Annotated in this window: 43 protein-coding genes and 2 pseudogenes; 27 read left to right on the forward strand and 18 right to left on the reverse strand. The window is 67.6% G+C overall.

Going from position 1 to position 57,671, the window contains the following annotated elements:
* Together KYC_RS29775 and KYC_RS26925 are read left to right on the forward strand one after the other, a co-directional pair.
* Positions 1-519, forward strand: a pseudogene (locus tag KYC_RS29775) (hypothetical protein); the annotation flags it as partial.
* A complete protein-coding gene (locus tag KYC_RS26925; RefSeq protein ID WP_008168503.1) occupies positions 516-4,142 on the forward strand; it encodes an autotransporter outer membrane beta-barrel domain-containing protein in 3,627 nt (1,208 codons plus the stop codon). The pseudogene KYC_RS29775 and the gene KYC_RS26925, both read left to right, overlap by 4 nt.
* A 27-nt stretch (positions 4,143-4,169) precedes the next feature.
* Here KYC_RS26925 and KYC_RS26930 read toward each other — a convergent pair whose 3' ends face one another.
* Positions 4,170-4,850, reverse strand: coding sequence for a LytR/AlgR family response regulator transcription factor (locus KYC_RS26930; RefSeq protein WP_008168504.1), 681 nt, complete (start codon positions 4,848-4,850; stop codon positions 4,170-4,172).
* A 122-nt stretch (positions 4,851-4,972) separates the two neighbouring features.
* On the opposite strand from KYC_RS26930, the gene KYC_RS26935 reads away from it, so the two are divergent.
* Positions 4,973-6,049, forward strand: a complete 1,077-nt coding sequence (locus KYC_RS26935; RefSeq protein WP_100148386.1) for a sensor histidine kinase — start codon at positions 4,973-4,975, stop codon at positions 6,047-6,049.
* A 16-nt stretch (positions 6,050-6,065) separates the two neighbouring features.
* On the opposite strand, the pseudogene KYC_RS26940 reads toward KYC_RS26935, so the two are convergent.
* Positions 6,066-6,764: pseudogene (locus tag KYC_RS26940) on the reverse strand (response regulator transcription factor).
* Between the two features lie 77 nt (positions 6,765-6,841).
* Here KYC_RS26940 and KYC_RS26945 point away from each other — a divergent pair.
* The 3 genes from KYC_RS26945 to KYC_RS26955 all read left to right on the forward strand — a co-directional run bounded on the left by KYC_RS26945 (position 6,842) and on the right by KYC_RS26955 (position 13,466).
* Positions 6,842-8,914: a sensor histidine kinase gene (locus tag KYC_RS26945; RefSeq protein WP_008168506.1), complete on the forward strand. Its 2,073-nt coding sequence runs from the start codon at positions 6,842-6,844 to the stop codon at positions 8,912-8,914.
* Positions 8,915-9,158: 244 nt separating this feature from the next.
* Positions 9,159-11,801 (forward strand): autotransporter family protein, encoded by a 2,643-nt coding sequence (locus KYC_RS28500; protein WP_008168507.1) that lies wholly within the window; start codon positions 9,159-9,161, stop codon positions 11,799-11,801.
* A gap of 141 nt (positions 11,802-11,942) precedes the next feature.
* Positions 11,943-13,466, forward strand: a complete 1,524-nt coding sequence (locus KYC_RS26955) for an argininosuccinate lyase (protein ID WP_008168510.1) — start codon at positions 11,943-11,945, stop codon at positions 13,464-13,466.
* Between the two features lie 82 nt (positions 13,467-13,548).
* Here the strand turns inward: KYC_RS26955 and KYC_RS26960 are convergent, their stop codons facing one another.
* From KYC_RS26960 to KYC_RS26975, 4 genes are read right to left on the reverse strand one after another with little or no spacing between them, the layout of a single operon-like run.
* Positions 13,549-14,514: a Bug family tripartite tricarboxylate transporter substrate binding protein gene (locus KYC_RS26960; RefSeq protein ID WP_008168512.1), complete on the reverse strand. Its 966-nt coding sequence runs from the start codon at positions 14,512-14,514 to the stop codon at positions 13,549-13,551.
* Between the two features lie 43 nt (positions 14,515-14,557).
* Positions 14,558-15,793 carry a CaiB/BaiF CoA transferase family protein gene (locus tag KYC_RS26965; protein ID WP_050814957.1) on the reverse strand — a complete coding sequence of 412 codons (1,236 nt, stop codon included), beginning with the start codon at positions 15,791-15,793 and terminating at the stop codon, positions 14,558-14,560.
* A 30-nt stretch (positions 15,794-15,823) separates the two neighbouring features.
* The gene (locus tag KYC_RS26970) at positions 15,824-16,969 is read right to left on the reverse strand and encodes an FAS1-like dehydratase domain-containing protein (protein ID WP_008168517.1); all 1,146 of its coding nucleotides are present in this window, start codon (positions 16,967-16,969) and stop codon (positions 15,824-15,826) included.
* A 28-nt stretch (positions 16,970-16,997) separates the two neighbouring features.
* Positions 16,998-18,572: an acetate--CoA ligase gene (locus KYC_RS26975; RefSeq protein ID WP_008168518.1), complete on the reverse strand. Its 1,575-nt coding sequence runs from the start codon at positions 18,570-18,572 to the stop codon at positions 16,998-17,000.
* Positions 18,573-18,738: 166 nt separating this feature from the next.
* On the opposite strand from KYC_RS26975, the gene KYC_RS26980 reads away from it, so the two are divergent.
* Together KYC_RS26980 and KYC_RS26985 are read left to right on the forward strand one after the other, a co-directional pair.
* Positions 18,739-19,539 carry an IclR family transcriptional regulator gene (locus KYC_RS26980; RefSeq protein ID WP_008168520.1) on the forward strand — a complete coding sequence of 267 codons (801 nt, stop codon included), beginning with the start codon at positions 18,739-18,741 and terminating at the stop codon, positions 19,537-19,539.
* Between the two features lie 4 nt (positions 19,540-19,543).
* Positions 19,544-19,981: a PaaI family thioesterase gene (locus tag KYC_RS26985; protein WP_008168523.1), complete on the forward strand. Its 438-nt coding sequence runs from the start codon at positions 19,544-19,546 to the stop codon at positions 19,979-19,981.
* Between the two features lie 28 nt (positions 19,982-20,009).
* Here KYC_RS26985 and KYC_RS30015 read toward each other — a convergent pair whose 3' ends face one another.
* From KYC_RS30015 to KYC_RS27020, 8 genes are all read right to left on the reverse strand, one after another.
* Positions 20,010-20,132 (reverse strand): putative transporter small subunit, encoded by a 123-nt coding sequence (locus KYC_RS30015; protein WP_008168524.1) that lies wholly within the window; start codon positions 20,130-20,132, stop codon positions 20,010-20,012.
* Between the two features lie 27 nt (positions 20,133-20,159).
* Positions 20,160-21,851: a sodium:solute symporter family protein gene (locus KYC_RS26990; RefSeq protein WP_008168526.1), complete on the reverse strand. Its 1,692-nt coding sequence runs from the start codon at positions 21,849-21,851 to the stop codon at positions 20,160-20,162.
* 622 nt (positions 21,852-22,473) lie between these two features.
* Positions 22,474-23,658 (reverse strand): 2-methylaconitate cis-trans isomerase PrpF, encoded by a 1,185-nt coding sequence (prpF, locus tag KYC_RS26995; RefSeq protein ID WP_008168527.1) that lies wholly within the window; start codon positions 23,656-23,658, stop codon positions 22,474-22,476.
* Between the two features lie 70 nt (positions 23,659-23,728).
* Positions 23,729-26,347 (reverse strand): Fe/S-dependent 2-methylisocitrate dehydratase AcnD, encoded by a 2,619-nt coding sequence (acnD, locus tag KYC_RS27000; protein ID WP_008168528.1) that lies wholly within the window; start codon positions 26,345-26,347, stop codon positions 23,729-23,731.
* Entirely contained in the window at positions 26,347-27,057 is a 711-nt protein-coding gene (locus KYC_RS27005; RefSeq protein ID WP_008168529.1) for a GntR family transcriptional regulator, read from the reverse strand. The genes acnD and KYC_RS27005 overlap by 1 nt, the downstream gene beginning before the upstream one ends.
* A 218-nt stretch (positions 27,058-27,275) precedes the next feature.
* Positions 27,276-28,247 (reverse strand): Bug family tripartite tricarboxylate transporter substrate binding protein, encoded by a 972-nt coding sequence (locus KYC_RS27010; protein WP_008168530.1) that lies wholly within the window; start codon positions 28,245-28,247, stop codon positions 27,276-27,278.
* Positions 28,248-28,296: 49 nt separating this feature from the next.
* A complete protein-coding gene (locus tag KYC_RS27015; RefSeq protein WP_008168531.1) occupies positions 28,297-29,085 on the reverse strand; it encodes an alpha/beta fold hydrolase in 789 nt (262 codons plus the stop codon).
* Positions 29,082-29,675 (reverse strand): amino acid synthesis family protein, encoded by a 594-nt coding sequence (locus KYC_RS27020; RefSeq protein ID WP_008168532.1) that lies wholly within the window; start codon positions 29,673-29,675, stop codon positions 29,082-29,084. The genes KYC_RS27015 and KYC_RS27020 overlap by 4 nt, the downstream gene beginning before the upstream one ends.
* Before the next feature lie 124 nt (positions 29,676-29,799).
* Here KYC_RS27020 and KYC_RS27025 point away from each other — a divergent pair, with 124 nt between their 5' ends.
* Positions 29,800-30,708, forward strand: coding sequence for a LysR family transcriptional regulator (locus tag KYC_RS27025; RefSeq protein WP_043519382.1), 909 nt, complete (start codon positions 29,800-29,802; stop codon positions 30,706-30,708).
* Between the two features lie 33 nt (positions 30,709-30,741).
* On the opposite strand, the gene KYC_RS27030 is transcribed toward KYC_RS27025, so the two are convergent.
* Positions 30,742-31,647 carry a LysR substrate-binding domain-containing protein gene (locus KYC_RS27030; protein WP_008168535.1) on the reverse strand — a complete coding sequence of 302 codons (906 nt, stop codon included), beginning with the start codon at positions 31,645-31,647 and terminating at the stop codon, positions 30,742-30,744.
* A 113-nt stretch (positions 31,648-31,760) separates the two neighbouring features.
* Between KYC_RS27030 and KYC_RS27035 the strand changes: the two genes are divergently transcribed.
* From KYC_RS27035 to KYC_RS27115, 17 genes are all read left to right on the forward strand, one after another.
* Positions 31,761-35,300, forward strand: a complete 3,540-nt coding sequence (locus KYC_RS27035; RefSeq protein ID WP_043519383.1) for an indolepyruvate ferredoxin oxidoreductase family protein — start codon at positions 31,761-31,763, stop codon at positions 35,298-35,300.
* Positions 35,301-35,376: 76 nt separating this feature from the next.
* Entirely contained in the window at positions 35,377-36,279 is a 903-nt protein-coding gene (locus tag KYC_RS27040; protein WP_008168539.1) for a LysR substrate-binding domain-containing protein, read from the forward strand.
* Positions 36,280-36,424: 145 nt separating this feature from the next.
* Entirely contained in the window at positions 36,425-37,399 is a 975-nt protein-coding gene (locus tag KYC_RS27045; RefSeq protein ID WP_043519384.1) for a tripartite tricarboxylate transporter substrate binding protein, read from the forward strand.
* A gap of 18 nt (positions 37,400-37,417) precedes the next feature.
* On the forward strand, positions 37,418-39,415 hold the full coding sequence (locus KYC_RS27050) for an aconitase family protein (RefSeq protein WP_008168543.1): 1,998 nt from the start codon (positions 37,418-37,420) through the stop codon (positions 39,413-39,415).
* Positions 39,416-39,675: 260 nt separating this feature from the next.
* Positions 39,676-40,533, forward strand: coding sequence for an N-acyl homoserine lactonase family protein (locus KYC_RS27055; protein ID WP_008168546.1), 858 nt, complete (start codon positions 39,676-39,678; stop codon positions 40,531-40,533).
* 9 nt (positions 40,534-40,542) lie between these two features.
* The gene (locus KYC_RS27060; RefSeq protein WP_008168548.1) at positions 40,543-41,502 is read left to right on the forward strand and encodes an ABC transporter ATP-binding protein; all 960 of its coding nucleotides are present in this window, start codon (positions 40,543-40,545) and stop codon (positions 41,500-41,502) included.
* Positions 41,499-42,212 carry an ABC transporter permease gene (locus tag KYC_RS27065; RefSeq protein ID WP_008168550.1) on the forward strand — a complete coding sequence of 238 codons (714 nt, stop codon included), beginning with the start codon at positions 41,499-41,501 and terminating at the stop codon, positions 42,210-42,212. The genes KYC_RS27060 and KYC_RS27065 overlap by 4 nt, the downstream gene beginning before the upstream one ends.
* Positions 42,209-43,591, forward strand: a complete 1,383-nt coding sequence (locus KYC_RS27070; RefSeq protein WP_008168553.1) for a GldG family protein — start codon at positions 42,209-42,211, stop codon at positions 43,589-43,591. Before KYC_RS27065 ends, KYC_RS27070 begins: the two co-directional genes overlap by 4 nt.
* The gene (locus KYC_RS27075; RefSeq protein ID WP_100148387.1) at positions 43,588-44,178 is read left to right on the forward strand and encodes an electron transporter SenC; all 591 of its coding nucleotides are present in this window, start codon (positions 43,588-43,590) and stop codon (positions 44,176-44,178) included. Before KYC_RS27070 ends, KYC_RS27075 begins: the two co-directional genes overlap by 4 nt.
* Before the next feature lie 245 nt (positions 44,179-44,423).
* A complete protein-coding gene (locus tag KYC_RS27080) occupies positions 44,424-45,329 on the forward strand; it encodes a branched-chain amino acid ABC transporter permease (RefSeq protein ID WP_043519385.1) in 906 nt (301 codons plus the stop codon).
* Positions 45,329-46,309, forward strand: a complete 981-nt coding sequence (locus KYC_RS27085) for a branched-chain amino acid ABC transporter permease (RefSeq protein WP_008168559.1) — start codon at positions 45,329-45,331, stop codon at positions 46,307-46,309. Before KYC_RS27080 ends, KYC_RS27085 begins: the two co-directional genes overlap by 1 nt.
* Positions 46,310-46,311: 2 nt before the next feature.
* Positions 46,312-47,052, forward strand: a complete 741-nt coding sequence (locus tag KYC_RS27090) for an ABC transporter ATP-binding protein (RefSeq protein ID WP_008168561.1) — start codon at positions 46,312-46,314, stop codon at positions 47,050-47,052.
* A gap of 3 nt (positions 47,053-47,055) precedes the next feature.
* A complete protein-coding gene (locus KYC_RS27095) occupies positions 47,056-47,712 on the forward strand; it encodes an ABC transporter ATP-binding protein (protein ID WP_008168563.1) in 657 nt (218 codons plus the stop codon).
* An 18-nt stretch (positions 47,713-47,730) separates the two neighbouring features.
* A complete protein-coding gene (locus tag KYC_RS27100; RefSeq protein WP_008168565.1) occupies positions 47,731-49,167 on the forward strand; it encodes an aldehyde dehydrogenase family protein in 1,437 nt (478 codons plus the stop codon).
* A 27-nt stretch (positions 49,168-49,194) separates the two neighbouring features.
* Entirely contained in the window at positions 49,195-49,947 is a 753-nt protein-coding gene (locus KYC_RS27105) for a glucose 1-dehydrogenase (RefSeq protein ID WP_008168567.1), read from the forward strand.
* Positions 49,948-50,053: 106 nt separating this feature from the next.
* Positions 50,054-51,178 carry a zinc-dependent alcohol dehydrogenase family protein gene (locus KYC_RS27110; protein ID WP_008168569.1) on the forward strand — a complete coding sequence of 375 codons (1,125 nt, stop codon included), beginning with the start codon at positions 50,054-50,056 and terminating at the stop codon, positions 51,176-51,178.
* A 36-nt stretch (positions 51,179-51,214) separates the two neighbouring features.
* Positions 51,215-52,519, forward strand: a complete 1,305-nt coding sequence (locus KYC_RS27115) for an ABC transporter substrate-binding protein (RefSeq protein WP_008168571.1) — start codon at positions 51,215-51,217, stop codon at positions 52,517-52,519.
* 72 nt (positions 52,520-52,591) lie between these two features.
* Here the strand turns inward: KYC_RS27115 and KYC_RS27120 are convergent, their stop codons facing one another.
* A complete protein-coding gene (locus KYC_RS27120) occupies positions 52,592-54,943 on the reverse strand; it encodes a cytochrome P450/oxidoreductase (protein WP_008168573.1) in 2,352 nt (783 codons plus the stop codon).
* 62 nt (positions 54,944-55,005) lie between these two features.
* Positions 55,006-55,995 carry a Bug family tripartite tricarboxylate transporter substrate binding protein gene (locus KYC_RS27125; protein ID WP_008168575.1) on the reverse strand — a complete coding sequence of 330 codons (990 nt, stop codon included), beginning with the start codon at positions 55,993-55,995 and terminating at the stop codon, positions 55,006-55,008.
* Positions 55,996-56,161: 166 nt separating this feature from the next.
* On the opposite strand from KYC_RS27125, the gene KYC_RS27130 reads away from it, so the two are divergent.
* The gene (locus KYC_RS27130) at positions 56,162-57,004 is read left to right on the forward strand and encodes an IclR family transcriptional regulator (protein ID WP_008168577.1); all 843 of its coding nucleotides are present in this window, start codon (positions 56,162-56,164) and stop codon (positions 57,002-57,004) included.
* Between the two features lie 214 nt (positions 57,005-57,218).
* Here the strand turns inward: KYC_RS27130 and KYC_RS27135 are convergent, their stop codons facing one another.
* Positions 57,219-57,503: a DUF4148 domain-containing protein gene (locus tag KYC_RS27135; protein WP_008168580.1), complete on the reverse strand. Its 285-nt coding sequence runs from the start codon at positions 57,501-57,503 to the stop codon at positions 57,219-57,221.
* Positions 57,504-57,671 lie beyond the last annotated feature (168 nt).

Below are 57,671 nucleotides of genomic sequence, written 5' to 3' on the forward strand. Positions count from 1 at the left end.
GTGGCCAGCCTGGAAGGCTTTTCGCTACAGACCAGCGGCGACCATGCCTATGGCATCGTGTCGCAGTCCATCGGCGGCGGCGGAGGCACGGGCGGCGCGGCGTCGGCCTACGATGCGGGCCCGGGTTTCTCCATGGCTGTCGCGGTCGGAGGCACGGGGGGCGGCGGCGGTTCGGGCGGCGCGGCAGCCGCCAACGTGTCCAACGCCAGCGTGGCGACGGGCTCGAGCGACGCGCATGGCGTGGTCGTGCAATCCATCGGCGGTGGCGGCGGCGCCGGCGGCGCGTCCGTGGCCCAGGCCATGACTATCTCGGTTCCCGACGGGGAATCCTCTTTCGGCGTGGCGGTCAGCTTCGCCATGGGGGGCTCGGGCGGCAACGGCGGCGCGGGATCCACGGCCACGGCTACGCTCGGCAACGCCGCCATCAAGACGCAAGGCGCGAACGCGCAGGGCGTGATCGTGCAGTCGATCGGCGGGGCGGCGGCCTGGGCGGCAGCGGTTCGGCCACGTCAACGGTGATCGGCACCGGCGAAGCGATCGGCGGATCCCTTCAGTCCGCGCTGGGAGGCAGCGGCGGCGCCGGCAATACGGGCGGTGCCGCATCGCTCGTCATGCAGGGCAGCAGCATCGCCACATCGGGCGATTCCGCCAACGCCATCCTGGTGCAGAGCGTCGGCGGCGGCGGCGGGGCGGGCGGCGTCGGCTCGGCCACGGGCCGCAGCGTCAACACCGACGCCAACGTGTCGCTCTCCATCGCGCTGGGCGGCGCAGGCAGCTCGGGCGGCGACGGCGGCATCGCCAGCCTGGCCATCGACCCCACGAGCTCGGTCACTACGCAGGGCGACGGCGCCCGTGCCGCGCTGGTGCAGTCCATCGGCGGCGGAGGCGGCGCCTCGCAGGGCGGGCAGGTGGGCCTGCAGTTGCAGGCGTCCGAGGAAGACAGCAGCACGGACGTCGAGGGCTCGGTCCAGGTCGGCCGTGGCGGCGGCGGAGGCGGCAACGGCGGCGCGCTCAGCCTGAACAGCGGCGGCAGGATCACCACCTACGGCGCCGATGCCGACGGCCTGCTCGCGCAGAGCATCGGCGGCTCTGGCGGCCTGGGGGGATCGGTGGGGGGCGATAGCGGCGCAACGTCCGTGCTTGCGGCGGTGGACGATGGCGGCACGACGTACAAGTTCGACGTCTATGTGGGCGGCAGCGGCGGGGCCGGCGGGGCTGGCGGGGCCATTGGCAGCGCAGCCGCTCCGGCCGCCCTGGGCGGGGCCACGCAAACGTATGGCGACTACGCCGATGCCGTAGTGCTGCAATCCATCGGCGGCGGCGGGGGCGCGGGCGGCGCGTCGACGGTGTCCTCCAGCGTCTCGACGTCCAACGTCACGCTGGCTGTGGGAGGCCGAGGCGGCAATGGCGGGTCGGGCGGCGCCATTACGGCGTGGCTGGACGACAACGGCGGCAACGGATTCAACACCGCAGGCTACGGCGCGTCGGGCATCGTGCTGCAGTCGATTGGAGGCGGCGGGGGCATGGCGGGGTCCGGTTCGCCTCAGGCCCGCGGCCAGATGCTGCTGGGCGGCACGAACGGGAATGGCGGTTCGGTGACCATCGGCAGCGGCAGCTGGGCCAACATCCAGACGAAGGGCGACAGCGCCTATGGCCTGGTCGTGCAGTCGATCGGCGGCGGCGGCGGCATCGCCATGGCGGGCAGCACCGGGTCGGCTGCCCGGCCTGGCAGCCAGCAGTTCGACATGACCGCGGGCAACACCACGGGAAGCGGCGATGGCGGCATTATCAATGTGTCCACCGGCCTGGATCTGAATACCTATGGCGACCGGGCGATCGGCGTTGTTGTCCAGTCCATAGGCGGGGGCGGCGGCATCGCGACATCGGGCAGTGCGAATGGCGCAGGCGTGATCGCGCTGGGCAGCCAGCGGACCGAAAGCTTCGGGCCATCGGGCTGGACGGTCTCGCTGGACCTGTCTGGCAACATCACGACAGCCGGCGCCGGCGCGCATGGCATTGCGGCCCAGTCCATAGGCGGAGGCGGCGGCATTCTGGGCGACGTGTCTCAGGCCATCCAGTTCAATCCCCAGGGTTTCGCCAGGCAGTCGATCGCGGCCAACTCCGACGGCGGTGGCGGCGGCATGGTCAATATCGCCTTCAACGGCAGCCTGACGACCCGAGGCGACAATGCGCACGGCATCGTTGCGCAATCCATCGGCGGAGGGGGCGGGCTTGCCGGCGGCGCGCAAGGCGGATTCGCGGGGTCTATCGGGCCGGGGGGAACCAGCAGCATCGTACAGGTCAAGCAATGGGGCGAATTGCAGGCCACGGGCGCGGGGTCGGCGGGCATATTCGCGCAAAGCGACAGCGGCAGCTATTACCAAGGGCCGGTGGCAATCGAAATCAACGGGAAGGTTCAGGGAGGATCCGGTTCGGGCAGCGGTGTCTGGATCGCATCGGGCAAGGACAACCAGTTGATCGTGAACGCCGGGGGCTCGCTCGGCGCGTCGTCGGGCGTGGCTGTCCGATACAACGGACAGGGCTCCACGTCGGCGGGGAACGTGTTGACCATCGAGAACTTCGGCGCGTTGTCAGGCAGTGTCCTTTGCAGCACGGCCGACGATGGCAACGCCTGCACCCTGAACAACCATGTCGGCGCCGAGGCTGCGGATGCGGTTGCCTACAACGCCAACGTCCGCAACGACGGACTGATCGTGATCGGCAAGCCCGGCCAGTTCCAGACCCTGACGGTCAGCGGCAGCCTGACCCAATCCGCCAGCGGCGTGCTGCGCGCCAACGTGGATTTCGATGCGTTGCGTTCATCGCGCATGGTCGTGCAGGGCGACGCCTATCTGGCCGGCGGCATGGACGTGCTGCCCCAGGCGCTGCTTCCCAATCGCGAGCTTGTCGTGCTGACGGCGCAGGGCAGTTCACAAGGGACGCTCACGGCGGTGGACAGTCCGGTGTTCAACTACGAGACGCGCCAGGCGGGTCCCGATACACGCGTGCGCGTCGAGTCGGCGGATTTCAACGCCGCGTCCATGAGCCTGAAACAGAACCAGACCCAGGTCGCGAACAACCTGCAGCGCATTTGGGACGCGGGCGGAAACTCGGCGCTGGCGCCGCTGTTCGCGCAGCTTGATCTGGCCTCGCGCCAGGGCGCCGGGGCCTATCGCGACAGTGTGGGCAGCCTTTCGCCCGGCGTGACGCTGGCGCCGGCCGTGCAATCGGCGGCGAACCTGGGGCAGTTCACCAGCGCCATGATGTCCTGCCCGGCCTTCACCGGCACGGACGCGATGACCGGCGAGCAGAACTGCGTTTGGGGCCAGGTCAGCGGGCGCGCCACGAACCAGGACGCCAGCCGCGGCACGTCGGGCTTTAACTACGACACCGTCACGTATCAGTTCGGCGGCCAGCGCGAGGTCAGTCCGGGCTGGTTCGTGGGCGGCTCCTTTGCCTACGAGAACAGCCGGGTGCGGGCGCGCGATGGCGGCGTCAGCGGCAATGGCGACAGCGGCTATGCCGGCGTGGTGCTCAAGCGTGAAGCCGGGCCGTGGGTGTTTTCCGCGGCCCTGGGCGGCGGCTACGGCGGCTACAGCATGGACCGTTCCATCGACATCGCGGGCTACCAGGACAGCCTGTCCAGCCGGCCGGACGTGTACGGTTTCAATGCGCGCCTGCGCGCCGCCCGCACGTTCACGCACGGCAGCATGTACGTCAAGCCCTATGTGGACCTGGACTTCAGCTACAGCCGCATGCCTGGCTACCGCGAATCGGGAGAAAACCCCCTGGCGCTATCGGTGGACGGCAGCGACCAGTTCATCATGGGCCTGTCGCCCATGGTCGAGATCGGGGGGCGGTCCGAGCTGGGCGGCGGGGCGATGCTGCGCCCGTTCATGTATGCGGGCGCAACCTTCCTGTCGCAGGACGACTGGACCTCTAGCGCGCGACTGCGGGGCGCGCCGGGCGGCTCCGGATCGTTTGATACGTCGATTCCCATCGACGACGTCGTCGGCAAGATCGGCGCGGGCTTGCAGGTCATGAAGGCGGGGGGCATCGACTTCCGCCTGCAGTATGAAGGTCAGTTCTCGCAGCACGTGAGCAGCAACAGCGCCACGCTGAAGGTGTCCGTGCCGTTCTGAAACCGAAAGGGCGATGGCGGACCGGCGTTACGGCAATGCGCGCCGCAGGCGCAGCGACGCCACACGGCCCAGCAGGATGGGATCGACGCCGTTGTTGAAGCTAACTTCGGTCTGCGCGCCAGGCCGCTGCTCAAGATGGGAAATATGCTCAAGATTGATGATGACGGAACGGGACAGGGCGCAGAAAGGCGGAAAGGGCAGCTGCGCCGCCAGACGCTTGAGCGTGATGTGCATCAACTCGTTCGCGTAGGCGGCGCTGCACAGGCGCACATAGTCGCCCTGCGCCTGCACGATGGTCAGCTCCTGGACTTTGATGAGGCGCGTGCCCGTCCGGGTCCGCATGGACAGATAGCCGTTCGTGTTGGGCCGCAGCCGCGCGAGCGTCTGGGCGAGCCGGTCTGGGGACACTGGCTTGAGCAGGTAGTCCACGGCCTCGACATCAAACGCGCGCGCCGCATAACCGTCGTGCGCGGTGACGAACACGACGGACGCCGCGCTATCCTGGCCTTCAAGCAGATCGAATCCCGTGCCGCAAGCCAGTTCTATGTCGAGGAAAATCGCGTCGGGGTTGTGGTCTCGGATCAGCCTGCGCGCCTGGTCCACCGAAGACGCTTCGCCCTCGACCTGGACGGCGGGGGCGGCCTCGAGCAGGCGGCGCAGGTAGCGCCGCGCAGGCGCTTCGTCGTCGATGATCAGCACGCGCAGCATGGGTCTCTTGGAAGAAGGAGGGCGAGTGTATTCTTTCGGTCCAGTCCGCGGGTAAATATAAGGCCATATGCCGTGTCCGGGAAGCCGGACGCCGGGGCATGGCCGTTTCGGATGGCGTATCCATGATTTCGACTTCGATCGGGGGGGAACTGAGCCAAGGGGAATCCGCGCCGGGCTTTTGGCGCGCCCAGGTGGTCGGCTGGATCTTCCTGGCATTCGTGGGCTACTTCATCCGGCTGGCGGTCTTCGGCAACGCCGTCGCGGCGTTCTGGCTGACTTTGGCGCTGGAACCGCTGGCGTTCATCCTGACTAGCGTCGCGGCCATGGCGCACGGACGCCTGCCGTCCGGACAGCGCGAGCCGGTCATTGTCCTTGCCGGCTCGGTGTTGCTTTGCGTGGCCGCTTCCGCGCTGCTGGCCTCGATCGCCTACGCCATCAACCATCTGTTCCTGTCAGGCATTCGCGAGATACCCGGCAATCAGTATTGGCTGGGCTTCATCTACTACATGGGCATCCTGTCCATCTGGACGCTGATCTACTTTGGCGTGTCGGCGGAACTGGCGGCGCGCACGGAGCGCCTGCACAAAATGAAGGCCGAGACCCGGTCGCTGAGGCTGGAGCTGGAGCATCTGCAATTGCAGGTGGAGCCGCATTTTCTCTTTAATGCGCTCAACACCATCGTTGCGGAAATCGGGGACCGCCCTGCCGTCGCGGAGGAAATGACGCGCCGCCTGGCCGAGTACCTGCGGTATTCGCTGGACCGGCGCGGACGAGGGCTGTGCAGACTCGAAGAAGACATCGAGGCGGCTCAGGCGTACATACGCATCCAGGCGCTGCGCTTCGACAAAAAGCTGGATTGCCGCTGCCAGATAGACCCGGCCACATTGAAAATGCAGATCCCCCACATGACGTTGCAGGGGCTGGCCGAAAACGCGATCAAGCACGGCATGCGCGGCGAGCACGAGCGCTTCGTGATCCACATCCGCACGCGCTTGCAGGGCGAAGCGCTGGTCATCGAAGTGACCAATCCCGGCATACTGCAGGCGCCCTTCGACCTGGTTGAAAGCGGCGGCGGGCTAGGCAACCTCTGCCGTCGCCTGGCGTTGCGATACCCGGATCGGTACGAGTTTTCGCTGGATCAACGCGGCGACCTTACGGTCGCCGAGATCCGGCTGCGGGGGGAGCCTGCGCCGTTGTAATGCAGAGGCGCGCCCGTCAGCCCTGGACCCGCGCCGGTTCGTAAAAACAATACCCGCTGCTGCGCAACGTCTTCACCGGCAGCGTCTGCCCGCTCAGGTCTTCGACGCGGCGGCGCAGGCGGCGCATTTGCGTGTCCAGGCGGCGCTGGTCGTAGTCCAGGTAATCCGCGCCCAGGGCCTCGATGATCTGCCGGCGGCTGATGTTTTCGCCGGGCTGGCTCATGAGGCAATGCAGGACGGTCAAGTCCTGCTGCGACAGCGGCATGGCTTGCGCGCCGGGGATGTGCAGGCGGCGCGGGCCCATGTCGAGCAGCTAGCTTGGCTGCGCGGGGCTGGCGCCGGGTTGCGGCAGGTCCAGGCGCCGCACCAGGGCGGCCAGCGTGGCGGCCAGTTCGTCCAGGTCGCAGCCCTTGCCTAGATAGTGGTCGGCGCCCATGCTCAGGCCCTGTATCCGGTCGGCGCCGGTCTGGCGCGCGCTGAATACGACGATGCCTGCCTTCTCGCCTTGCTGGCGCAGGCGCTGGATCAGGTCCAGGCCGCAACCGTCGGGCAGGCCGATGTCGATGACGGCAAGGCGGTGGCGGCCGGGTTCGAAGCGCTGGTCGAACTCTTGCAGGCTGGATACGCACAGGGGCGCGTAGCCCAGTTCTTCGAGGAACTCGCCTAGTTCCTGGCGCAGCACGGGTTCGTCTTCGAGGAGGATCACTTCAGGCATGGAACGCCTGTGCGATGCCGCCGGGGGGGCTGGTGTAATCTGCCGGGTTGCACGGGAAATGCGGCTTGATGCGACGGATGAAACGGAAATATTACCCCACGGCGGGCGTGTGGCTGGCGCTGCTGGCGTGTGTGCTTGCAGGCGTATTGGCGGTTGCAGGACAGGCGCGCGCCGAGCCGTTGCGCCTTGACGGCCGGGATCGCATCGAGGACGCCGGCGGGCATCTGGAGCGCCTGTACGATCCGGACGGTTCGCTGGACGCGGCCGGCGCGGCGATGGCCGGCGGCTGGACGGCGCTGCCTTCGAACCTGAGCGCGGGCTTCACGCCCGCCACGGTCTGGCTGCGGCTGCCGGTGCAGGTGGACGAGGTTCCGCAGGGCGGCTGGATGCTGCGCCTGAGCAATTCGCTGCTGGACGATGTGCGTGTGTATGTGAGCAGGAGCGCGGGCAATGAGGCCGGCAATGCGCCCGCCTGGACTTTGCTGGGCCGCAGCGGCGAGGACGTGGCGCGCAGGGACTGGCCGGTGGATTACCGCAGTCCCGTGATCCAGTTCAATCCGGCGCAGGCGGGGTCGTACGTCATCTTGGTGCGCCTGCAGAGCAAGAATGCGATGGCGACGCGCCTGGAGGTCTGGCAGCGCTTGGCGTTCGACAACCAGTCGCGGCGCGAAGGGTTGCTGTTCGGGCTGTACTTCGGCTTCTACCTGTTGCTGATCTGCGCCCACGCGGTCTTCTGGCTGGTTACGCGGGCGCCGATGAGCGGACTGTTCCTGGCGTATATCGGCAATTGCGTCTTTAACGAAGTGCTGTCGCTGGGCCTGGTGCAGCAGTTGACGGGCCTGCCGGTGCAATGGAGCGACCGCCTGCTGGGCGTCGGCATCTGTTTCAGCCTGCCTATTGCATTGCGGATCGCGTTCCGCCAGTTGAATCTGGCCGCGCTGTACCCGCGCGCCGTGCGCTGGATAGAAGGCGTGTTCTGGGCCATTGCGATCGGCTGCGCGCTGCTGGTCGTGAGCGGACGCTACGGGATGGGCATGCAGCCGGTGCAGTCCCTGGCGCTGCTGGTGATCGTGGGCTTTACCGTGCTGGCGGCTTACCTGCTAAAGCGGGGCTGGCGTCCCGCGCGCTTTTTCGCGCTGGCCTTCGGCGTGTTTTACCTGAGCGTGCTGATTGCGTTCCTGCGCAACCTGGGCGTGCTGCCGGTCAACGCCTTCACGGAATATGTCTCCACGCTGGGCACGATGCTGCACATGCTGCTGCTGAGCCTGTTCATTGTCGGGCGCTACGAGCGCCAGCGGCGCATCCGCGAACTGCAGCAGGCCAATCTGGCGGCGGATCTGGCGCGGCAGCACAGCCACTGGCTGGAACGCGAGGTCGCGCTGCGCACGGCCGAGATGCAAGGCGAGATCGAGCGCCGGGTGGCACTCGAGGGCGAGCTGCGCACGTCGCTCGACAAGGAGCGCCGGATGTTCGTGGAGCAGCGCGAATTCGTGGCCATGGTGTCGCACGAGTTCCGCACGCCACTGGCCATCATCACCACGTCGGCTCAGCAATTGGGCCGCAATCTGACGGCTCCCGTGGAGAAAAGCCTGGCGCGCTGCGCCAACATCCGCGACGCGGCGATGCGGCTGCTTGCGCTGGTGGACGAATACCTGACCGACGACCGCATGCGCGAGCCGCGGGCCGCACTGCGCATGACCCAGTGCGAACTGCCCGCGCTGCTGGCGGACCTGGCCAGCGAGTATCCGCCGGGCCGGATCCAGTGCGCCTACGAGCCTGCGGATCCGGGCAGGCACGTCCTGGACTGCGATGCGGGCATGCTGCGCATCGCGTTGCGCAACCTGCTGGCCAATGCCGACCGGCATTGCGCCGAGGGCGGGGCGGTGCGCGTGGCAGTGCGCGAGGAAGGCGAGCTGCTGCACATTGCCGTGTCCAATCCGGGCAGCGCCATCCCGCCGGCCGATCAGGAGCGGCTGTTCCAGAAATACTATCGGGGGCAGAATGCGCTGCGGCATCCGGGGGCGGGTTTGGGCCTGTATCTGGTCAGTTCGATCGCCCAGCGGCTGGGCGGGGCGGTGTCGCTGACGTCTGCCGGCGGGAACGATCCTGTGTGCTTCAGCCTGAGCCTGCCGCAGCGCCGCCCGGTCTGACGGCGGCAGGGGGTAAGGATTTGCGTGTCGACAGCGGGCAATTGTTGCGCGAACGCATCTATTTGTTTCTTGTGGGCAATATCGCTTCTGCGTCTAATGTTCGGTAAAAGTCGCCGAATTTCTGTCTTTATTGCCGATTTGTCGGTCGACTTGGCTTGATTTTACAAATCGCTCAGATTTGCTCAGATTTGGCGGTGCAATGATCGGTATATTTCCGAAACGAAATTTACATGGTCGCTACAAAATGTCTCGCCGCTTCTCGCTTACCCCGCTTGCTGTTGTACTCAGCCTGAGTTTTTCTCCGCTGGCCACGCCGTACGCCCTGGCGATCCCTCCCGACAATTGGCAGGATGGCGGCGTGACGTCTGGCCACATCGAGAACTCGGCATCTTCAAATTACCCGTACATCCGACTCGAAAACGGCGCCGTTCGCTTCGGGAACGTCATCAACCGCGCAACATTGCTTGGCGGGTACCACAACGCGCTGGCCATCTCGATGGACTCGGGGTCGATTCTGAACGGCTCGATACGCAATGAGCTTGGCGCGGTGACGCACGGTGTGGGAATTGTCGACAGCACTGTCAGCGGCAGCATCGTCAACGAAGGCGAAATCCGCGGCAAGCACATCATCTTGGGCTTTGCAGCGCAAGCGATCGCTCCAACCAATTCCAGCGTGTCGATTACGGGCAACAGCAGGATCCTCGGAAGCATCGTCAATAACGGCAGTATCAACACCGACACCAGTTTTCCCTACTTCTCATCGAACGGCGTGGCCGTGGAAATCACGGACGGCAGCACCGTTGAAGGCCGCATTGAAAACAACGGCAGCATCAGCGGCAGCGTCGTGGTGAGCGGCGGCGCCGTTGTGAATGGCGGCATCGTCAACAATGGCACCATTAACTCGCTGGGCACGGTTTTGATGTCCAGCGGCCTTGCGCTGGACGTCGAAGGCGCTGGTGCGCCGATGGTCATCACGAACACCGGCACCATCCTGGGCGACGTTCGTCTTGGCACATCTACGCTGAACCTTGATGGCGGCAATATTTACGGCGCCATCATTGGCGAAGACAATCAGCCCAGACGGCTTATGGCAAGTTCCGGCGGCGCAGGCACGCTGAACGTCAACACCGACTTCACCCCCCAAGGCACCATCACGGTCGGCGCCGTGAACGTTGCGGCGGACAAGACGCTGACGCTTTCTGGAACGAAGGTGAACGGTCTGTTGACGGTGAACGGCACCCTGGCTGGCAATGGCAATGTGGGTATGACCACGCTGGAATCGGGTGCGACGCTGTCGCCGGGCACCGTGCCGTCGTCGAGCCACATCATGATGGCGAGCGCCACGCTGGCGCCCGGTGCGACGATGGCGATGATCCCCACCGCGTCGCAGATCGGCACCTTGACGGTCAATGGCGACCTGACGTTCAAGCCGGGTTCGACCTATCGCGTCGACGCCACGCCTGAAGGCGAAAGCGACCGCGTGAACGTCACGGGCACGGCCAATCTGGCGGGTTCCGTGGTGCATGTCGGTTCGGGCGGCACTTATGCGCCCTCGACCAGCTACACCATCCTGTCCGCCGGCAATCTGAATGGCCGCTTCGACGGCGTGTCCACCAACCTGGCTTACCTGCAGCCCACGCTGAACCAGCAGGGCAATGACGTCGTGCTGACGGTCGACATGAAGCAGGTGCCGGTCGAGCCGGAAACCAAGCCCGGCGACGAAGGCGGCGAAACCCGTCCGATCGAATTCGCCGACCTGGCCGTGACCCGCAACCAGCGTTCGGCGGCGAACGCGGTGCAAAGCCTGCCCAAGACCAGCCCGCTGTACACGCGCGTCATGAATCTGCCTAACGGCGCCCCGGCCGGCGTGTTCGCCGACCTGTCCGGCGAATCGTTCGGCAGCAACGTGAGCGCGATGCAGAACGTCAGCAATAACGTGGCCAGCCTGCCCACCGCACAACTGCGCGCCAACATGAACGCCGGCTTCATCCCGGGTCCGCCCACGGCGCAAGTGGGCCGCGGCGATGCTTCCATGCTGCCGCGCTCGGCCGCGCAGCCGATGTGGGCGCAGGTCTTCGGCAACTGGCGCACCATGGACGGCAACGGCAACGTCGCCAAGTCCCGCGAAACCGACACGGGCGTGTTCATCGGCGGCGATCATGGCGTGGGCGCCGGCTGGCGCCTGGGCGGCGCGTTCGGCTATACCGACAGCCGCATCAAGGTCGATGACCGTTCCGCCAAGTCGGACGTCAACAGCTACAGCGCGATTCTCTACGGCGGCAAGTCGTTCGAGGCCGGTTCGGGCAAGATCAACTTCACCGCTGGCCTGGCCTACACCTGGCACGACATCGACAGCAAGCGCAACATCAACGCCGCCGGCGAGCGCCAGGAGCTCAAGGCCGACTACAGCGCCAGCACCGGCCAGGTCTTCACCGACGTGGGCTACGCATTCCCGCTGACCGACCGCGTGACGCTCGAACCGTTCTTCGGCGCCGACTTCAGCGACCTGCGCACCCGCGGCTTCTCGGAGTCGGGCGGCGATGCGGCGCTCAGCGGAAAGCGCAGCACCAACAACGTGGGCACGACCACGCTGGGCCTGCGCGCGCAGACCACCTTCGACGTGAAGGAAACGGCAGGCCGCCTGCGCGGCATGCTGGGATGGCGCCACGCCTACGGCGACGTGAATCCCGAAGCCACGATGTCGTTCGACGGCAGCCAGCCCTTCACCGTGGCCGGCAACCCGCTGGCGCGCGACGCGGCGGTCATGGAACTGGGCGTGGACCTGGCGATGAGCAAGAACGCCACCCTGGGCCTGGCTTACTCCGGCCAGTTTGGCGACGGCAACCGCCAGAACACCGGCACCGTGAACGTGAGCTGGCGCTTCTAAGCGTTTGCTCCCGGGCGCGGGAAGAAGGCTGGTCCTCTGTGGGGCCAGCCTTTTTTTATTGCGCGGCCATCCGTGAAATACAGGATGGTCCGGCGCCCGGCGCGTGGCTACACTGTCCGGCCCCCCTATAACGAGAACGCCATGAGACAGTTTCTTCCCACCCTGGGCGCAGCCCTGGTCCTGTCGCTGGCCGCGAACGCCGCGGCCGCGCAGCAATCCCCGCCCCGCGATCCCTTCTTCTGGCTTGGGGAGATCAACAAGGCGACGGCGGTCATCAACACCGACGAAGGCCTGCTGGACAAGTCCATGGCGCCCCGGCTGGCGGCCGGCGTGGCCAAGGTGATCAGCGACGGCAACCAGCCGGGCGCCAAGCGGCCGGCCAGCGTCATCACCTTCGAGCCCCTGCTGATCAAGGCCGCCGGCGAGGACATCACCCTGCTGCACGCGGGCCGGTCCAGTCAGGACATGCACGCCACCTACCGCAGCGCCATCCTGCGCGACAAGCTGCTGGAGCTAGCCGACCAGCTGAACGCCACGTCCACCACGCTGGTGGAACTGGCGGCCAAGCATGCCGGGACCATCGTGCCCAACTACACGAACGGCGTGGCCGCCCAGCCCAATAGCTACGGCCACTATCTGCTGGGCCAGGCGGCGGGCCTGGCGCGCGACGCCCAGCGCATCCGCGAAGCCTATGTCCGCATCGACCGCTCGCCCATGGGCACCACGGTGCTGAACGGCACCAGCTGGCCGCTGGACCGTAAGCGCATGGCGCAGTACCTGGGATTCGAGGCGCTGGTGGACAACGCCTACGACGCCTCGCAGATCTCGTCGATGGACCAGCCGGTGGAAGTCGCGTCCATCGTGACCAGCATCGCGCTGCGCACCGGCAACTTCGTCGAAGACGTTATGACCCAGTACGCGCAGTCGCGCCCATGGATCCTGCTGGAGGAGGGCGGCGGCAACACCTACGTGTCCAGCGCCATGCCGCAGAAGCGCAATCCGGGCCTGCTGAACGATACGCGCAGCGACGCCTCCACGGCTGTGACGCTGGCCATGGGCCCCATCGTGCAGACGCACAACATCACGCCGGGCATGAGCGACCCCAAGGACGTGAAGCAGAATTCGGCGATGGTCGACAGCGGCATCTCGGCGCTCAAGCGCTGGGACCGCGTGCTCAAAGCCATGGTCATCAGCCCCGAACGCGCGCTGGAAGAACTGAACAGCGACTGGACGGCGTCGCAGGAGCTGGCCGACGTGCTGATGCACAAGTACAAGCTGCCGTTCCGCGCGGGGCACCACTTTGCATCTGAAGTCGTGTCGTACGCCAAGTCCAACAATATCAAGCCGCTGGACTTCCCGTATGACCAGGCGCGGCGCATCTATGCCGACGCGATGAAGGACTCCAAGTACGGGACCGAGCTGCCGATGAGCGAGGCGGAGTTCCGTTCGACGCTGGATCCGGTGGCCATCGTGAAGAACCGCGCCACTAGTGGCGGTCCGCAGCCCAAGGAAATGGACCGCATGATCAAGGAGGCGCGCGCGCAGCTTGCCTCGCAAGACAAGTGGATCAAGGAGCGCCGCGCCCACATCCGCGATTCGCTGGCCGAGCTGGACAAGAAGTTCGACGCGCTGGCGGCCAGCGCGCCGAAGGAAAGCAGCAAGTAGACCGCCTTCGGGCCCGGCCAGGCCAGGCCCGGCCAGGCCCGGCCCGTCGCGCCGCTGGCGCGGCGGGTCCCGGGGCCGGACGCTATTCCGCCTTCAGCCCCGCCTGCTCGATCAGCGGCTTCCACTTCTGGCGTTCGCTGCGGGCGAACGACGCCAGTTCCTCGGGAGTGCCGCCGCCCGGCTCATGGCCCAGGTCCAGCAGCTTCTGGCGCACTTCGGGGCGCGCCAGGATCTTCGCCAGGTCGCCGTTCAACCGCTTCACCGCCGCGGGCGGCGTGCCCTTGGGCGCGTACAGCCCGTTCCAGGCGATCACCTGGAAGCCGTCCAGCCCCTGCGCCGCCACCGACTGCACGCCGGGCAGCAGAGCCGATTCTTTCAGCGAGGTCACGGCCAGCGGGCGCAGCTTGCCGCTGGTGATGAATGAGCGCGCGGCGCTGACCGTGTCGATGCCCACTTGCACCTGGCCGCCCAGCAGGTCCGTCGTCGCGGTGGCCGATCCTTTGTAGGGGATGCCCCGGATGCTGCTTACGCCCTGCTGCTTGAGCAGTTCGTAGACCAGGCGTGCGGTCGTGCTGGGCATGCCCACGTTCACGCTGTCGGGCTTGGCTTTCGCCGCGTTGCGCAGGTCGGCCAGGCTGGCGTAGGGCGAGGCCGGGGTGGTCAACAGCACCATGGGAAATGAGCTGACCAGCATGACCGGCGTGAAGTCTTTCTCGGGGTCGAAGTTGGTGGACGCATACATGTACTGGTTCAGTACATGCGTGCCGTTGGTGCCCATCAGCAGCGTGTAGCCGTCCGGCGCGGCGCGGGCGGCTTCGGACGCGCCGATGTTGCCGCCCGCCCCGGGCCGGTTCTCGACGATGAAGGGCTGGCCCAGGTCGCGGGCCAGGTATTCGGCAAGGTAGCGCGCGGCGACGTCGGTGCCCTGGCCGGCCTGGTAAGGAACGATGATCTTGACGGGTTTGGCGGGATAGCTGTCGGCGGCCGCGGCGGGCTGCGCGAACAGCAGCGGCGCCGCCAGCGCGGCGATGAGGCGTAGTGTCTTCATGGTGGTCTCCTCGATTTTTTATAGGGGGCTGCGTGGCTTGCTGCTACGGCTTGGGAGGAGGCCAGCGCGGCAGGATGCCCTGATCCTTGAGTGCCGCGATCTGTGATTCGCCGAGGCCGGCCTCCCGGAGGACCTCGTCGGTGTGCTGCGCATAGGCAGGAGGCAGGCGGTCCACGCGCGGGGGCGCCTGGGACAGCCGGACCGCCGGCCCGATACCGTGATAGCCATCGCGGTCGATCTGCATGCCGCGATGCGCGGTGTGCGCCTGCGCAAAGGCTTCCGGCACGCTGTTGACCGGCCCGGCGGGCACCCCGAGCCGCATCAGGTCGTCGCATACCGCCGCGCGGGGGCGCGACGCCAGCGCTTCCTCGATGGCCGCCCGCAGCGCGGCGCGATGCTCCAGCCGCGCGCGGTTGCTGGAAAAGCGGGTGTCGTCCGGCAGCGCCGCCAGGCCCGCGTAATCGCAGAAGCGGCGAAATTGCCGGTCGTTCACGACGCCTAGGAAGATGTCGCCGTCGCGGCAGGCATAGCGGTCGTAGGGCGCGATGTTGGGGTGCGCGCTGCCCAGCAGCCCGGGTTCGCGCTGCGTGTGCATCCAGTTGGCCGCGTGCGGCACCAGCAGGCTCAGCGCGGTGTCGAACAGCGTGACTTCCACGTGCTGGCCCCGGCCGGTGCGCGCGCGGTGATACAGCGCCAGCAGGATGCCGGACTGTGCGGTGTAGCCGGTCAGGTGGTCGACGATGGGGATGCCGATACGGGTGGGGCCGCTGGCGGGGTCGCCGTTCACGCTCATCAGGCCGCACATGGCCTGCAGGATGGCGTCGTAGCCGGGCAGTCCGCCCAGCGGGCCGTCGTCGCCGAAGCCCGAGATGGAGCAATGGATCAGCTGGGGAAAGCGGGGCTGCAGGTCCGCCTGGTAGTCCAGCCCCCATTTGGCCATCGTGCCGGGGATGAAGTTTTCGATCAGGATGTCGGCCTGTTCCAGCAGGGTAAGCAGGACGTCGCGGCCGGCGGGCCGCGACAGGTCCAGGCCGATGGCGCGCTTGCCGCGGTTGACGGCCATGAAGTAGGCGGCGTCGCCGTCCTCATTGACCGGCGGACCCAGCGTGCGCGTTTCATCGCCGCCCGGCGGCTCGACTTTGATGACGTCCGCGCCCTGGTCCGCCAGCATCTGCGAGCACAGCGGACCCGCCAGCACGCGGGACAGGTCGATGACGCGCAAGCCCTCCAGCGCGCCCCGGGCGGGGGCGGGTGCAGCTTGTTCCGATGAATCAGACATCGCCCACCTCGATTTGGTGTTTGCCGCCGGTCAGCCGCGGGTAGGCAATTCGACCACGCCGGACCCCAGTACGGAAAGCTCGTCGTCCTGGTTGCGCGCTTCCTGTTCGATCTCGACCAGATGGCGGCCGTCTTCCACGTACTTGCGCACGACCTTGCCCTTGAAGAACAGCATGTCGCCCTCGGGGTTGTGGCGGCGGATCTTGCAGGTGGATTTGCGCAGGAAGCCCGCGTCGCCCATCCAATTGGTCAGGTGGTGCGTCAGCCACGAGTTGCGTTCTGGGCCGTAGTCGTAGGCGCCCGGTGCGCCGACTTCCAGCGCGAACTCTTCTTCCCAGTGGACGCGTTCGGGCACGTCGGGGATGCCGAAGCGGTTGGTGATGCCAACGCCCGGATGCGCGTCGATAAGTTGCCATGCCAGCTTGTTGGCGCGAATGTACAGGCCGCCCCAGCCCTGCGCGAAGGCGATGAAGCCGGTCACTGTCATCGGACCCTTGAACATCACGGGCAGGGCTTCGCCTTCCTTCACGTCCTCCCAGTAGCGGGGCGTGGCGCCGCGCACTTCCTCCTGGGCGTAGAGCTTGTAGGCTTCCTTGATTTCCTCCGGGCTGTAGCGGCGCGGCTCGCGGGCGCGCACTTCCTTGTACTTGCTGCCCTGTTCGCGGGCGTGGTCGCGCTCGGTGCGGAAGCACCAGCTGTCGGCCTCGGCCACCTTGTCGCCATCCTGGTTGAAGAAGTCGACGTGGTAGATCTGCTGCACCGCGCGGCCGGCGAAGCGGGTCTGGTGCTCGATCAGGTTCTTCAGGTGCGCCTCGGTGGAGATCACGTCGTTGCGCCTGACGTTCTTGTGCCAGGTCCAGTCCGCGCCGGACCACATGGCGTGCACGCCGGGCAGGCCGCCCACGTAGCCGGACACGATGCGGCTGGTGGAAAACAGAAAGCTGGGCAGGGCGATGATGCCGCCGTGCTGGGTTTTGGCCGCGTATTCGGGGTCGGTCCACAGCGGGTTGTCGTCGCCGATGCCGTGCGCGTAGTGGCGGATGTTGTCGCGCGTGGCTTCGTAGCACCACGGTTCGGCAGTGGCGCCGATCTTGATGCCGATGCGTTCGCGCAGCTCGTCCAGCCCGCGCTCGGTGATTTTGGGGAAGCTTCTTTCGGTCTTGGTCTGGGTCAGCATGATGTCTCCTGGGGGGATGGCGTGGTCGCTAAGCGTGGGCGCCTGCGGGCGTCGTGACGGGGGATGCAAGCTCTTGCTCGCGCAATTTCCTGCGGTGGATCTTTCCGGCGGGCGTCTTGGGCAGTTCGTCTACGAAGACCACCTGGCGCGGGTATTCGTGCTGGGCCAGGCGGCTGCGCACGGCGTCCTGGATTTCTTCGACGAAGGCCGCGTCGCCGGGGCGCGCGGATACGACGAAGGCCTTGACCACCTGGCCGCGCAAGGCGTCCGGCACGCCGATGGCGGCGGCCTCGGCCACGTCGCGGTGCTTGAGGATGGCGTCTTCGATTTCGACGGCGCTCATGGTCCAGCCGGCCGAGATGATGACGTCGTCGGCGCGTCCGCCATGCCAGAAGTAGCCGTCTTCGTCGACCCGGCCGAGGTCCTTGGTGGCGACCCAGGCGTCGCGGCGCCAGAGTTTCAGTTCGCCGGTTTCGCCGGGGGCACAAGGCTGGCCGTTGGCGTCCTGCACCTGCACGCGCAGTCCGGGAACGGGCTTGCCCAGCGAACCGGGCTTGACGGTGAAGTCCGCCGCGCCGGGATAGTTCACCAGGCACACGCCGATTTCCGTGGTGCCGTACATGCTGCAGACGGGACGCCCGAACGTGGCTTCGACGAAGGCGGAGGTTTCGCTGTCGATGGGTTCGCCCGTGAAGGACACTTTTTCCAGCTGGTAGCGATAGCGCGGCGCCGCCCCGGAATTGCGCATCATCCGGTAGTGCGTGGCGGCGGCCGAAATGTTGTTGAAGCCGTGGTCCTGCAGCGCCTGGAGCAGGCGCTCGGCGTTGAACTTGCCGGCATAGGCGCCGATGGTCACGCCCAGCGCCAGCGGCGCCAGCGTGCCGTGCCACAGGCCGTGGCCCCAGGCCGGTGACGACGGGCACATGAAACGGTCGCCGGGGCGCACCCCGGTGCCGTACAGCGCGGCCAGCATCAGCGTGACGAGTGCGCGGTGCGTGTGCTTGACGGCGTCGGGCAGTTCGCGAGTGGTGCCGGACGTGTACTGAAAGATGGCAAGGTCGTCGGCCCGCGTGCGGCATTCATAACGGGACGGATAGGCGGCGAGCGAACCGATGAACGCGTCGTCGGCGATAACGATGCGCATGCCGTCGCCGCCCGCGGCCAGGGGGGCTTTTTCGGCGTTGGTCACCAGCATTGCGGGCTTGCAGTCCTGCACGCGCAGCCGGATGCCGTCGGGGCCGAACAGCGTGAATAGCGGCACTGCGATGGCGCCCATCTTCATGGCGCCGAACATGGCCACGTAGAACGGGAGCGAGGGCTCCAGCATCACCGCCACGCGGTCGCCGGGACGCACGCCCTGTTCTTCGAGGTAGTGCGCAAAGCGCGAGGAATCTTCGGAAATCTGGCGGAAGGAGTAGGACTCGTCGCCGCCGGCGGCGCGCACCAGGATGATCGCCGGCTGGGTCTTGGCGACGTGCCGGTCAATGCATTCGTGGGCGATGTTCATGTGATCGCGGTCGCCGTCGAAAAGCTCCCAGAGCTTTTCCGGGGAGCAAAGCTCCTGGGCGTCCACGTAAGAAAGGGTCTCGGTCAGCTTCGTCATTTCGTCGCACCTGTGGGGTTCGGCAACCTGTGGAAGTCACTATGCGCGCCTCAAAATAAATTGTCAATGGCGTTTATTGATTGTATATAGACAATTAAAGGGCGGGCGGCGGCGCCGGAAAGCACGGCGCGCAAGGTATGCTTGCCGCAATAAAACGGAGAACCCGATGAGCGAAACGAGTACCCAGGAACCCGCGACGGCCGCGGGCCCGCGCGTCCGGCCAGTCCCCGCGGTGACGCGGTCGATCGCGATCCTGCGCCTGTTGGGCCGGGGCGGCGAGGCGATGACGCTGAAGGCGATTTCGCAGGAACTGGGCATGGTGACCAGCACCTGCCTGCACATTCTTCGCGTGCTGGTGGAGGAAGGCCTGGTAAAGGTGGACCCCGGCGCCAAGCGCTACAGCCTGGGCGTGGGCATGCTGACGCTGGCGCGCAGCGTCATCGAAAGCAATCCGTTTCCCGCGCTGGCGCAGCCGGTGCTGGACCGGATCGCCGCGGCGGCCAACGTCACCGCCATCGGCGTCGAAGTCTCCGGCAGCGATCACATGGTGGTGCTGGCCTTGTCGCGATCGTCAGCGCCGTTCCGCCTGCATGTGGACGTGGGCAGCCGCTTTCCCGCGTTGATCAGCGCCACGGGCCGGCTGGTGGCCGCGTTTTCGGATTTCTCCGAGAAGGAACTGGAGCGCCGCTTCAAGGCCTTGCGCTGGGACCAGGCGCCCGAATTCGCGGTGTGGAAGGCGGACGTGGACGCGGTGCGCCGCCAGGGCTACAGCCTGGACCGCAACAACTACATCAACGGCGTCGTCGTGATCGCGGTGCCGGTGTTCGACAGCCACCGGCGCATGACGCATGCGCTGGTGGCCGCGGGCCTGGCTGAGCAGCTCGACGCGGCGCGCGTCGACTCGCTTGCGCGCGAACTGCAGGGCGAGGCGGAAGCGCTGTCGCACCTGCTGGCCGCCAGGAACTGAGCGCATGAGCACGGCACCGGCCCCGGAAGCATCCGTCCCGCACGGGTGGCGCAAGAAAGTCCTGCCCGGATTCGCGGGCCTGATCGGACCGCTGTGGGTCCGCAAGGAAGCGGATGGCTGGGCGTACGGCCTGCAAGCGACCGCCGATCACCTGAATCCCGCGGGCGTGGTGCACGGCGGATTGCTGACCGCGCTGCTGGACCACGGGCTGAGCGCCATCGCCTGGGAAGCGCTGGGGCGGCGCGCCTGCGTGACCGTGCAGCTCGACACGCATTTCCTGGCCACCGCGCGCGAGGGCCAGTTTCTGGAGGTGCGCGGCCGCGTGGTCCGCGCCACCGCCAGCCTGGTGTTCATGCAAGGTGAACTGAGCGTCGCGGGCGAGGTGGTGGCGACGGGCGTGGCCGTGCTGAAGGCGCTGGCGCGCCCGCCCGCCGCGGCCTGAGACGGACGCGGCACGCCGCCGCGACGCCTCAGACCATGGACTTTCCGCTGCGCCGGGCGGCGCGGATGTCGCGCCACAGCGTGACGCACAGGATCGCCAGGATGGCGGCGGAAATCGCCGGCCAGATCAGAAAATAAGTGGTCAACCACATAACAGTCTCCGAGTGAATGAAGGGCGTTCAGGCCTTGGCTGCGGCGGTTCGGGCCGCTTGCGGCGCGGCCACGGGCGCATCGGCCTGCTCGCGGTGGAATGAGGTGACGCGGTCGCTCAGCAGGCTGAAGTCGAAGCGTTCGCGGTTGCGCAGGCTCAAGGCCACGCAGACGGTGGCGCTTACGCCATAGGCGGTCAGCGATCCCAGCAGCACGATGTAGTCGCGCAGCACGCCGATGAAGGCGGGAAGCATGACGGCTGCGCCCACGACGCCCACCACGATGGCGGCGGTGCGGCCGAAAAAGCCGAACGTCATCAGGCCCAGCACCACGCCGCCGCCGGCCGCCGCGCAGATCTCGAAAAACACCGCCAGCGCGCCCGTGATGGGCAGCAGTTCAAAGCGCACGACTGTGAACAGCAGGACCGCGGCCAGCACTGAACTGACGAAGGCCCGGTTGTCCACGCGGTCCCAGTAGAAGCTGGCGATCACCGGGAAGACAATGGCGCCCCACAGCGCGCCGACGAACACCAGCATGACCAGGATGTCCAGGCGCAGGCTGGCGAAAATGACGCCGATCATCGTGGCGATGATCATGGTGGCGCGGCCCCACCACAGCATGCGCCGCGGGTCCGGGCGGCCGCGGGCAATGTTCTTGGCGTAGACGTCGGTCATGACAATGGCAGACAGCGCGGCCAGGTCGGAGTCGGCGGTGGAAGACAGCGAACCCACGACCAGCAGAAAGAACAGTGCAATGCCGAACGGCGGCAGATAGGTCGACGCCATTTGCGGAATGATGTTGTTCATGTCGCCGCCGGCGGGTTCCAGCCCCACGAACAGCGCCAGCAGGCCCAGCATGCCCAGGCCGATCACCACGGCGCCATAGCCGACGGTGGCGGTCAGGAAGGTGGGCTTGATCAGATCCTCGCGCACGGCGAACAGGCGCTGGGCGATGGTCTGGTTGCCGATCGCGTAGGCCAGCACCGCCACGAAGTAGGGCGCGCCCTGCTCCATGATCGCCTTGGTGGAATAGAAGTCAGCCTGCTGGCTGTCCAGCCGCCACATGTTGGCCTGCAGGACGTCCGGCCCGCCCGCGTTGAAGAAAATCAGCGGGATGATGATGACGGCGGCGATGATCATCGCCGCAAGCTGCGCGAAGTCGGTCATGACCGAGGTCCGGAATCCCGACCACAGCGTGTAGGACAGCACGCCAAGCCCGGCGATCAGCACGCCCTGGATGAAGCTGAGCGGGCTGAGGACGGACACCAGCGCGCCTGCCGCGGTGAAGTTCACCATCAGGCTGATGCAGCTGCCCACGATGTTGGAAACCGCCATGATCATCTGGCTGGATGCGCCGTGGCGCGCGTGGATCACTTCGGCCAGCGTGTGGGCCCGCGGCGCCAGTTGCCGGAATCGTTTGCCGAAGGGGTAGATGAAGAGAATCATCAGGGCGCCCCAGAAGCCGTAGTGCAGGGGGCCCGACAGGCCGTATTTGTAGCCGGACGTGGCGCTGGCGTAGAAAGAGGCGGCCCATATCCAGGTGGCGATCATGCTGGCGGCCGACAGGCCGAAGCCGACCGCGTTGTTCGACACCATGTAGCCGTCGACGTTCTCGTGCTTTTCGCCGATGAACAGCGACATGAGAAAGGTGGCGCCGTAAAAGCCGGCGAGCAACAGGATGGCGGTGGTCGCCGATAACTGGAAGAAAGCTGTCTCTTGCATCTTGTGGGTCCTTACTCCTCGACAGCCGCGTCCGGGCCTGGGCCGTGGCTGCGTGTGCGCCGTTTCCGCAAAGTGCGATGGGCGGCGGGCCTGCCCATGGCGAGGACGAAACACCAGCGGACCGCGGGCTCGGCGATTGCGTTGCGAGCGCGCGGCCGCACGCCTGCCCGGCCGGGCCGCGGATGGCGGCAGGCAATGGGCAGATACAAGACACACCGTATCGGTGCCTTGCTGCGGCAAGAGTCCCGCGCGCCGCAAACGGGGGCGCCGCCGAGGCGAAAAGGGGCTCAGTGCGTTGAGCGATGTTCCTGCCGGGTAGGCAGGCTTTTGTTCCGCAGCCTCTGGCCGTGGGGCCTGGGGCTGGGCGATGGTGTTTCGGCGCTAGCGCCGGGCCGCTGCGCGCGGCCTTGTGACGGTTGCCCGCGAAGACGAAGCTTCCGCGGGGCCGGTGATGAATGAAAACAGACGGCAAGTATAGGGGCTGATGCGGATCGCGTCCAGCCTGCCGGCCGTATCAACGGCCGGGAAAAGCGAATTGCGAGCCTTTGCTCGCGGGTCGCAAGAGGTGGCAGCGCGCGCGCTACGCGGCGGCGGCGGCGCGCGGGCGCTGCGGCGCGTCCCGTTAGAAGCCGTCGCGCGGAACGTGCACGCGGCCTTCCATCAGCACGCGCGCGCTGCGGCTCATGATGGCCTTGGTGACCTTCCATTCGCCGTCCACCAGCTGGGCCTGCGCGCCCACGCGCAGCGTGCCCGACGGATGGCCGAAGCACACGTTGTCGCGCTCGCCGCCGCCCGCGGCCAGGTTGACCAGCGTGCCCGGCACGGCGGCCGCGGTGGCGATGGCTACCGAGGCCGTGCCCATCATGGCGTGGTGCAGCTTGCCCATGGACAGGGCGCGCACCAGCACGTCGATGTCGCCCGTGCCGATCCGCTTGCCGCTGGACGACACGTATTCTTTCGGGGGCGCGACGAACGCGACCTTGGGCGTGTGCTGGCGGCTGGCGGCTTCGGCGATGTTCTTGATCAGGCCCATGCGCAAGGCGCCGTGGGCGCGGATGGTCTCGAAGCGCGCCAGCGCGGCGGCGTCGCCGTTGATGTCGTCCTGCAGTTCCGTGCCGGTGTAGCCCAGGGCGTCGGCTTCCAGGAAGATGGTGGGGATGCCGGAATTGATCATCGTGGCCTTGAAGGTGCCCACGCCGGGCACTTCCAGGTTGTCGACCAGCTTGCCGGTCGGGAACATGGAGCCGCCGTCGCCTTCTTCGGCCGGGTCCATGAATTCCAGGCACAGCTCGGCGGCCGGGAAGGTCACGCCGTCCAGTTCGAAGTCGCCGGTTTCCTGGACCGCGCCGCCGGTGATGGGCACGTGCGCAATGATGGTCTTCTGGATGTTCGCCTGCCAGATCCGCACTACGGCCACGCCGTCTTGCGGAATGCGGGCCGGGTCCACCAGGCCGTTGGTGATGGCGAAGGGGCCGACCGCGGCTGACAGGTTGCCGCAGTTGCCGCTCCAGTCCACGAAAGGCTTGTCGATGGAGACCTGGCCGAACAGGTAGTCCACGTCATGGTCCGGGCGCGCGCTCTTGGCGACGATGACGGTCTTGCTGGTGCTGGACGTGGCGGCGCCCATGCCGTCGATCTGCTTGCCGTAGGGATCGGGGCTGCCGATCACGCGCATCAGCAGCGCGTCGCGGGCGGCGCCGGGCGTGCGCGCGGATTCGGGCAGGTCGTCCAGCTTGAAGAACACGCCTTTGCTGGTGCCGCCGCGCATGTAGGTCGCGGTGATCTTGGTTTGGGGTGCATGTGCCATGGAACAGTCCTGATGTGTCGGGTGATGGATGGCGGGCGCCGCGGCGCCCGCCTGTCTGGACGCGGGAAGGTCAGCCCGCCAGCTTGCCGGCCCCGGTTGCGGTGGAGGCTTCCAGGAAGTCCTGGGCGAAGCGCTGCAGCACGCCGCCGGCTTCGTAGATCGAGACCTCTTCGGCGGTGTCCAGGCGGCAGGTCACCGGCACCTGCTCGGTGCTGCCGTTGCGGCGGTGGATCACCAGGGTCAGGTCGGCGCGCGGGGTGCGCTGGCCGATCACGTCGTAGCTTTCGGTGCCGTCCAGCGCCAGCGTCTTGCGGTTCACGCCCGGCTTGAATTCCAGCGGCAGCACGCCCATGCCGATCAGGTTGGTGCGGTGGATGCGTTCAAAGCCTTCGGCGACGATGGCTTCCACGCCGGCCAGGCGCACGCCCTTGGCCGCCCAGTCGCGCGACGAGCCCTGGCCGTAGTCGGCGCCGGCCACGATGATCAGCGGCTGCTTGCGGTCCATGTAGGTCTCGATGGCTTCCCACATGCGCATGACCTGGCCTTCAGGTTCGACGCGCGCCAGCGAGCCTTGCTTCACGCTGCCGTCGGCGTTCTTCACCATTTCGTTGAAGAGCTTGGGATTGGCGAAGGTGGCGCGCTGCGCGGTCAGGTGGTCGCCGCGGTGCGTGGCGTAGGAATTGAAGTCCTCTTCGGGCAGGCCCATCTTGTCCAGGTATTCGCCCGCGGCGCTGTCCATCAGGATGGCGTTGGACGGCGACAGGTGGTCGGTGGTGATGTTGTCGCCCAGCACGGCCAGCGGCAGCATGCCGCGCAGCGTGCGCTCCCCGGCCAGCGCGCCCTCCCAGTACGGCGGGCGGCGGATGTAGGTGCTTTGCGGGCGCCAGTCGTAGAGCGGGCTGGCGGCCGTCTTGCGGTCGTCCTTGATGCCGAACATCGGGGCGTAGACCTTGCGGAACTGCTCGGGCTTGACGGCCGACTTGACCATGGCGTCGACCTCTTCGTCGCTGGGCCAGATGTCCTTCAGGCGGATCTCGCGGCCATCCGAAGCCACGCCCAGCACATCGCGTTCGATGTCGAAGCGGATGGTGCCGGCGATGGCGTAGGCCACGACCAGCGGCGGCGAGGCCAGGAAAGCCTGCTTGGCGTAGGGGTGGATGCGGCCGTCGAAGTTGCGGTTGCCGGACAGCACGGCGGTGGCGTAGAGGTCGCGGTCGATGATTTCCTGCTGGATCTTCGGGTCCAGCGCGCCGGACATGCCGTTGCACGTGGTACAGGCGAACGCGACCACGCCGAAGCCCAGCTTTTCCAGGTCCTGCGTGAGGCCCGCTTCGTCCAGGTAGAGCTGCACGGCCTTGGATCCGGGCGCAAGCGAGCTCTTCACCCAGGGCTTGCGCGTCAGGCCCGCGCGGTTGGCGTTGCGCGCCAGCAGGCCGGCGGCGATAACGTTGCGCGGGTTGCTGGTGTTGGTGCAGCTGGTGATGGCGGCGATGATGACGGCGCCGTCGGGCATCAGGCCGGGCTGGTTCTCGACCACGCCGGCGATGCCGCGCTCGGCAAGGTCCGACACCGGCAGGCGGCGGTGCGGATTGGACGGGCCGGCCAGCGTGCGCACGACTGTCGACAGGTCAAAGCGCAGCACGCGCTCGTATTGCACGGATTTCAGGCTGTCGGACCACAGGCCGGCGGTCTTGGCGTAGGTTTCCACCAGCGCGATCTGCTCGTCTTCGCGGCCCGTCAGGCGCAGGTAGTCGATGGTCTGCTGGTCGATGGAGAACATCGCGGCCGTGGCGCCGTATTCGGGCGCCATGTTCGAGATGGTGGCGCGGTCGCCCAGCGTCAGGCTGGACGCGCCTTCGCCGTAGAACTCGAGGTAGGCGCCCACCACCTTTTCCTTGCGCAGGAATTCGGTCAGCGTCAGCACGATGTCGGTGGCGGTGATGCCGGGCTGCGCACGGCCGGACAGTTCGACGCCGATGATGTCGGGCAGGCGCATCCAGGACGCGCGGCCCAGCATGACGTTTTCCGCTTCCAGGCCGCCCACGCCGATGGCGATGACGCCCAGCGCGTCCACGTGCGGCGTGTGGCTGTCGGTGCCCACCAGCGTGTCGGGGAAGGCCACGCCGTCCTGCGTGTAGATCACGGGCGACATCCGCTCCAGGTTGATCTGGTGCATGATGCCGTTGCCCGGCGGCACGATCTCGATGTTCTCGAAGGCCTCTTTGGTCCAGTCGATGAAATGGAAGCGGTCTTCGTTGCGGCGGTCTTCGACGGCGCGGTTCTTGGCGAAGGCGTCGGGATCGTTGCCGTCGTATTCCACGGCCAGCGAATGGTCGACGATCAGCTGCACCGGCACCACGGGATTGACCTTGGCCGGGTCGCCGCCCTTGTCGGCGATGGCGTCGCGCAGGCCGGCCAGGTCCACCAGCGCGGTCTGGCCCAGGATGTCATGACAGACCACGCGCGCGGGAAACCACGGAAAGTCCAGGTCGCGGCGGCGTTCAATGAGCTGCTTGAGCGAGTCGGTCAGTTGCGCGGGCTCGCAGCGGCGCACCAGGTTTTCGGCCAGGACGCGCGAGGTGTAGGGCAGGCCGTCATACGCGCCCGGGGCGATGGCCTCCACGGCCGCGCGGGCGTCGAAGTAATCCAGGCGGGTGCCGGGCAGGTTCTTGCGGTACGACTTGTTCATCATGCCTCCGTGCGCTGCTGGGTGCTCTGCGCGATCTGTTGTTCGATGTTGATGCGGGATGCGCGGATGTGGCGGCGCATCAGGATTTCGGCCAGCTCGCCGTCGCCGTCGGCGATGGCGTCGAGAATGCGGTGGTGTTCGGCGTAGGCCTGCCGCGGGCGGTTGGGCGTTGTCGAATACTGGATGCGGTACATGCGCGCCAGTTGGTAGAGTTCATCGCAGAGCATGCGGAACAGCATCTGGTTGCCGCTGCCCTTGACGATGCGGTAGTGGAAATCGTAGTCGCCTTCCTGCTGGTAATAGCCCAGGCCGGCCTGGAAGGCTTCATCGCGTTCGTGCGCCTCCAGCACGCCGCGCAGTTCGTCGATTTCCGACGGCGGCATGCGTTCGGCGGCTAGCCGGCAGGCCATGCCTTCCAGCGATTCGCGGATTTCGTAGAGTTCGGACAGTTCCTGGATCGACAGGGACACGACACGCGCGCCGGCGTGCGGCACGCGGACCAGCAGCTTCTGGCCTTCCAGCCGGTGCAGGGCTTCGCGCAGCGGCCCGCGGCTGACGCCGTGGATGCGCGCCAGTTCGGGTTCGGAGATCTTGCTGCCCGGGGCGATCTCGCCCTTGACGATAGCGGACTGGATCTTGCGGAAGATGTGGTCCGACAGGGTCTCGCCGTCGTTCGGCGCGGCGCCCGGCAGGGTGAGCACTTTGCTCATGGTGTCGACAATCCGTCCGGTTTTCTGGGGGTTGAACGGGGAAATGTGCGGATGGCGCACTAGATTGTCAACAATTTACCCCGGGTCGGGGTGGGGGCGCAAGCGGCCATCGGCGCATGAGTTTGCATGGCCGCACTGCTGGATTCATGCGATTCGGTCGCGCCGGGCCCTCGCGGGAGATCCAGCCCGAAGGCGCGGCGGCCCGGCGCGACGCTTTGCTACAGATCCACGCGCACCTTGCCCGCCTGCACCAGCGCGGCGACGTCGCGGATTTCCGCCAGCAGGGCTTGCTGCAACTGCGCCGGCGTGCCGCCCGTGGGTTCGAAGCCCTGTTCGGCCAGCTTGGCGTGCACGGCCTCTGTCTTGAGGGCCCGGTTGATGCCTTGGTTCAAGGCGGCGACCGTGGCCTCGGGCGTGCCGGCGGCGCAGTAGGTGCCGAACTGGATCTGCGCGGAGAAGCCGGGAAAGCCGCTTTCGGCCACGCTGGGGATGTCCGGATACTTGGGCAGGCGCTGCGGGCTGGTCACGGCCAGCACGCGCAGGCGCCCGCTCTTCAGGTACGGCTCGACCGCGGCCACGGTGGCGACCACCACCTGGATCTGGCCGCCCAGCAGGTCGGTCATCATGGGGCCGGTGCCGCGATAGGGCACATGCAGCATCTCGATGCCGCAGGCGGCCTGCAGCAGCTCGGTCGCCAGGTGCTGGGGCGTGGCGTTGCCGGGGGTGCCGAACGTCAGGCCCTTGGGCTCGCGTTTGGCCTGCGCGACCAGTTCGCCCAGTGTCTTGGCGGGCAGGTCGCTGTTCACCGCCACCATGTAGGGCGAACGCGCAATCGGGCAGACGGGAGCGAGCTGCTTGAGCACCTCTTCGGGCGGTCGCGCGTAGTAGCGCACCGACGGCACCAGGCCGGCGAACAGCAGCATGCTGCCGTCATTGGCGCCGTTGGCGGTGTAGTCCGCGCCCAGCATGCCGCTGGCGCCGGGCTTGTTCTCCACGATGACCGAGCGCTCCAGCGCGCCTTCCAGCGACGCGGCGATGACGCGGCCCAGCACGTCGGTGCCGCCGCCCGGCGGGAAGGGCACGATTACGCGCAAGGGCGCCTCGCGCGCGGCGGCGCTACGGGCGGCGGTCGCGCCCAGCGGCGCAAACGCCAGCGCCGCCATGGTCTTGATCAGGGTTCTGCGGTCCATCGTTGTTGTCTCCGTCTCCACCTTGGGGTGGGCTTGTCGCTGATCGTCTCTATGCGGCGGACGATTCGGGTTTATGCGCGTGGCAAAAGCTGCGCAGGGCGGCGGCCACCGTGGCGGGTTCCTCCACCGGCAGCATATGCCGCTGCCCCGGCGCCACGCGCGCGCATGCGCTGGGCAGGGCCCGCGCCAGGTCGCGCGTCATGCGCGGGTTGGAGCCGACGTCGTGCTCGCCCGTCATGACCAGGACCGGGCAGGCGATGTCCGGCGCGGCCTGCGCCAGGATCGGATCGCCATGCGCAAAGAGGGTGTAGGCGGCCAGGAAGCTGGCGCGATCGTTGTCCAGCAGGCGCTGTCCGATTCGGGCCACGCGCTCCGGGCGCCGGGCCTGGAATTCCGGGGTGAACCAGCGGGCCAGCGACACGCCGGCGGCAGCCTGCACGTCCTGCGTGGCGGCCGAGGCCAGCCGGGCGCGCACCGCCGCAGCCTCTTCGTCCGTGCGCCGGAACACCGTGCTCAGCAGGACCAGGCGGCTGACGCGCTGGGGCCGGGCCGCGGCGTAGGCGCCGGCGATCAGGCCGCCCATGGAATAGCCCAGCACACTCGCGCCGCGCCAGCCGGCGTGGTCCAGCTCATCGTCCAGTTGCGCAATGAAGTCCTCGATCTGCGCCGTGCCCCGGAGCGGGGTCGCGGCGCCGTGTCCCAGCAGGTCGTAGCGCAGGACGTCGAAGTCCGGTTCCAGCAGGGGCGCCAGGTCGTCCCACAAGGTGTGGTCCAGCCCCACGCCGTGCAGCAGGACCAGGGGTTCGCCGCGCCCGGAGCGCTGCCGTTGCGCGTTCATTTGGCCGCTGCCTCTTGCGCCAGTTCCTGCAGGTCGGAATAGCGGTTGCCGATGCGGTGATGCGGACGGCCCGAGGTGGCCGCGCCCAGCGCGATCACGATTTCGTCGGGCGCCGGCGCGTCGTTGATGGTGGTCTGCACCGTCAGGTAGTGCGAGCGCAGGCCTTCGTCCAGCTTGTGCATCAGCGGAACGGAAATCACGCAGCCGGGGCCCCCGCGCATATTGGTGAAGCTGAGATAGCTGGTGCCGCCCACGGCGTTGCGGTAGGCGTTGCCGAAGCGCAGCGTATGGATCAGCGCGGACGCGTGCTCGACTTCGCCGGCGGTGCCCACCACGGCGGCCTTGCCGTAGGCTTCGATGTTGTCCGCCGATCCGGCCTGGCGCAGGATTTCCGCGACCAGCAGTTCGCCCAGCGGGGGCGCGGCTTCCAGGATGGCGGGGCGCAGGTCTTCCTGGAACGGCAGGCCGGCCCACGGATTGCGGATCACGGCCGCGGCCACGATCATCACCAGGGGACGTTCCGCCGCGCGGCCGCCTTCGATGAGGGTTTTTTCGACGTAACTGACTACCTTGCGCACTTGCAGTGACATACGCGCTGCTCCGAAATCCGTGGGGTGAAAAGATGAACCCATTGTTGGTTGCGCAGCGAACTTTTGACAATCCAAATTAACGTAAGCTAATTTCGGAAAATCCGAATTTGATGCGCTTCCCGCCATGCCCACCCCATTGAAGATCCAGCACCTGCGCCAGTTCCTGATGGCCGCGGACCACGGCAGTTTCCGGGTGGCGGCGCAGGGCACGTTCCGGTCGCAGGCGGCGGTGTCCGCCGTCATGCAGGACCTGGAGCAGCAGTTGGGCGCGCCGCTGTTCGAACCCGGCAAGCGCGCCCAGCTGACGCCGCTGGGGCTGGCGGTGGCGCCGCTGTTCCGCGAGCTGCTGTCCACCCACGACCGCGTGCTGGATGCCGCGCGGCAGTTCGGCATGGGCAGCCAGGGGCCGGTGTCGCTGGCCGTTATGCCGTCGCTGGCTGACGAATGGCTGCCGCGCCTGCTGGAGCGCTACGCGCGCAGCCATCCCGACATCCGCATCCGCGCCCTGGACGAACCGTCGCCGGAAGTGCACCGCCTGGTCCTGTCCGGCGAAGTGCAGGTGGGAGTGGCGGGCCAGTCGCCGCGCACGCACGAGGTGTCGTTCACGCCCGTGGCGCGCGACGCCTTCGGCCTGGTGTGCAGGAAGAGTCATCCGCTGGCGCGCCGGCGCGGGCCGGTGCCGTGGGCGGCGCTGACGGACGAACGCCTGATCGGCAACGCCACCTTCGATACGCTGAAGAACCGCCAACTGGGCGGGGCCATCGACGATCCGGCGATCGTGGTGTCGAACCGCGCGTCGCTGCTGGCCAGCGTGGTGGGCGGGTTGGGCGTGACTGTGCTGCCCGTGCTGGCGCGGCCGGCCGCCGGCAGCGGCCTGGCCTTCGTGCCGTTGGCCGAGCCGGTGGTCGAGCGCATCGTCGGCGTGCTGACGCGCAAGGAAGAGACCCTGCTGCCGTCAGTGGCGGCCATGCATGCGCTGGCGCTGCGGTCGCTGGCGCAGTTCACGCGCCGCAAGGGCGCGGTGCTGGTGTAGCCAGCGGCGGTCCGGGCGCGCGACCGGGCGGCGTCAGACGCCGCAGGCGTAGGTCATGAACTGCCGGAAGGCGTCCGCCGGTTTGGCCATGGCAGCGCGCGGGTGCCACAAGAGGCCCGCCTCCATGGGCGGCACGGCGTCGGTGATGGGCACCGCCTCGATCTTGCGGCCTTCCAGCGACCAGGGCCGGTAGACCATGTCCGACAGCATCGTGATGCCGAACCCATGCGCCACCAGACCGCGCAGCGCTTCCATCGAACGCGTGCGGAACGCGATGTCCGGTTCCAGCCCGTGGGCGCGCCAGTAGTTCAGGGTGGAACGTTCGCCCTCGTCCATTTCCAGCAGGATGTACGGATAGCGGGCGATGTCGGCCAGCGACGGGGCGGCGTCCTGCGTCAGCGGATGGCCGGACGCCGTCCACAACTGACGCCGCGAGCGCACCAGCACCTGATGGCCGAAGCGCTCGCGCTTGTCGACGTTGGACAGCAGCGCCACGCCCAGCTCGACGTCGCCGCTGGCGACCGCCTTTTCGATGTCGGGCCGGTCCATGTCCACCAGGTCCAGCACCACGTCCGGATAGCGCCGCCGAAAGCGCGCCAGCAGGTCGGGAAGGAAGTAGCCCAGCACGGTATAGGACGCCGCGATGCGCACCGAGCCGCGCAGCGCATAGCGCTGGAAACCGGGCTCGCGCAGGGCGTCGTCCAGCGAGTCCAGCACGTCGCGCGCCCGCTGATGAAAGTTGTGGCCTTCGGGCGTGAGCGTGACGCCGTGCGGGTGGCGGTCGAACAGGCGCACGCCCAGCTGCGCTTCCAACGCCAGGACCGCGTTGGTGACCGCCGACTGCGAGACATGCTCGTCGGCGGCGGCCATGGAGAAGCGCCCGGTGCGGGCGGCGGCCGCGAAGTACCGGAGTTGCCTGAGCGTGACGTCGTTAGCCATGTGTTAATCGAATACCTGGTACATGAATATGTGAATATACGATAGCCCTCGCCCTTCCTACACTGCGGAAAAACACCAAATCCCCGCACCGCAGATTGCAGGAGACAAGCCCCGTGAACGCCCCTCTACCCCCCGGCGTGGCCGATACCCATGGCCTGTCGCTGGATGACAAATACTTGCGGTCCGCTGGCCGCGTCTACCTCAGCGGCACGCAGGCGCTGGTGCGCCTGCCCCTCATGCAGAAGCAGCGCGACCTGCAGGCCGGCTTGAATACCGCCGGCTATGTCTCCGGCTACCGCGGATCGCCGCTGGGGGGGCTGGACCAGGCGTTGTGGAAGGCCAAGCGCCATCTGAAGGCGAACGACGTGGTGTTCCAGCCTGGCGTGAACGAGGACCTGGCGGCCACCGCAGTCTGGGGGTCGCAGCAGCTCAACCTGTTCCCCGGCGCGCAGCGCGATGGCGTGTTCGGCATGTGGTACGGCAAGGGACCGGGCGTGGACCGGTCGGTGGACGTGCTCAAGCACGCCAATTCCGCAGGCACGTCCGCGCATGGCGGGGTGCTGATGCTGGCGGGCGACGACCACGCCGCGAAATCCTCGTCGGTGGCGCACCAGTCGGAACACGTGCTGATCGCCAGCGGCATCCCCGTGCTGTATCCGTCGAACGTGCAGGAATATCTGGACTACGGCCTGCACGGCTGGGCCATGAGCCGCCATACCGGACTGTGGGTAGCCATGAAATGCGTGACGGACGTGGTGGAGTCCAGCGCGTCCGTGGACGTGGATCCCGAACGCGTGCGGATCGTGCTGCCGGAAGACGGCATGCCGCCCGGCGGCCTGAACATCCGCTGGCCCGATTCGCCGCTGGCGCAGGAGGCGCGGCTGCTGGACCACAAGTGGTACGCGGCGCTGGCCTACGTGCGCGCCAACAAGCTGAACCGCGTGGTGCTGGATTCGCCGCGCGCGCACTTCGGCATCATGACTGCCGGCAAGGCGTACCTGGACGTGCGCCAGGCGCTGAACGACCTGGGCCTGGACGAGGCGGCCTGTGCGCAGGCCGGGATCCGCGTGCTGAAGGTGGGCTGCATCTGGCCGCTGGACGCGCAGGACGCGCGCGAGTTCGCGACCGGGCTGAAGGAAATCCTGGTGGTCGAGGAAAAGCGCCAGATCCTGGAATATGCGCTCAAGGAAGAGCTCTACAACTGGCGCGACGACGTGCGTCCGCGCGTGTACGGCAAGTTCGACGAGCGCGAGAACGGCGGTGGAGAATGGTCCACGCCGCGTGGCGGCTGGCTGCTGCCGGCGCGCTATGAACTGTCTCCCGCGCTGATCGCGCGCGCCATTGCCGCGCGCCTGGAAAAGTCGGACCTGTCGGACGCGCTGCGCGCCCGCATCGCCGCCCGGCTGGCCGTGATCGACGCGAAGGAACGCGAGGCCAGCCGGCCGGTGCTGGTGGAAGAGCGCAAGCCCTGGTTCTGTTCGGGCTGTCCGCACAACACGTCCACCCGCGTGCCCGAGGGTTCGCGCGCGGTGGCGGGCATCGGCTGCCATTACATGGCGATGTGGATGAACCGCGACACCGACACCTTCAGCCAGATGGGCGGGGAGGGCGTGGCCTGGCTGGGCCAGAAAGACTTCACGTCGGAACGGCATATCTTCGCCAACCTGGGCGACGGGACCTATTTCCACTCCGGCCTGCTGGCGATCCGCGCGGCGGTCGCGGCGCGCGCCCGCATCACCTACAAGATCCTCTACAACGACGCCGTCGCGATGACCGGCGGGCAGCCCGTGGACGGCGTGCTGACCGTGCCGCAGATTGCCGCGCAGATGCAGGCGGAAGGCGTGGCCAAGACGGTGGTGGTGACGGACGAGCCCGAGAAGTACGGGGGCGGCGCCGCGCTGCCGGCCGGAATCGAGGTGCATCACCGCAAGGCGCTGGACGACGTGCAGCGCGCGCTGCGCGACCTGGAAGGCACGACGGTGCTGATCTATGACCAGACCTGCGCGACGGAAAAGCGCCGCCGCCGTAAGCGCGGCGAGTACCCCGACCCGCCCCGCCGCGCCTTCATCAACGAGGCGGTCTGCGAAGGCTGCGGCGACTGCTCGGTGAAATCGAACTGCCTGTCCGTGGAACCGCTGGACACGCCCATGGGCACGAAGCGGCGGATCAACCAATCCTCCTGCAACAAGGACTTTTCCTGCGTGGAAGGCTTTTGCCCCAGCTTTGTGACGGCCGAGGGCGCGGTGCTGCGCAAGCCCGGGCAGGGCGGCGGGGCGCCCGCCATGCCCGAAGCGCCGCTGCCCGAGCGCGCCAGCATCGCGGCGGGCGGGGCGTACCGCGTCGTGGTGGCCGGCGTCGGCGGCACGGGCGTGGTCACCATCGGCGCGCTGCTGGGGGCGGCCGCGCATATCGAAGGCAAAGGCGTGACCGTGCTGGATATGGCGGGCCTTGCGCAGAAGGGCGGCGCGGTGCTCAGCCACGTGCAGATCGCCAATGGGCCGGAACACCTGCACGCCACCCGCGTGGCGCTGGGCGAGGCCGATCTGGTGATCGGCTGCGACGCGCTGGTGTCGGCGTCGCCGGAAGTGCTGTCGCGCCTGCGGCCGGACCATGGGCGCGCGGTGGTGAACAGCAGCGCCGCGCCGACGGCCGCGTTCCTGTCGCAGCCCGCGTGGCGCTTCCCGGGCGCGCAGGCCCAGTCGGCGCTGGAACAGAGCACCGGCGGCCATTGCGACTTCATCGAGGCGGGGCCGCTGGCCGAGGCCATGCTGGGCGACGGCATCTACGCCAATCCGTTGCTGCTGGGTTACGCCTGGCAGAAGGGCGGCCTGCCGCTGTCGCTGGACAGCCTGCGCCAGGCGATCCGGATCAACGGGGTGTCGGTGGACAAGAATCTGGCCGCGTTTGAATTGGGCCGGCAGGCCGCGCATCGCGGCGCGGATTCGCTGCGTCCGGCGGCGTCCGAGCGCGTGGTGGCGCTGCCCGAGTCGCTGGAGGCCCTGGTCGGGCGGCTGGCGGCGCACGTGCGCGCCTATCAGGACGAGGCCTACGCCGCGCGCTACCGGTCGGCGGTGGAGGCCGTGCGTGCGCGCGAATCCGCGCTGGGAGAGAAGCGCCACGAGCTGACGCGCGCCGTGGCGCGCAACCTTGCCAAGCTCATGACCTACAAGGACGAATACGAAGTCGCGCGCCTGTACACCGATCCCGCGTTCACGGAGCGGCTGCGCGCGCAGTTCGAAGGCGAGCCGGGTCGCGACTATCGCGTGCGCTATTACCTGGCGCCGCCGGCCTTTGCCCGCCGCGATGCGCAGGGCCGGCCGCAAAAGCGCGCCTATGGCGCGTGGATGGCGCTGGCGTTCCGGGCGCTGGCGCCCATGAAGCGCGTGCGCGGGACCTGGCTGGATGTGTTCGGCAAGACCGCCGAGCGCCGCATGGAACGGCAGCTCGCGGCCGACTATCTGGCGCTGGCGGGCGAGTTTGCGCAAACCCTGGACGCCGGCAACCGGGACGCGGCGCTGGAGCTGGCCAACGTGCCGGACGGCATCCGCGGCTACGGCCATGTCAAGGAGAAGAGCGTGGAACAGGCCCGCGTCCGGCAGGCCGGCCTGTTGGCGCGCTATCGCAACGGCGGGCGCACGCAATTGGCGGCCTGATCGCGGCGCGGGGCGGTGGTGTACGATCCCCCGACAATGCGGGGCGCGCCCCGCCGCTGCGCACGTCCGCCCCGACATGGAAAACATCCTACGCAAACTCGATCTGACCTCGCTGCGCCTGTTCGTGGCGGTGTGCCAGGAAAACAGCATCGCGCGGGCGGCCGAACGCGAGTTCATCGCGCCTTCGGCCGTCAGCCGCCGCATCGCCGACATGGAGTCGCTGATCGGCCTGCCGCTGATCGACCGCCACACCCGCGGCGTGACCGCCACGCCCGCCGGCCAGACCGTGCTGCGCCATGCGCGCCAGATCATCGGCGACGTCGAGGCCATGGGCGCGGAGCTGTCGCGCTTCTATGAGGGCGTCAAAGGCCATGTGCGCGTGGTGGCCAACCTGTCGGCCATCGTGCAGTTCCTGCCGGAGGATGTGGCCGCATTCCAGCGGCTGTTTCCCGATGTGGATATCGACCTGGAAGAGCAGCACAGTCCCGATGTGCTGCGGCTGGTGCGGGAGCGAGCCGCCGACTTCGGCATCTGCAACCAGATCGCGGGCGCGGACGGCCTGGAGCAGCTGCCCTACCGCCGCGACCGGCTGGCCGTGATGCTGCCGTCCAGCCATCCCAAGGCCGCGGCCCGCCAGCTCAGCCTGCAGGACATCGCCGACGAAACCTTCGTGGGCCTGCGCGAGAACAGCGCGCTGACCCAGCTTCTGGCGGCGCGGGCCGCGGCGCTGGGCAAGACGCTGTCGGTCAAGATCCGCGTGGCCAGCCTGGATGCGCTGTGCCGCATGACGCATGCGGGCCTGGGCATCGCCGTGATGCCGCAGCAGGTGGCGGAACTGTATCTGCAGGCGCTCGACGTGGTGGTGCGTCCCCTGTCTGACGACTGGGCCCGGCGCCAGCTCTGCATCGTGTTTCCCAGCCACGCCCAGCTTTCCGCCACCGCGGGCACCCTGGTCAAGTTCCTGGCCCAACAGGGCTGACGCCAGCGCGCAGCGACCTCGCCATTTGCGATGGCAGGCCTGCCGAGAAGGCACTTCGGCAATCGGGCGGGCATTCGTATAGTCAAGGCGCGTTCATCGCCGGTACGGGGCATACAGACCCCGCTGCGTCCTATACGGAGACACCATGACCCCCACCAGATTGCTTGCGAGCTGTGCGCTCGCCCTTGGCGCCCTGTGCGCGGCGTCCGCCGCGGCTGCCGCGGGCTACCCCGACCGTCCCATCCGGCTGATCGTGCCGACCTCGCCCGGCTCGACCGCGGACGTGGTGGCGCGCGTCGTGGCCGAGAACCTGGGCAAGGCCCTGGCCCAGCCCATGATCGTCGAGAACCTGGCCGGCGCGGCGGGCATTCCCGGCACGCGCCAGCTCGTGTCGGCCAAGCCTGACGGCTACACCCTGGGCATCGTGTCGTCCAACCACGCCATCAATCCCAGCCTGTACAAGAGCATGCCCTACGACGCGGTCAAGGACATCACGCCCATCTCCGTCATCGGCACGACGCCGCTGGTCGTCGTGGTGGCCGAAAACGCGCCGTACAAGACGATGGCGGACCTGCTGAAGGCGGCGCGGGAGCAGCCCGGCAAGATCAACTACGGCTCGTCCGGCACGGGCAGCGTGCTGCACCTGGCCGGTGAACTGCTGAAGTCCAAGGCGGGCGTGGACATGATGCACATCCCGTACAAGGGCGGCAATGCGCTGATCACCGACGTCATGTCGGGACAGGTCCAGGTGGCATTCCTGGCAACGCCGTCGGTTCTGGCACAGGTCCAGGCGGGCAAGCTGCGCGCGCTGGCGGTCAGCACGCCGCAACGCCTGGCGGTCCTGCCCGATGTGCCGACGCTGGACGAGGCGGGCGTGAAGGGCTATTCCTACGACGCCTGGATCTCGCTGATCGGGCCGGCGGGGCTGCCGGCCGGCATCGTCCAGACGCTGCAGGCCGCCACCGCCCGAACCATGCAGGAGCCTGCGGTCTTGAAGGCGCTGTCGCCCCAGGGCTTCGTGGCGCAGGGCAGCAGCGCCGAGCAGGCGTCGCAGACGCTGGCCGCCGAGATCACCAAGAGCCAGGCGTTGGTCAAGGCCGCGGGCGTCGCCGTTGAATAGCCGCATAGCCGTAAACCCATGACCGCTTCATCCGTCCTCGACGCCCCGGCCCGCCTGCTGTTTCTGGCCCGGGACCCCGCCTGCGTCGCCGCGCAGCTTGGCGGCGCCGCGCTGGCGCCGGGCCTGGCCTGTGCGCTGCGCGACGACATTTCCACCGACGAGATCACGCCGGTACCTATCCTGACGCACTTCGACGAGAAGCTGGGGCGCTATCCGTATACCGGCTTTCGCGCAGGCGACACGCTGCCCATCGGCGTCGACGCGGTCCGGCGGGCGGGCATCAATGTTGTGGTGGCCGGCAAGCGCTACGGCAAGGGATCGTCGCGCGAGCACAGTCCGATGGCCGAGAAATCGGCTGGTGTGCGGCTAGTGATCGCGGAGAGCTTCGAGCGTATCTACCGCCAGAACGCCGACAACATTGGGCTCTACACCAGCACCGACCTGGGACTGGTGGAGCGTCTGCAACGGGGCGAATGCATCACGGTCGACGAGATCGTCGCCGGCCGCGACGCGCTGGCCGCCGCCATCGTCAAAGCCGGCGGCCTGCTGGCCTTCGGGCAGTCGCAGCTGCGCGCCGTTGCGCCGGCGGTATCTGGCGCGCAAGCGGGGGGCGACGGGCCGCCGCGCACCCTGTTCGAAAAAATCGTCCTGCGCCACCTGTTGCGCACCGCGGCGACGGCCGGCGAACCTGTCCAGGGCGCGGGCGTCTTCATCCGCGCGGACTGGCGCTTCATCCATGAGTACTACACCGGCATGGCCGCCCATATGCTGCATGCGCGGTTCGGGCGGCCCCTGCAGTTGGCCGATCCCGGCCGCATCGTCGTCTTCGAAGACCACACCTCTTACGTCGACGAAAGTCCGAACCACGTGCGCGCGGGAATCGTGCCCAATGTGCGCGCCATGTGCCAGGCCCAGCGGGACTTTGCCGAGGCCTATGGCCTGCGCCAGCACCGGACGCTGACCGAAGCGCAGGCCGCCGTCGACACGGGCGGCAACGTGGCGGGCATTTCGCACGCCATGATGGCCGAGCACTACGCATTGCCCGGGCAGGTGGTGGTGGGCACGGATTCGCACACGCCGCACAGCGGCGCGCTGGGCTGCGTGGCCTTCGGCGTGGGCACCACCGACATGGCGAACGCCTTCGTCACGGGCGCCGTGCGGCTGACGATGCCGGCATCGCTGCGTATCGACCTGGCCGGCGCGCCGCCACCGGGAATCACCGCGAAGGACATTGTGCTGCACCTGCTGGCGCTGCCCGAGATCCGTGCGGGGGCCGGCGTGGGCAAGGTTTTCGAGTTCACGGGCGAGGCCGTGGCCGGCCTGTCCATCGACGAGCGCGCCACCCTGACCAACATGACCGCCGAGCTGGGCGGCCTGACGGGCATCGTTGCCCCGGACGCCGAGACTGCGCGCTTCCTGCGCGAACGCCGCGGCATGGACGCCGGCATCGAGCCGTGGATGCGCAGCGATCCCGGCGCCGAGTATGCGGCGACCCTTCGCGTGGACTGCGCGGCGCTGTCGCCGCTGGTGGCGGCCCCCGGCGACCCCGGCAACGGCGTGCCGCTGTCGTCGCTGAACGTGCGGCCGCGCATCGACATCGCCTATGGCGGATCCTGCACCGCCGGCAAGCGCGAAGACTTCGACCACTATCACGCCGTGCTGGCCTGGGCGGTGCAGCGCGGCCTGACTCTGCCGGACGGCGTGGCGCTGTACCTGCAGTACGGCACCACGGCCGTGCGCGACTACTGCATCGCACAAGGCTACGACCGCACCTTCGCCGCCGTGGGCGCGCGCATTCTGCAACCGTCCTGCGGCGCCTGCGCCAATTGCGGGCCGGGATCGTCCACCGACGCCTCGCAGGTGACGGTCAGCGCGATCAACCGCAACTTCCCGGGGCGTTCAGGACCCGGCAGCGTCTGGCTGGCCAGCCCGCCCACGGTCATGGCCAGCGCGCTGGCGGGGGAACTGGTGTCGTTCGCCGAGTTGCAGGCCCGGTATCCGCGCCCGGCTCACTAGGGTTCCCCCCACTTCGCGCGCCGCGAAGCCCTGCTTAACGAATCCTTAATTGGCAGCCATCCCGGCCTGCGTCAGAGTGCGCAACAGAGAAAACGGCCGTCAGATGCCGTTTCCGGCCGGGCGTTCTGCCCGTCCAGCCGTAAGGCTCCCTCGCACGGAAAACACCCTGTCGACGACGTGAACCCGGGACACACCGGGAGCTTGCTGATCGGCCGCCGCCGCCTGGCTGCGGCTCCCCCTGTTGGTCCGAGGAGACAACAATGAGCAAGAGCTGGAAGGCGATGATTGCGGCGATGGCGGTCATGACGGGCGGATGGGCGCACGCCGCCGACGCGCCCGTGGATGTCAAACTGATGCAGCTTTCGGTGGGCAAGATCGAGCTGGACAAGGGCTTCATGACCGCCATGGTCGACGTCGGCACCAAGATCAAGATTCCGGTGCCCGCCTATGTGATCCAGCATCCGCGCGGCCTGGTGCTGTTCGATACCGGCATGAACCAGGCCACGGCCGATGGCAATTGCGCCAACTATTGGGGCCAGGGGCTGTGCGGCGCGTTCAATTCCATCCAGGGGCGCGACGAGGTCATCGACCGCCAGCTCAAGGCGGCGGGCTTCGACGTCAGCGACGTGAAGTACGTCGTCTATTCGCACTTTCACCTGGACCACGCCGGCAACATCAAGATGTTCCCCAAGGCCAAGCACGTGGTGCAAAAGGCGGAACTGCGCGCGGCCTGGTGGCCGGAAAAATTCCAGCGCGCCGCCTACGTGATGAAGGACTTCGACACCACCCGCGACTACGACTTCATCCAGGTCGAGGGCGACTTTGACCTGTTCGGCGACGGCGCCATCGTGCTGCTGGACACCAAGGGCCACACGCAGGGCCACCAGTCCCTGCAAGTGAAGCTGCCCAAGACCGGCACGGTGCTGCTGGCGGCGGACGCCATCTACACCGGCGAGAACGAGGCGGGCGTGATACCGGGCATCACCTGGAACACGGCGGCGTCCATGCTGGCCATCGACCGCCTCAAGCAGATCCGCGATGCGCGCCAGGGCCAGCTCTGGTACAGCCACGACGCGGAGCAGCACGCGCAGAACGCCAAGACCAAAGTGTTCGACTGAAGGCGCGCCATGGAGCCCGCCATTGCCTTGCACCAGGTCTGCAAGTCGTTCGGGCCGCGCCTGGTCCTGGAGTCGCTCAGCCTGTCCGTCAGGCCGGGAGAGATCCTGGGCCTGCTGGGCCCGAACGGCAGCGGCAAGACCACCACGCTGCGCCTGATGGCGGGCTTCTACACGCCCGACAGCGGAAGCCTCCGAATCTGCGGACGCGAGCCCGCGCCCGGGCGCGGCAATGCCGACATCGGCTACTTGCCGGAACGCGCGCCCCTCTACGACGCGCTGACCGTGACCCAGTACCTGGAGTTCGGCGCCGGCGTAAAAGTGCAGGGCGGCGCACGGGCGCGCCGGCAGGCCATCGAACGGGCCATTGATGGCTTCGACCTGCAGGGCGTGGCGCGCTCGCTGATCGGGCGCCTGTCCAAGGGGCAGCGCCAGCGCGTGGGGCTGGCGCAGGCCGTGCTGAACGACCCGCCGGTGCTGCTGCTGGACGAGGCCACCAACGGCCTGGATCCCGTGCAGATCGTGGAGGCGCGCGCCATGATCCGGCGTTGCGCCGAGGGGCGGGCGGTGGTGTTCAGCAGCCATCTGATGCAGGAAGTCGAAGCGCTGTGCACGCGCATCGCCATCCTGCGGCAGGGCCGGCTGGTGCAGGACGCGGCGCTGGGCGAGCCCCGCGCCGCGCTGCAGCTGCATCTGGCCTTGCCAGCCGCGGGCCATGCGGCGCTGCGTGCCGCCTTGTCGGCCTGCCCGGGCGTGAGAGCCGTGGATATTGCCGTCCTGGATGCCGCCGACAGCAAATGGCGCATCGTCTGGGAAAACCCGGCCGCCAGCGGCGCGGCCTGCGACGCTGTGATGCGCATCGTGCTGGCGCATGCCGAACTGCGCGCCGTGCTGCCGCCGCAGGAAGCGGTCGAAGCCCGCCTGCTGGCGGCGCTGGCGCCGAATGATCCCCAACTTCGGAGACGGGCATGAAGGGATTCGCGGCGTTGTATCGCAAGGAACTGCGCACCGATTTCGGCTCCCCCGTTGCGCTGGCGGTGGTGGCGGTGTTCTGGGCCTTGTCGGGCTACCTGTTCAGTTTCAACCTGTTCTTTGTCAGCACGGGCCAGATGGTGACCGCGTTCCACAACATGACCATCCTGCTGATCCTGGTGATGCCGCTGGTCAGCATGCGGGCCTTCGCGGAAGAGGCGCGGCAGGGCACGCTGGAGCTGCTGCTGACCCTGCCGCTGTCGGATGCCGCCCTGGTCGCGGCCAAGTACGCGGCCGGCCTGACCATGCTGGCGCTGATGCTGGCGGGCACCATGTCGGCGGTGCTGCCGCTGGCCTGGTACGGCCAGCCCGACTACGGCCCCATCGTGGGCGGCTACCTGGGCGTGTTCCTGTACGGCGCGCTGTTCCTGGCGATCGGCATTGCGGTGTCCAGCGCCTGCTCGAACCAGATCGTGGCGGCCAGCGCCACCTGGGGCATCCTGGTGCTGCTGTGGTTCATCGACTACCCGGCCGCGCTGGATGCGTTTCCCGCGCTGTCGCCGTTTTTCCAGGCGCTGTCGCTGTCGGCCCAGCACGTGGACTTCATCCGCGGCGTGCTGCCCGGTCCGGCCACCGTCACGCTGGCCAGCGTCGCCGTGCTGGCCCTGATGGTGGCCGCGGTCAACCTGAAGCGCTGGAGGCTGCGATGAGCCGCCCGGCACTGCGCCGCGCCGGCAGGCGCCTTGCGCTGTGGCTGCCCGTGATGGCCGCGGCCGCGCTGCTGCTGGCGTTGAACCTGTGGGCCGCGCGCCACCTGGGACGCATCGACCTGACCGCGCAGCGCGTCTACAGCCTTGCCCCGGAAAGCGTCGAAGTCGCGCGCCAGGTCCGCCAGCCGGTCGAGGTGACCTGGTTCTACGACTTGCGCAACAAAAGCATGGTCGACGCCCTGGAGCTGCTGCGCCAGTACGAACGCGCCAATCCGCTGATCCGCGTGCGCGGCGTGGACCCGGCGCTGCGTCCGGCCGAGGCCCGGGCCGCCGGCATCCAGTTCGCGGGCAGCGCCGTGCTGGCCTCGGGCGAACGCAAGACCACGATCAACGGCGGCACCGAGACCGACTTCACCAATGCGCTGATCCGCATCAGCCAGAACGGCGCGCAGACGGTCTGCTTCACGCAGGGGCACCGCGAGGCCATGCTGGACAGCCTGACGTCGCTGGACGACCTGGAAGATCACGACGACGACGAGAACCTGGTGGCCCGCGTCGAAGTCCACGAGCAGCATGGCATGGCGATGGCGCGCAACGCGCTGCAGACGTTGGGATTTTCCACGCGTGCGGTCGGCGCGGGTAGCCTGGCGCAGGCCCTGCCGCGCTGCGCGGTGGTGGTCGCAGCCGGGCCGCGCACCGCGTTCGGCGCGGACGACGCGCAGGCTTTGCGCCGCTGGACCGGGGCCGGCGGCAAGACGCTGCTATTGCTGGAGCCCGACACGCGGCACGGGCTGGACGACCTGCTGGCCGACTTCGGCATCGCGCTGGCCGCCGGCCCGCTGGCCGATCCCGGCAGCCATTACCGCAACGATCCGGGTAGCCCCGCGGTCAGCGACTACACCCGTCACAAGATGACGCGCGGACTGCCGCTCAGCTTCTTCCCAGGCGCGGCGGGTCTTGAGCCGGCCGGCGATGCTCTGCCGCCTGGCGTGGTGGTGACACCGCTGGCGCAGACGTCCGCCGAGGCCCATCCGCCCGGGCGGCCTCCGTCGCGCTACACGCTGATGGCGCTGGCCACGCGCAACGCGCAAGGCGCCGCCGAGGACGGCTCGGCCCGGCCCACGCTGCTGGTCGCGGGCGACAGCGACTTTGCCATCAACCGCCACTTCGCCACGCTGGGCAACGGCGCACTGTTCACCAATGCCGTCACGCTGCTGGCGGGCGAGGACGCGCTGCTGACGATCCGGCCCCGCCACTACGAAAACCGCCGCGTGGAACTGACCAATCGCCAGATGCGGGCGGTGTTCTGGACCAGCACCGTGGCCTTGCCCCTGCTTGCGCTGATGGCGGGGCTGCTGCTGTGGTGGAGGCGCCGGTGAAGGCCGCGCGCGCCGCGTGGCCCGCGCTGCTGGCGGCTGGCATCGCGCTGTCGGCCTGGCAGTGGCATGAGTCTGCGGAGTCGCCCGCAGGCCATGGCGGCCACACCCATCTGCATGACGACAGCGGCAAGCCCGCCAGGCTGTACGACTGGGACGCCGACAGCGCCGCGCAGGTGACGCTGGCCGCGCCGGCCGGTTCGGTCAGCCTGACGCGTGGTCCGCAAGGCTGGACAGCGTCGCCGACGGGCGCGGCGCAGGGGTTCGACGCCGCCGACTTCGTGGCGCTCTTCTCGCAGGCCCGCAGCGACCGCATCCTGACGGCCGAGGCAGGCGAAACCTATGGCCTGGCGCCGCCGCAACTGCGCATCGCCGTGCGCGACTCGGCCGGCGCCGCGCTGGCCCTGATGGACGTAGGCGCGCTTGCGCCGGATGGCCTAGGCCGCTATGTACGTCTGCCGGACGAGGCGCAGATCCGGATTATCCCTGACTATCAGACCCGGGCGCCGCTGGCCGCAGTGGGGCAGGACGCGCCGCAGTCTCCATCCACTCCACCGCTTGTTAAACCCGCCTTGCACAAAGATAAATAGCTGCCCGATTAACCCCTACCTATACTTCGCACACATACCCAGGCGGGTCTGCCGGGCGCTATCGCGGCGCAGTCGATCCGCTTGAAAAAAGCGCCTTCCGGCTCCCGCGTCAACCCTGGCGCGGGGACACGGCAAGGTTGACAAAGAGACAAGGGCGCGCCGGGCGCGCCCGGGGCGCAAGCCCGCACGATGCGCAGCATTCCAGGAATCGCCGCGCCCGTGCTCTGCGTATTGGGAGAAGACGCTTGACCTTGGATCTACTGCCTCTCGCCTTGGTGGACGGCGTGGCATACGCCAGTCTGCTGTTTCTGGTGTCAATGGGATTAACCCTGGTGTTCGGCGTGATGGGCATCCTGAACGTCGCCCACGGCGCCTTCTACGCCTTTGGCGGCTACGCCGCCGCCAGCCTCGTCATGTTCATGGCGCCCAAGACCGACTCTCCCTTCCTGCTGTTCGCCGCCCTGTTCGTGGCCGCCATCGCCGTTGGCCTGGCGCTGGGCAGCATCATGGAGTTCGTGCTGATCCGCCGCGCCCAGAACTACGACCCCATCCTCAAACTGCTGATCACCTTCGGCGGCTTCCTGATGCTGGAAGACATCCAGCGCCTGCTGTGGGGCGCGCAGCCCTACAGCGCCAGCGAAGTCGTGAACCGCCTGGGCAACATAGAAATCGGCGACATCACCTACACCACTTACCAGCTAGTGGTGGTGCCGGTCACCGCGCTGCTGGCCTACGTGTGCCTGGAATACTTCCTGCGCCACACCAAACTGGGCAAGCAGACGGTGGCCACCACGCATAACCGCGAGGTCGCCACGTCGCTGGGCATCAACGCCAAGAAGATCTGCTACGTCACGTTCGTCATCGCCACCATCCTGGGCGCCCTGGGCGGGGCGCTGGCCGCGCCCACTACGTCGCTGGTGCCGGGCGCGGGCACGGACATGACGGTGCTGTCGTTCGCGGTGGTCGCTACCGCCGGGCTGGGCCAGATCACCGGGGCGCTGATCGCCGCGCTGCTCATTGGCGTCATCCGCGCCATCGCCGTGTACGCGGCGCCTGAACTGGAAGTGGCGGTCCCGTACATCATCATGGTGCTGGTGCTGATCATCCGTCCGCATGGCCTGTTCACCGTGGCTCAAGCGAGGACGATCTGATGAAAGTGCCTGTCCTCAGTCTCCTGGCCGCGCTGGTCACGCTGTTTCTCGGCTACACCTATTCCTGGACCATCACGCCCATCGTCATCGGCCTGACCTACGCGATCGCCGCGCTGGGCGTGTCGGTGATGGCGCGCGCCGGCCAGATCTCGTTCGGCCACGCCATGTTTGCCTGCATCTCGGCGTACACCGTGGCCTTCGTGGCCAAGGCCGTGCCGGGCATCGACGCGCTGGCGCTGATCCTGGCCGGCGTTGCCGCCAGCTTCGCCGCCGCCGTCGTCATCGGCCTGTTTGTCGTGCGGTACCGCGGCATTTTCTTCGGCATGCTGAACCTGGCGCTGAGCATGGTGCTGTTCGCCTTGCTGGGCAAGCTGTACACGCTGACTGGCGGCTCCGACGGCATGCGCATCGTGCGGCCGACCATGGCGGGCATCGCCATGGAGCGCGAATCCTTCGAGCGCGCACTGTTGCTGCTGACGCTGGTGCTGTCCCTGGTGCTGGCGTGGTGGGTGCAGCGCTACTTCCGCTCGGGCAGCGGGCAAGCGCTATCGGCCATCAAAACCAACGAAACCCGCATCGAATATCTGGGCTTCTCCGCGTACTTCATCATGTGGAAGGGCTATCTGCTGTCGGCCGTGGTGGTTGGGTTCTCTGGCGCGATCCTGGCGCTGATGCAGGGGCTGGTCACGCCGGAAATCGGGTCGTGGCTGCGTTCGGGCGAATTCGTCTTCATCACCATCCTGGGCGGCGCGGGCCATGCCGCCGGCGCCTTCCTGGGCGCGGTGGGCTTCGAGTCCGTCAAACTGGTGTCCGCCGCGTACTTCCCGGGCCTGTGGCAGTTCCTGCTGGGCCTTACCCTGATCCTGGTGATCTTCATGTTCCCCACGGGCTTTGTCGGCCAGATCAACAAGCGCATCAGGTCGCGTGAACGCGCCCAGCGCCGCGCGCAGGCTCCCGTCCAGGTCGCGGCAAGGAACTGAAGATGAAACCCCTGATTAAAACTACCGACCTGTACCTGGCCTTCGGCGGCGTGGTGGCCGCCGACAACATCAACTTCGAATTGCACGAAGGCGAACGCCTGGCCGTGATCGGCCAGAACGGCGCAGGCAAGACCACCTTCATCAACATTTGCACGGGCTACCTGGCGCCCTCCAAGGGCAAGGTCTACTTCGACGGCAAGGACGTGACCGCCATGGCGCCGCGCAAGATCGTGCGCCTGGGCCTGGGGCGCTCGTTCCAGCTGCCGCAGCTATTCACCGAACATACGGTGCGCGAATGCGTGCAGATCGCGGCCGCGCGCCGCAACAAGGAGCTGAGCTGGTTCCGTCCGCTGGAAAGCACCATCGACGGCCGCGAAGTGGACGCCACGCTGGATCTGGTGGGCCTGCTGCCCGACGCCGACGAAGCCTGCATCGAACTGCCCGAAGGCAAGCGCAAGCTGCTGGACGTGGCGATGGCGCTGGCCCTGCAGCCCAAGCTGCTGATCATGGACGAACCCACCAGCGGCGTCGCCTCCGAAGACAAGTTCACGCTGATGGAAACCGTGATGCACGCGCTGGACGAACGGCGCGTCACGAGCTGGTTCGTCGAGCACGACGTGGACATCGTGTCGCGCTACGCCACGCGCGTGGCGGCCTGGATTGCCGGCAAGGTGGCCGCGGACGGCTCGCCCGATGATGTCCTGAACAATCCGCAGATCAGAAGCGAAGTGCTGGGGGCCTGAACCATGTTGAACCTATCGGCCATCAACGTCGATCTGGCGGGCAACCGCATCCTGCGCGACGTCAGCGCCAGTTTCGACGCATCCAAGACCATCGGCATCGTCGGGCGCAACGGCGCGGGCAAGACCACGCTGCTGCGCACCATCATGGGCCTGACCCGGCTCAAGTCCGGCAAGATTTCGTTCGACGGCACGGATCTGACGACGCTGCCCGGGCACAAGCGGGCGGCGCTGAAGGTGGGCTACGCGCCAGAGGACCGCGTCATTTTTCCGACCATGACGGTCGAGGAAAACCTGCACCTGCCTTGCGAAGTGCAGGGCCAGTCCAAGGCCGACATCCAGGGCCGCATGGACACCGTGCTGAAGGTGGTGCCGCAACTGGAGCCCATGCTCAAGCGGTCCGGGTCGGCGCTGTCGGGCGGCCAGGGCAAGATGGTGGCGCTGGCGCGCGCCGTCATGGTCGGCACGCGGCTGCTGATGCTGGACGAACCCTTCCAGGGGCTCGCGCCCAAGCTGGCGCGCGACTACACCGAGGCGCTGGGCAGGCTGAAAGAAATGCAGCCCGACCTGTGCGTCGTGATCACCGAGTCCAACGTGAAGTTGCTTGGCGACATTCCCGACCAGATATGGACGATCGAGCGCGGCTCGATCACGCTGAACTGATACCCACGGAGACATTCCATGACGCAGATGATTATCGGCGGCCGCCAGGTCGATGCCCAGGACGGGCGCACGATCGAGGTCGTATCCCCCGTAGACGGCGAGGTGTTCACCACCATCCCGCGCGGCCAGCAGGCCGACGTTAACGCCGCCGTGCAGGCCGCGCGCGACGCGCTGGACGGCGCCTGGGGCCAGATGACGGCGCTGGAGCGCGGCCGGCTGCTGCTGCGCCTGGGCGAGAGCGTGCTGGCGCACCACGAGGAACTGGCGCAGCTTGAATCGCGCGACACCGGCAAGCCCATGTCCACCGCGCGCGGCGACATCACCGTGCTGGCGCGCTATTTCGAGTTCTACGGCGGCGCTGCCGACAAGGTCCACGGCCAGACGATACCGTTCCAGAAAGACTATTCGGTGCAGCTCATCCGCGAACCGCTGGGCGTCACCGCCCATATCATCCCGTGGAACTACCCCGCGCAGATGTTCGGCCGCAGCGTGGCGCCGGCGCTGGCCATGGGCAACGCCGCCGTAGTCAAACCGGCCGAAGACGCCTGCCTGTCCATCGTCCGCGTGGCCGAGCTGGCGCTGGAGGTGGGCTTCCCGCCCGGCGCGCTGAACATCGTGACGGGCCTGGGCGAAGAGGCCGGCGCCGCGCTGTCGCGCCATCCCGGCATCAACTTCATTACCTTCACCGGTTCGAACGAAGTCGGCGTGCTGATCCAGCAGGCCGCGGCCGTCAATGCGGTCAAGTGCGTGCTGGAACTGGGCGGCAAGTCGGCGCACATCGTGTTCGACGACGCCAACTACAAGCTGGCCATCCCCGCCATCGTCAAGGGCATCGTCCACAACACCGGGCAGACCTGCACGGCCGGCAGCCGCCTGCTGGTGCAAAAGGGCATCTATGCGGACTTCATGAAGGCGCTGGGCGAGGAATTCTCCAAGGTGCGCGCCGGCACGCCGGACATGGACCTGACCTGCGGCCCCGTCGTCAACAAGGCGCAGTTCGACCGCGTCAACCGCTACATCGCCAAGGGCCTGGCAGACGGCCTGAAGGTGGCGGCCGAGGGGGGCATCGCCGACGGCGTGCCCAAGGGCGGCTACTTCGTGAAGCCCACGCTGTTCAGCGCCGCCACCCACGACAGCGACCTGCTGACCCAGGAGATCTTCGGCCCGGTGCTGGTCGCGCTGCCTTTCACGGACGAAGCGGAAGCCATCCGCTTGGCCAACGCCACCGACTACGGCCTGCTGGGCGCGGTCTGGACGGAAAACGGCGGACGCCAGCAGCGCGTGGCGCGCGGCATCAAGTGCGGCCAGGTCTACATCAACGGATTCGGTGCGGGCGGCGGCGTGGAACTGCCCTTTGGCGGCGTGAAGAAGAGCGGGCACGGTCGTGAAAAGGGCTTCATCGCCCTGGAAGAAATGAGCACGACCAAGACCCTGATTCAGTTCTATGGCGAGTGATCGCCGCGCATCATACGGAGACAGAAAATGAGCCAGTTGCAGGGCAAGGTTGCGATCGTCACGGGCGGGGGCAGCGGTTTCGGCGAGGGCATCGTCAAGCTGTACGCCAAGGAAGGCGCCAAGGTGGTCATCGCCGACATCAATAAGGAAGCTGCCGACCGCGTGGCCGCCGAAGTCGGCGCGACCGCGCTGGCCGTGAAGGCCGACGTATCCAGCCGCGCCGACATCGACAACGCCGTGCGCGCCTGCCTCGACAAGTTCGGGGCGGTCGACATCGTGGTGAACAACGCCGCCATCACCCACAAGAACCAGCCCATGCTGGACGTGGATGAGGCCATGTTCGACCGCATGTTCGACATCAACGTCAAGTCCATCTACCACATGGCGCAGGCCGTGGTGCCCGTCATGCGCAAGCAGAAGCGCGGCGTGATCCTGAACATCGGCTCCACCGCCGGCATCCGTCCGCGCCCGGGGCTCAGTTGGTACAACGCGTCCAAAGGCGCCGTGAACGTGCTGTCCAAGTCCATGGCCGTTGAGCTCGGATCCGACGGCATCCGCGTCAACGCCATCTGCCCGGTCATGGGCATCACCGGCATGTTCGAGCTCTTCATGGGCCTGCCGGACACGCCTGAGAACCGCGCGAAGTTCGTGTCGACCATCCCCCTGGGCCGCTTCTGCCAGCCGTCCGACGTGGCTGCGGCCGCGCTGTTCCTGGCCAGCGACGCGGCCGAGTTCATCACGGGCGTGGAATTCCCGGTGGACGGCGGACGCACGGTGTAGGGCAGGGCGCCGGACGGCCCGGGCGCAGCAGCGGCCGGGGCACGCCGGCGCAACCCCGGCGCCGCGCCAGGTAGCGGCTCCGATCTCTTTCTGTGGATGAAGGCGCATGAAAATCAAAGCGGCGTTATTGCGGGAAGTGGGGATGGCGGGGCCGTACGCGCAGACCCGGCCCCTGACCATCGCGGATATCGAACTGGATCCGCCCGGATTCGGCGAAGTGCTGGTAAGGATCAAGGCGGCGGGGCTTTGCCATTCGGACCTGTCGGTCATCAACGGCGACCGCCCACGCGGCGTGCCTATCGTCCTGGGCCACGAATCGTCCGGCGAGGTCATCGAGACCGGCCCCGGCGTGACCGACCTTGCGGCCGGCGACCATGTCGCCATGGTGTTCGTGCCCAGCTGCGGCTGCTGCAATCCCTGCATGGAGGGCCGGCCGGCGCTGTGCGAGCCCGGCGCCGTGGCCAACACCAAGGGCACGCTGCTGGGCGGCGACCGCCGCCTGCACATCGGCGACGAATACATCAACCACCACACCGGCGTGTCCTGCTTTGCGGAATACGCCGTCGTGTCGCGGCGTTCTTGCGTCAAGGTCAACGTCGAACTCAGCCACCGCGAGGCGGCGCTGTTCGGCTGCGCCGTGCTGACCGGCGCGGGGGCCGTTATCAACCGCGCCCGCATCAAGGTGGGCGACACTGCCGCCATCGTCGGGCTGGGCGGCGTGGGCCTGTCGGCCTTGCTGGCGGCCGTGGCGGCCGGCGCGCGCCGCGTCGTCGCCATCGACCTCAGCGATGAAAAGCTGGCGCTGGCCAAAGAGCTGGGCGCGACGCACCTGGTCAACCCGAAACAAGTGCAGACCGACGACGACCTCATGGACCTGGCGGGCGGTCGCGTGGACTACGGCTTCGACATGGCTGGCGCCGTGCCCGCCTTTGAAACGGCCTACAAGCTGACCCGGCGCGGCGGCGCCACCGTCACGTCCGGCCTGCCCAATCCGAAGTTCAGCTTCCCGCTGTCGCTGTCGCAGATGGTGGGGGAAGAGCGCGAGATCCGGGGCAGCTACCTGGGCTCGGGCGTGCCGGCCATCGACATCAGCCGCTACATCGACCTGTACAAGGCCGGCCGCCTGCCGGTGGACCGGATGATGGGCAAATCGTTTTCGCTGGACCAGATCAACGAGGGGTTCGATCACCTCGCCACCGGCGGCAGCCTGCGCGACGCCATCGTTTTCTAAGGGCGCAGACCCGACTACAACACTGGAGACAACACCATGAAGACCTCAAGACTGGCGGCCCTGCTGGGCGCTACCCTGCTGTCGGGCCTGACCTCGCTGGCGGGCGCTGCCGACAAGCCCAAGGAACTGAACGTCGGCATCTCGACCTTCCTGTCGGGTTCCGCGTCCGTATTCGGCGTGCCGGCCCGCGATGCGGCCGACATCCTGATCCAGGACATCAACGCCAACGGCGGCATCGACGGCGTGAAGATCGTGCCCAGCTACATCGACGAAGGCGGCGGCGGCGAAAAGCTGCTGTCCGAATACCGGCGCCTGGCCGAAGGCGGCACGCGCGTCATGTTGTCGGCCATTTCCAGCGGCCACTGCAACATCGTCGCGCCCGTGGCCGAAGACCTGAAGGTCCTGAACGTGATGTGGGACTGCGGCACCGAAAAGGCGCTGGAAGGCAAGAACTACAAGTACGTGGTGCGCACGCAGGCCAACGCCACCACCGAAATGGTTGCGCAAGTGCTGTACCTGATGAAGGTGAAGCCCGACTTCAAGACCATCGCCATCGTCAACCAGGACTACGCCTGGGGCCGCGATTCCCGCGACATCTTCCTGGCCGCGCTCAAGAAGTTCAAGCCCGACGTCAAGGTCGTGGCCGAGATGTTCCCCAAGTTCGGCGCCGCCGACTTCTCCACCGAAATCAGCCGCCTGCAGGCGCTGCGTCCGGACGTCATCGTCTCCACGTCGTGGGGCGGCGACCTGGACAATTTCGTGCGCCAGGCCTCGCAGCGCAACCTGTTCAAGAACTCCACCTTCGTGCTGTCGCTGGCCGAAAGCTCGCTGGAGCGCCTGGGCAACGCGCTGCCGGAAGGCGTGCTGGTCGGCGCGCGCGGCGACCACTACTTCCTGCATCCGGAAACCAAGGACGATCCGCAGCACCAGGCCTTCGTGAAGAAGTTCCATGACAAGACCGGCGCCTATCCGATCTATTCGGTCTATCACATGGTGCAGGGCATCCAGGGCCTGAAGGCGGGCTACGAAAAGGCCATCAAGGACAACGGCGGCAACTGGCCCACCCCGGAACAGGTGGCGGCCGCCATGCATGACGTGACCTTCAAGGGCTACGGCCGCGACGTCAAGATGCACCGCGCCGACGGCCAGGCGCTGGAAGCGCAGCTCTTCGGCGTGACCAAGAAGAGCGACAAGTATCCGTTCAAGGTGCTGTCGGACATCACCATCGTGCCGGCCGAACTGGTCACGCCCGGGGTGACGGAAACGTCGATGGCCTGGATCGAAAAGAGCCTGACGCCGGACGTCCTGAAGAGCGACCAGATCAAGGTGTTCCCGAACTGATCGGGATGGATTGAGCAAGCAGCAGTGTGTGGTGCAGGGATGGCCCCGGCGTGATGCGCCGGGGCGTTTTTTTTACAGTTCCAGCACGACCCGCTTCCCGCCGCATGACCGCGAGCAGCACGCCATCATCTTGCCGTTGGCCTCGCGCTCCGCGCGCGTCAGCACGACGTCGCGGTGGTCGATGTCGCCTTCCAGCACGCGCACCTCGCAGGAACCGCACAGGCCTTCCTCGCAGTCGCTCTGCACGTCGATGTTGGCGCCACGCAGCGCCGTCAGCAGGGTCTGGTCCGCAGGCACCGTGATGACGATGCCCGAATCCTTCAGGACCGCCTCGAACGCCTGCTCCTTCGAAGGGTCCAGCGTGCCCAGCGTGGAATGGAAATGCTCCACGCGCAGCGCGTCTTCCGGCCAGGCGGCGCAGCAACCGGCCAGGGCGTCCAGCAGGCCCTGCGGTCCGCAGGCGTACACCTGGGCCTTGTCCTGGGGCGCGGCAAGCAATGCCGCATAGTCCGCGCGGCCGCCTTCATCCTTGATGTGCAGGCGCAGGCGGTCGCCGTGCAGCGCCGCCAGCTCGGCGGCCAGCGCCATGCTGCGCCGCGTGCGGCCGCTGTAATGCAGTTCGTAGTCCAGCCCCAGTTCCCGCGCACGGCGCGCCATGGCGCTGATGGGCGTGATGCCGATGCCGCCCGCGATCAGGATGAGCTTGCCGGCAGACTCGTCCAGCCGGAAGTGATTGCGCGGGCCACGGATGCGCAGGCGCGCGCCGGGCACGGCGTGCTCGTGCATCCAGGCGGAACCGCCGCGGCCATTGGCCTCGCGCAGCACTGCGATTTCCCACACGCCGGTCTCTGCCGGATCGCCGCACAGCGAATACTGGCGCGACAGCCCCGTGTCGCCACATTCCACGTCGATGTGCGAGCCCGGCGACCAGCGCGGCAGCGCCTTGCCGTCGGGCGAGGCCAGGCGCAGCCGCAGGATGCCGTCAGCGGCCTCGACAGCGCTTTGCACCTCCACCGGACGAGTGATGGCGTGCGAAGACGGCTCGCCGATGCGCACGGGATGCTGGCCTTGCAGCAGGGCGGGGTTGGCGCGTTCCGGGTTCTGCGCCGGATTCCATTCCACCCACAGATGTTCGGGCCCGCGGAAGGAGGTGTTCGGCACGTACGTGAACGCCTGTTCCGCCAGCTTCAGGTGCGGCAGGCGGCGCGTCAGCTCTTCCAGGAAGATCTGCATCTCCATGCGCGCCAGGTTCTTGCCCATGCACTGGTGCGATCCATAGCCGAAGGTAAGCTGGTCGCTGGCGTTCTCGCGGCGGATGTCGAACAGGTCGGCATCGGCGAACTGGCCCTCGTCGTGATTGGCCGACGACGTCACGATCAGCAGCTTGGATCCGGCCGGGATGGCGATGCCTGCGATTTCCACATCGCGCGTGGCCAGCCGCCGCCATGCCGCGACCGAGCCGTTGTGGCGCAGGCATTCCTCGACCGCGTTGGGAATCAGGTTCGGGTCTTCGCAGATCTCGCGCCAGGCCTGCGGGTGCTGCAGCAGCAGCTTGATCGCGTTGGCCGAAGCATTGGCCGTGGTCTCGTGCGCCGCGACGATGCCGGCCATCATCATGGAATGCAGGTACGAATCGGTCACCACGTCCGGATGCGTCTGCTGCTTGCGCAGGCCATACTGCATCCAGCCCGGGCCGGACGGATCCAGCCGCATCTTGTCCAGAATCTTGCCCGCCAGTTGCCAGAAGTTGCCCACTGCATGCGCCACGGCCACCTGTTCCTCGGGCTTGGGGCGGCCCCAGGTGTTGACCGTGTGGGCGATGGAGTACTGGCGCAGCAGGTCCATGTCCTCTTCCGGCACGCCCAGGAAATGCAGCGCCACCGTCAGCGGCACCTCCCACAGCATCTGGTCGACCAGGTCGGCGCGGCCGTCGTCGACAAAGCGGTCTACGTATTCGCGCGTCAGGCGGCGCACCATGGGTTCATGGTGCTTCAGCTCCTCGGGCGTGAACGGGTCCATCAGCACGCGCCGGCGCGGCATGTGGGCCGGCTCGTCCTCGTTCACCAGCGTGCGGTTCATCGCGTAGCCATAGGACGCCAGCACTGCGTTGGCTTCCGGTCCCGTCGGCGTGATCTTCTCCAACGCGATCGACGGGCTGAAGGTAATGTTGTCGCGGAAGATCGCCTTGATGTCGTCGTAGCGCGTCACCACCCAGTAGCCGAGCTGCGGGCTGTAGAACACCGGCTCCTGCTCGCGCGCCCAGCGCACGTATTCCGGCGGATCCTGCTGGTAGCCGTCGCCAAAAGGGTCGAACGCGGCGGCGCGCGCGCTGACCGGACAGCCCGTCGGGCTTTGCGCGGCGGCCAGCGCGGCGTGGTCGATGGGACAGCCCGAAGGGCGCGGGGAGGCGGGTGCTTGATTCATGGGGTCTTCCGTGTGTTCGTGTTGCGGGCCCGCCGCGCGCGTGGGCGGCGGGCCGGTGCGGCTCAGTCCAGCGTGATGCGCAGGTCGCTGATCAGCTTCTGCCAGCGGGCGCGCTCGCTCGTCAGCATCTCGCCGTACTGCGCGGGCGTGTTGCCCACGGGCTCGATGCCGAACTCCACCAGGCGCTGGCGCGTGGCGGGATCATTGATGGTGGCCACGACCTGCTTATTCAGCGCGTCGATCACCGGCTTGGGCGTACCGGCCGGCACCACCACGCCTACTTGCGCGGCGGCTTCCACATTCTTCAGGCCGATCTCCGCGAACGTCGGCACATTCGGCAATTGCGGCAGGCGGGTCGGGTTGGCCACCGCCAACGCTTTCACCTTGCCGCCGTTGATGAAGCCGGCGCCCGCCGCCAGGTCCACCATCATCGCGGGAACCTGCCCGCCGGCCACGTCCGCCAGCGCGGGCGACGCGCCGCGATAGGGCACGTGCGTGAGCGTCAGGCCGGCCTCGACCTTCAGCAGTTCCATGGCCAGGTGGTGCGGACTGCCAGCGCCGGCCGAGCCATAGTCCAGCCCTTCCTTGCGGCTCTTGGCCTCGGCCAGGAACTCTTGCACCGTATTGACCTTCATCGACGGGCCGACGACCAGGATCATCGGGAAACGTCCCATCAGCGTGACAGGCGCCAGATCCTTCGCCGGGTCGTACGACAGCTTCTTGTAGAGCGCCGGGTTGAACACCAGCGTGCCGTTGTCGGCGGACAGCATCGTGTAGCCGTCGGCCGGCGCGCGCGCCGTTTCCGACGCGGCGATGGCGGTATTGCCACCAGGCTTGTTCTCGATCACGACCGGCTGGCCCAGGCGCCCGGTCAGGCCCTGGCCGATGCTGCGCGCCAGAAAGTCGGATCCGCCGCCTGCGGCGTAGGGCACGATCCAGCGCACAGGCTTGGAGGGATAGTCGGCGGCCGGCTGCTGAGCGGACGCGCTGGCACAAGCCAGCAGGGGCAGGGCCAGCAGGCCGGCCAGGACATGGTGTTTAACACTGCGCATGGGCAAGTCTCCTCTTTGTGGAATGTCAGAATTGCATTCCTTGTTTGCGTTTGCGTAAAGCATATACGCAATGCGTAATTTTTAAAGAAGGGTTAACCTTGATGCCGCTCCAGGCTTTCGGTCCCTCGTTTGCTGGCGAGCGCCTGTTCCGGAGCCGCATTTCCCCATGAGCAAAGCCGCCTTGCCGCCCGAATCCGACCCCGATTCCACGCCGGATCCCGCCACGCGCCCGCGCGAGCGCCGCCAGCGCGTCCAGGCCGCGGAAACCGGCATGACGGTGCTCAAGGGGCTGGCCCGGCTGGGCGGCCGCGCCAGCCTCACCGCGCTGGCCGCCCACGTCGGCGAAAGCCCGGCCAAGGTCCATCGCTACCTGATGAGCCTGATCGCCGAAGGCCTAGTCGACCAGGAAGTCGCCACCCAGCAATACCACCTGGGCCTCGAAGCCCTCTACGTCGGCGTGGCCGCCATGCGCCAGGCCGACCCCCTGCGCATCGGCGAACCCGCGCTCGTCCGCCTGCGCGAAAGCCTGGCCGTCACCTGCTTCATTGCGGTCATGGGCAACAAGGGCCCGACCATCGTCCGCTTCGAGGAACCCGGCCTGCCCGTCACCGTGAACGTGCGCGTGGGCTCGGTGCTGTCGATGTTGTGGTCGGCAACCGGCCGCGCCTTCCTGGGCCTGCTGGACGAGGCGCCCGTCCAGGCGCTGGCCGAAGCCGAACTGGCGGAAGCACCGGCAGAACAGCGCGGGCTATTGGACCGCGCCGATCCCATCGGCGCCTTGCGCCGCGAAGTGCGGGCGGCCGGGTGCGCCACCGTGAAGGACACCAACCTGCGCGGCATCAGCGCGGTATCGGCGCCGCTGTATGACCATACCGGGCGAGTCTGCGCGGTCTTGACCGCGCTGGGGGCCACGGGCGGGTTTGATGTATCGGCGGACGGGGCGGTGGTGGCGGCGGTGAAGCGGGAGGCCTTGGCGGCTAGCGTGGCGTTGGGGTATGTGGCGGGGTAGGTCGCTGCATGCGTCCCGCAGAATCTGAAAAAAAAGGCCGCAACTCGCGTTACGGCCTTTTTGGTGCTTTAAGTCGGTTCACAGCAATTGCATCATCAATCATCCCTGCGCTTCATCATCGGCTTGACGTGCAAGTGCTGTTGCATCAGCCACCGCTGTCCGCAATAAAGACCAGCATCAGGCGATGCGCCAATCATGGGGCCAAACCCGCTGATTAGTGGGACGTGGCGGGCGGGTATTCGAGTTCACCGAAGGTGTACTCGCCGTTGGCCTTGGCTTTTTGCAGTTGGGCTTGAACTTCTTGATTGGTCAGTCCGGTCGTTTGGGGCTGCGCAGCAGGATACTCCAACTCGCCAAAGGTGTATTGGCCGCTGGCCTTGGCTTCTTGCAGTTCGGTTGCGACTTGCGCGCCGGACTTGACGCTATGGGCGTCGGCGGCGTGTGCGGCGGCTCCGGCCAGGGCGAGGGACAGGAACAGGGGCGTGACCAAGGCTTTCATGTGAGAGATCTCCAAATCGTTTTAACGGTAGACCGACGCCGGCGGCCCTTCGTCCATGGGACTTTGATCCCACTGAGCGAATTGCAGACGCCGTCCAAGTAGGGATGAACCCATCCGGCATCAGAGCACCTTTCCGAGCCGTCCGAGAATAGGAAAAATTCGAAATCA

The sequence above is a fragment of the Achromobacter arsenitoxydans SY8 genome (assembly GCF_000236785.1).
GTDB classification, from domain to species: domain Bacteria; phylum Pseudomonadota; class Gammaproteobacteria; order Burkholderiales; family Burkholderiaceae_B; genus Achromobacter; species Achromobacter arsenitoxydans.

Bases quoted from the DNA above. Each gene is read 5' to 3' on its own strand.
- KYC_RS26930 (WP_008168504.1), bottom strand. From the start codon at position 4,850: ATGCTGCGCGTGCTGATCATCGACGACGAAGCGCCTGCGCGGCGCTAC.
- KYC_RS26935 (WP_100148386.1), top strand. From the start codon at position 4,973: ATGATTTCGACTTCGATCGGGGGGGAACTGAGCCAAGGGGAATCCGCG.
- KYC_RS26945 (WP_008168506.1), top strand. From the start codon at position 6,842: ATGAAACGGAAATATTACCCCACGGCGGGCGTGTGGCTGGCGCTGCTG.
- KYC_RS28500 (WP_008168507.1), top strand. From the start codon at position 9,159: ATGTCTCGCCGCTTCTCGCTTACCCCGCTTGCTGTTGTACTCAGCCTG.
- KYC_RS26955 (WP_008168510.1), top strand. From the start codon at position 11,943: ATGAGACAGTTTCTTCCCACCCTGGGCGCAGCCCTGGTCCTGTCGCTG.
- KYC_RS26960 (WP_008168512.1), bottom strand. From the start codon at position 14,514: ATGAAGACACTACGCCTCATCGCCGCGCTGGCGGCGCCGCTGCTGTTC.
- KYC_RS26965 (WP_050814957.1), bottom strand. From the start codon at position 15,793: ATGTCTGATTCATCGGAACAAGCTGCACCCGCCCCCGCCCGGGGCGCG.
- KYC_RS26970 (WP_008168517.1), bottom strand. From the start codon at position 16,969: ATGCTGACCCAGACCAAGACCGAAAGAAGCTTCCCCAAAATCACCGAG.
- KYC_RS26975 (WP_008168518.1), bottom strand. From the start codon at position 18,572: ATGACGAAGCTGACCGAGACCCTTTCTTACGTGGACGCCCAGGAGCTT.
- KYC_RS26980 (WP_008168520.1), top strand. From the start codon at position 18,739: ATGAGCGAAACGAGTACCCAGGAACCCGCGACGGCCGCGGGCCCGCGC.
- KYC_RS26985 (WP_008168523.1), top strand. From the start codon at position 19,544: ATGAGCACGGCACCGGCCCCGGAAGCATCCGTCCCGCACGGGTGGCGC.
- KYC_RS30015 (WP_008168524.1), bottom strand. From the start codon at position 20,132: ATGTGGTTGACCACTTATTTTCTGATCTGGCCGGCGATTTCCGCCGCC.
- KYC_RS26990 (WP_008168526.1), bottom strand. From the start codon at position 21,851: ATGCAAGAGACAGCTTTCTTCCAGTTATCGGCGACCACCGCCATCCTG.
- prpF (WP_008168527.1), bottom strand. From the start codon at position 23,658: ATGGCACATGCACCCCAAACCAAGATCACCGCGACCTACATGCGCGGC.
- acnD (WP_008168528.1), bottom strand. From the start codon at position 26,347: ATGAACAAGTCGTACCGCAAGAACCTGCCCGGCACCCGCCTGGATTAC.
- KYC_RS27005 (WP_008168529.1), bottom strand. From the start codon at position 27,057: ATGAGCAAAGTGCTCACCCTGCCGGGCGCCGCGCCGAACGACGGCGAG.
- KYC_RS27010 (WP_008168530.1), bottom strand. From the start codon at position 28,247: ATGGACCGCAGAACCCTGATCAAGACCATGGCGGCGCTGGCGTTTGCG.
- KYC_RS27015 (WP_008168531.1), bottom strand. From the start codon at position 29,085: ATGAACGCGCAACGGCAGCGCTCCGGGCGCGGCGAACCCCTGGTCCTG.
- KYC_RS27020 (WP_008168532.1), bottom strand. From the start codon at position 29,675: ATGTCACTGCAAGTGCGCAAGGTAGTCAGTTACGTCGAAAAAACCCTC.
- KYC_RS27025 (WP_043519382.1), top strand. From the start codon at position 29,800: ATGCCCACCCCATTGAAGATCCAGCACCTGCGCCAGTTCCTGATGGCC.
- KYC_RS27030 (WP_008168535.1), bottom strand. From the start codon at position 31,647: ATGGCTAACGACGTCACGCTCAGGCAACTCCGGTACTTCGCGGCCGCC.
- KYC_RS27040 (WP_008168539.1), top strand. From the start codon at position 35,377: ATGGAAAACATCCTACGCAAACTCGATCTGACCTCGCTGCGCCTGTTC.
- KYC_RS27045 (WP_043519384.1), top strand. From the start codon at position 36,425: ATGACCCCCACCAGATTGCTTGCGAGCTGTGCGCTCGCCCTTGGCGCC.
- KYC_RS27050 (WP_008168543.1), top strand. From the start codon at position 37,418: ATGACCGCTTCATCCGTCCTCGACGCCCCGGCCCGCCTGCTGTTTCTG.
- KYC_RS27055 (WP_008168546.1), top strand. From the start codon at position 39,676: ATGAGCAAGAGCTGGAAGGCGATGATTGCGGCGATGGCGGTCATGACG.
- KYC_RS27060 (WP_008168548.1), top strand. From the start codon at position 40,543: ATGGAGCCCGCCATTGCCTTGCACCAGGTCTGCAAGTCGTTCGGGCCG.
- KYC_RS27065 (WP_008168550.1), top strand. From the start codon at position 41,499: ATGAAGGGATTCGCGGCGTTGTATCGCAAGGAACTGCGCACCGATTTC.
- KYC_RS27070 (WP_008168553.1), top strand. From the start codon at position 42,209: ATGAGCCGCCCGGCACTGCGCCGCGCCGGCAGGCGCCTTGCGCTGTGG.
- KYC_RS27085 (WP_008168559.1), top strand. From the start codon at position 45,329: ATGAAAGTGCCTGTCCTCAGTCTCCTGGCCGCGCTGGTCACGCTGTTT.
- KYC_RS27090 (WP_008168561.1), top strand. From the start codon at position 46,312: ATGAAACCCCTGATTAAAACTACCGACCTGTACCTGGCCTTCGGCGGC.
- KYC_RS27095 (WP_008168563.1), top strand. From the start codon at position 47,056: ATGTTGAACCTATCGGCCATCAACGTCGATCTGGCGGGCAACCGCATC.
- KYC_RS27100 (WP_008168565.1), top strand. From the start codon at position 47,731: ATGACGCAGATGATTATCGGCGGCCGCCAGGTCGATGCCCAGGACGGG.
- KYC_RS27105 (WP_008168567.1), top strand. From the start codon at position 49,195: ATGAGCCAGTTGCAGGGCAAGGTTGCGATCGTCACGGGCGGGGGCAGC.
- KYC_RS27110 (WP_008168569.1), top strand. From the start codon at position 50,054: ATGAAAATCAAAGCGGCGTTATTGCGGGAAGTGGGGATGGCGGGGCCG.
- KYC_RS27115 (WP_008168571.1), top strand. From the start codon at position 51,215: ATGAAGACCTCAAGACTGGCGGCCCTGCTGGGCGCTACCCTGCTGTCG.
- KYC_RS27120 (WP_008168573.1), bottom strand. From the start codon at position 54,943: ATGAATCAAGCACCCGCCTCCCCGCGCCCTTCGGGCTGTCCCATCGAC.
- KYC_RS27125 (WP_008168575.1), bottom strand. From the start codon at position 55,995: ATGCGCAGTGTTAAACACCATGTCCTGGCCGGCCTGCTGGCCCTGCCC.
- KYC_RS27130 (WP_008168577.1), top strand. From the start codon at position 56,162: ATGAGCAAAGCCGCCTTGCCGCCCGAATCCGACCCCGATTCCACGCCG.
- KYC_RS27135 (WP_008168580.1), bottom strand. From the start codon at position 57,503: ATGAAAGCCTTGGTCACGCCCCTGTTCCTGTCCCTCGCCCTGGCCGGA.